Origin of the sequence: Actinomycetospora lutea (assembly GCF_028737205.1) — a bacterium.
Taxonomy (GTDB): domain Bacteria; phylum Actinomycetota; class Actinomycetes; order Mycobacteriales; family Pseudonocardiaceae; genus Actinomycetospora; species Actinomycetospora lutea.
This window is the reverse complement of the sequence record NZ_JAQZAL010000037.1, coordinates 1-54,601: the sequence shown is the minus strand read 5'-3', so window position 1 is coordinate 54,601 and position 54,601 is coordinate 1. Positions and strand designations below refer to the sequence as shown.

At 74.3% G+C, this 54,601-nt stretch carries 59 protein-coding genes (1 of these 59 cut by a window edge); 35 read left to right on the top strand and 24 right to left on the bottom strand.

Translation table 11 applies throughout. The annotated features are described in order from the left end of the window. On the top strand, window positions 1-1,220 hold the 3' portion of the coding sequence (locus tag PHK61_RS28145; RefSeq protein WP_274284344.1) for a nucleoside recognition domain-containing protein. 193 nt of this gene lie to the left of the window's left edge; the window shows 1,220 of its 1,413 coding nt (coding positions 194-1,413); its start codon lies off the left edge, out of view; the stop codon is at window positions 1,218-1,220. 154 nt (window positions 1,221-1,374) lie between these two features. On the opposite strand, the gene PHK61_RS28140 is transcribed toward PHK61_RS28145, so the two are convergent. The 3 genes from PHK61_RS28140 to PHK61_RS28130 form a co-directional block, all read right to left on the bottom strand. After that, window positions 1,375-2,232, bottom strand: a complete 858-nt coding sequence (locus tag PHK61_RS28140) for a CbtA family protein (RefSeq protein ID WP_274284343.1) — start codon at window positions 2,230-2,232, stop codon at window positions 1,375-1,377. After that, window positions 2,232-2,444 carry a CbtB domain-containing protein gene (locus PHK61_RS28135; protein WP_274284342.1) on the bottom strand — a complete coding sequence of 71 codons (213 nt, stop codon included), beginning with the start codon at window positions 2,442-2,444 and terminating at the stop codon, window positions 2,232-2,234. Before PHK61_RS28135 ends, PHK61_RS28140 begins: the two co-directional genes overlap by 1 nt. Before the next feature lie 279 nt (window positions 2,445-2,723). Continuing rightward, window positions 2,724-3,167, bottom strand: coding sequence for a MarR family winged helix-turn-helix transcriptional regulator (locus PHK61_RS28130; protein WP_274284341.1), 444 nt, complete (start codon window positions 3,165-3,167; stop codon window positions 2,724-2,726). Between the two features lie 89 nt (window positions 3,168-3,256). Here PHK61_RS28130 and PHK61_RS28125 point away from each other — a divergent pair, with 89 nt between their 5' ends. From PHK61_RS28125 to PHK61_RS28115, 3 genes are read left to right on the top strand one after another with little or no spacing between them, the layout of a single operon-like run. Then, window positions 3,257-4,660 (top strand): MFS transporter, encoded by a 1,404-nt coding sequence (locus tag PHK61_RS28125; protein ID WP_274284340.1) that lies wholly within the window; start codon window positions 3,257-3,259, stop codon window positions 4,658-4,660. 31 nt (window positions 4,661-4,691) lie between these two features. Continuing rightward, complete coding sequence (locus PHK61_RS28120; protein WP_274284339.1) at window positions 4,692-5,597, top strand: NAD(P)H-binding protein; 906 nt, start codon at window positions 4,692-4,694, stop codon at window positions 5,595-5,597. A 43-nt stretch (window positions 5,598-5,640) separates the two neighbouring features. Continuing rightward, on the top strand, window positions 5,641-6,195 hold the full coding sequence (locus tag PHK61_RS28115) for a histidine phosphatase family protein (protein WP_274284338.1): 555 nt from the start codon (window positions 5,641-5,643) through the stop codon (window positions 6,193-6,195). On the opposite strand, the gene PHK61_RS28110 is transcribed toward PHK61_RS28115, so the two are convergent. From PHK61_RS28110 to PHK61_RS28100, 3 genes are read right to left on the bottom strand one after another with little or no spacing between them, the layout of a single operon-like run. After that, the gene (locus PHK61_RS28110) at window positions 6,192-6,566 is read right to left on the bottom strand and encodes an ester cyclase (RefSeq protein ID WP_274284337.1); all 375 of its coding nucleotides are present in this window, start codon (window positions 6,564-6,566) and stop codon (window positions 6,192-6,194) included. The genes PHK61_RS28115 and PHK61_RS28110 overlap by 4 nt on opposite strands. Beyond that, window positions 6,563-7,318 (bottom strand): precorrin-6A synthase (deacetylating), encoded by a 756-nt coding sequence (gene cobF / locus PHK61_RS28105; protein ID WP_274284336.1) that lies wholly within the window; start codon window positions 7,316-7,318, stop codon window positions 6,563-6,565. The genes PHK61_RS28110 and cobF overlap by 4 nt, the downstream gene beginning before the upstream one ends. Window positions 7,319-7,332: 14 nt before the next feature. Beyond that, window positions 7,333-8,778, bottom strand: a complete 1,446-nt coding sequence (locus tag PHK61_RS28100; RefSeq protein ID WP_274284335.1) for a hypothetical protein — start codon at window positions 8,776-8,778, stop codon at window positions 7,333-7,335. A 195-nt stretch (window positions 8,779-8,973) separates the two neighbouring features. Between PHK61_RS28100 and PHK61_RS28095 the strand changes: the two genes are divergently transcribed. From PHK61_RS28095 to PHK61_RS28075, 5 genes are all read left to right on the top strand, one after another. Then, window positions 8,974-9,546: a hypothetical protein gene (locus PHK61_RS28095; protein WP_274284334.1), complete on the top strand. Its 573-nt coding sequence runs from the start codon at window positions 8,974-8,976 to the stop codon at window positions 9,544-9,546. Further along, the gene (locus PHK61_RS28090; protein ID WP_274284333.1) at window positions 9,543-10,571 is read left to right on the top strand and encodes an HTTM domain-containing protein; all 1,029 of its coding nucleotides are present in this window, start codon (window positions 9,543-9,545) and stop codon (window positions 10,569-10,571) included. Before PHK61_RS28095 ends, PHK61_RS28090 begins: the two co-directional genes overlap by 4 nt. Before the next feature lie 124 nt (window positions 10,572-10,695). Then, on the top strand, window positions 10,696-11,382 hold the full coding sequence (locus PHK61_RS28085) for a hypothetical protein (RefSeq protein ID WP_274284332.1): 687 nt from the start codon (window positions 10,696-10,698) through the stop codon (window positions 11,380-11,382). Between the two features lie 2 nt (window positions 11,383-11,384). Further along, window positions 11,385-11,999, top strand: coding sequence for a class F sortase (locus tag PHK61_RS28080; protein ID WP_274284331.1), 615 nt, complete (start codon window positions 11,385-11,387; stop codon window positions 11,997-11,999). A gap of 64 nt (window positions 12,000-12,063) precedes the next feature. After that, a complete protein-coding gene (locus PHK61_RS28075) occupies window positions 12,064-12,480 on the top strand; it encodes an ACT domain-containing protein (protein ID WP_274284330.1) in 417 nt (138 codons plus the stop codon). A 129-nt stretch (window positions 12,481-12,609) separates the two neighbouring features. On the opposite strand, the gene PHK61_RS28070 is transcribed toward PHK61_RS28075, so the two are convergent. Beyond that, window positions 12,610-13,356 (bottom strand): DUF4118 domain-containing protein, encoded by a 747-nt coding sequence (locus PHK61_RS28070; protein WP_274284329.1) that lies wholly within the window; start codon window positions 13,354-13,356, stop codon window positions 12,610-12,612. Window positions 13,357-13,778: 422 nt separating this feature from the next. On the opposite strand from PHK61_RS28070, the gene kdpF reads away from it, so the two are divergent. The 6 genes from kdpF to PHK61_RS28040 are packed head-to-tail and all read left to right on the top strand — an operon-like array spanning window position 13,779 to window position 21,562. Further along, window positions 13,779-13,877: a K(+)-transporting ATPase subunit F gene (gene kdpF / locus PHK61_RS28065; protein ID WP_274284328.1), complete on the top strand. Its 99-nt coding sequence runs from the start codon at window positions 13,779-13,781 to the stop codon at window positions 13,875-13,877. After that, window positions 13,877-15,514 carry a potassium-transporting ATPase subunit KdpA gene (gene kdpA / locus PHK61_RS28060; RefSeq protein ID WP_274284327.1) on the top strand — a complete coding sequence of 546 codons (1,638 nt, stop codon included), beginning with the start codon at window positions 13,877-13,879 and terminating at the stop codon, window positions 15,512-15,514. Before kdpF ends, kdpA begins: the two co-directional genes overlap by 1 nt. Further along, window positions 15,511-17,586 (top strand): potassium-transporting ATPase subunit KdpB, encoded by a 2,076-nt coding sequence (kdpB, locus tag PHK61_RS28055; RefSeq protein ID WP_274284326.1) that lies wholly within the window; start codon window positions 15,511-15,513, stop codon window positions 17,584-17,586. Before kdpA ends, kdpB begins: the two co-directional genes overlap by 4 nt. Before the next feature lie 5 nt (window positions 17,587-17,591). Then, entirely contained in the window at window positions 17,592-18,281 is a 690-nt protein-coding gene (locus PHK61_RS28050; RefSeq protein ID WP_274284325.1) for a potassium-transporting ATPase subunit C, read from the top strand. 24 nt (window positions 18,282-18,305) lie between these two features. Further along, window positions 18,306-20,882 carry a sensor histidine kinase gene (locus PHK61_RS28045; RefSeq protein ID WP_274284324.1) on the top strand — a complete coding sequence of 859 codons (2,577 nt, stop codon included), beginning with the start codon at window positions 18,306-18,308 and terminating at the stop codon, window positions 20,880-20,882. After that, the gene (locus PHK61_RS28040) at window positions 20,879-21,562 is read left to right on the top strand and encodes a response regulator (RefSeq protein WP_274284323.1); all 684 of its coding nucleotides are present in this window, start codon (window positions 20,879-20,881) and stop codon (window positions 21,560-21,562) included. The genes PHK61_RS28045 and PHK61_RS28040 overlap by 4 nt, the downstream gene beginning before the upstream one ends. Window positions 21,563-21,584: 22 nt before the next feature. Here the strand turns inward: PHK61_RS28040 and PHK61_RS28035 are convergent, their stop codons facing one another. Further along, a complete protein-coding gene (locus PHK61_RS28035; protein WP_274284322.1) occupies window positions 21,585-22,727 on the bottom strand; it encodes an MFS transporter in 1,143 nt (380 codons plus the stop codon). An 85-nt stretch (window positions 22,728-22,812) separates the two neighbouring features. Next, window positions 22,813-23,151, bottom strand: a complete 339-nt coding sequence (locus PHK61_RS28030; protein ID WP_274284321.1) for a universal stress protein — start codon at window positions 23,149-23,151, stop codon at window positions 22,813-22,815. 151 nt (window positions 23,152-23,302) lie between these two features. Here PHK61_RS28030 and PHK61_RS28025 point away from each other — a divergent pair, with 151 nt between their 5' ends. Both PHK61_RS28025 and PHK61_RS28020 read left to right on the top strand, forming a co-directional pair. Then, window positions 23,303-24,619 (top strand): MFS transporter, encoded by a 1,317-nt coding sequence (locus PHK61_RS28025; RefSeq protein ID WP_274284320.1) that lies wholly within the window; start codon window positions 23,303-23,305, stop codon window positions 24,617-24,619. Window positions 24,620-24,751: 132 nt separating this feature from the next. Next, entirely contained in the window at window positions 24,752-25,465 is a 714-nt protein-coding gene (locus PHK61_RS28020) for a Crp/Fnr family transcriptional regulator (protein WP_274284319.1), read from the top strand. 6 nt (window positions 25,466-25,471) lie between these two features. Here PHK61_RS28020 and PHK61_RS28015 read toward each other — a convergent pair whose 3' ends face one another. Together PHK61_RS28015 and PHK61_RS28010 are read right to left on the bottom strand one after the other, a co-directional pair. Beyond that, window positions 25,472-25,834: a DUF3040 domain-containing protein gene (locus PHK61_RS28015; protein WP_274284318.1), complete on the bottom strand. Its 363-nt coding sequence runs from the start codon at window positions 25,832-25,834 to the stop codon at window positions 25,472-25,474. 53 nt (window positions 25,835-25,887) lie between these two features. Continuing rightward, window positions 25,888-26,412, bottom strand: coding sequence for a TetR/AcrR family transcriptional regulator (locus PHK61_RS28010; RefSeq protein ID WP_274284317.1), 525 nt, complete (start codon window positions 26,410-26,412; stop codon window positions 25,888-25,890). Window positions 26,413-26,507: 95 nt separating this feature from the next. On the opposite strand from PHK61_RS28010, the gene PHK61_RS28005 reads away from it, so the two are divergent. Next, window positions 26,508-27,935 carry an MFS transporter gene (locus PHK61_RS28005; RefSeq protein ID WP_274284316.1) on the top strand — a complete coding sequence of 476 codons (1,428 nt, stop codon included), beginning with the start codon at window positions 26,508-26,510 and terminating at the stop codon, window positions 27,933-27,935. Window positions 27,936-27,957: 22 nt separating this feature from the next. Here the strand turns inward: PHK61_RS28005 and PHK61_RS28000 are convergent, their stop codons facing one another. Continuing rightward, the gene (locus PHK61_RS28000; RefSeq protein ID WP_274284315.1) at window positions 27,958-28,281 is read right to left on the bottom strand and encodes a putative quinol monooxygenase; all 324 of its coding nucleotides are present in this window, start codon (window positions 28,279-28,281) and stop codon (window positions 27,958-27,960) included. A gap of 28 nt (window positions 28,282-28,309) precedes the next feature. Here PHK61_RS28000 and PHK61_RS27995 point away from each other — a divergent pair, with 28 nt between their 5' ends. Both PHK61_RS27995 and PHK61_RS27990 read left to right on the top strand, forming a co-directional pair. Further along, entirely contained in the window at window positions 28,310-29,365 is a 1,056-nt protein-coding gene (locus PHK61_RS27995) for a helix-turn-helix domain-containing protein (protein WP_274284314.1), read from the top strand. 5 nt (window positions 29,366-29,370) lie between these two features. Further along, window positions 29,371-29,799 (top strand): VOC family protein, encoded by a 429-nt coding sequence (locus PHK61_RS27990; RefSeq protein WP_274284313.1) that lies wholly within the window; start codon window positions 29,371-29,373, stop codon window positions 29,797-29,799. A gap of 32 nt (window positions 29,800-29,831) precedes the next feature. Here PHK61_RS27990 and PHK61_RS27985 read toward each other — a convergent pair whose 3' ends face one another. From PHK61_RS27985 to PHK61_RS27975, 3 genes are all read right to left on the bottom strand, one after another. Continuing rightward, the gene (locus tag PHK61_RS27985; RefSeq protein ID WP_274284312.1) at window positions 29,832-30,620 is read right to left on the bottom strand and encodes a YybH family protein; all 789 of its coding nucleotides are present in this window, start codon (window positions 30,618-30,620) and stop codon (window positions 29,832-29,834) included. 58 nt (window positions 30,621-30,678) lie between these two features. After that, window positions 30,679-31,278, bottom strand: a complete 600-nt coding sequence (gene idi / locus PHK61_RS27980; RefSeq protein WP_420791451.1) for an isopentenyl-diphosphate Delta-isomerase — start codon at window positions 31,276-31,278, stop codon at window positions 30,679-30,681. Between the two features lie 396 nt (window positions 31,279-31,674). Then, window positions 31,675-32,211 (bottom strand): DUF1707 SHOCT-like domain-containing protein, encoded by a 537-nt coding sequence (locus tag PHK61_RS27975; RefSeq protein WP_274284310.1) that lies wholly within the window; start codon window positions 32,209-32,211, stop codon window positions 31,675-31,677. Between the two features lie 155 nt (window positions 32,212-32,366). On the opposite strand from PHK61_RS27975, the gene PHK61_RS27970 reads away from it, so the two are divergent. After that, window positions 32,367-33,095, top strand: coding sequence for a VIT1/CCC1 transporter family protein (locus tag PHK61_RS27970; protein ID WP_274284309.1), 729 nt, complete (start codon window positions 32,367-32,369; stop codon window positions 33,093-33,095). On the opposite strand, the gene PHK61_RS27965 is transcribed toward PHK61_RS27970, so the two are convergent. From PHK61_RS27965 to PHK61_RS27955, 3 genes are all read right to left on the bottom strand, one after another. Continuing rightward, window positions 33,056-34,090, bottom strand: coding sequence for a helix-turn-helix transcriptional regulator (locus PHK61_RS27965; protein WP_274284308.1), 1,035 nt, complete (start codon window positions 34,088-34,090; stop codon window positions 33,056-33,058). The two genes, PHK61_RS27970 and PHK61_RS27965, sit on opposite strands and share 40 nt — an antisense overlap. A 64-nt stretch (window positions 34,091-34,154) precedes the next feature. Beyond that, window positions 34,155-34,928 (bottom strand): HpcH/HpaI aldolase family protein, encoded by a 774-nt coding sequence (locus PHK61_RS27960; protein WP_274284307.1) that lies wholly within the window; start codon window positions 34,926-34,928, stop codon window positions 34,155-34,157. Continuing rightward, the gene (locus tag PHK61_RS27955; protein WP_274284306.1) at window positions 34,921-35,142 is read right to left on the bottom strand and encodes a hypothetical protein; all 222 of its coding nucleotides are present in this window, start codon (window positions 35,140-35,142) and stop codon (window positions 34,921-34,923) included. Before PHK61_RS27955 ends, PHK61_RS27960 begins: the two co-directional genes overlap by 8 nt. A gap of 150 nt (window positions 35,143-35,292) precedes the next feature. Between PHK61_RS27955 and PHK61_RS27950 the strand changes: the two genes are divergently transcribed. Further along, entirely contained in the window at window positions 35,293-35,520 is a 228-nt protein-coding gene (locus PHK61_RS27950) for a hypothetical protein (protein WP_274284305.1), read from the top strand. 221 nt (window positions 35,521-35,741) lie between these two features. Here PHK61_RS27950 and PHK61_RS27945 read toward each other — a convergent pair whose 3' ends face one another. Continuing rightward, window positions 35,742-36,350, bottom strand: a complete 609-nt coding sequence (locus PHK61_RS27945) for a response regulator transcription factor (protein ID WP_274192680.1) — start codon at window positions 36,348-36,350, stop codon at window positions 35,742-35,744. A 134-nt stretch (window positions 36,351-36,484) separates the two neighbouring features. Between PHK61_RS27945 and aroQ the strand changes: the two genes are divergently transcribed. After that, window positions 36,485-36,934 carry a type II 3-dehydroquinate dehydratase gene (gene aroQ, locus PHK61_RS27940; RefSeq protein ID WP_274284304.1) on the top strand — a complete coding sequence of 150 codons (450 nt, stop codon included), beginning with the start codon at window positions 36,485-36,487 and terminating at the stop codon, window positions 36,932-36,934. Here the strand turns inward: aroQ and PHK61_RS27935 are convergent. Both PHK61_RS27935 and PHK61_RS27930 read right to left on the bottom strand, forming a co-directional pair. Further along, window positions 36,925-37,878 carry an alpha/beta fold hydrolase gene (locus PHK61_RS27935; protein WP_274284303.1) on the bottom strand — a complete coding sequence of 318 codons (954 nt, stop codon included), beginning with the start codon at window positions 37,876-37,878 and terminating at the stop codon, window positions 36,925-36,927. The genes aroQ and PHK61_RS27935 overlap by 10 nt on opposite strands. A gap of 16 nt (window positions 37,879-37,894) precedes the next feature. Further along, a complete protein-coding gene (locus PHK61_RS27930) occupies window positions 37,895-39,262 on the bottom strand; it encodes an NAD(P)/FAD-dependent oxidoreductase (RefSeq protein ID WP_274284302.1) in 1,368 nt (455 codons plus the stop codon). Window positions 39,263-39,457: 195 nt separating this feature from the next. Between PHK61_RS27930 and PHK61_RS27925 the strand changes: the two genes are divergently transcribed. The 3 genes from PHK61_RS27925 (at window position 39,458) to PHK61_RS27915 (ending at window position 41,887) form a co-directional block, all read left to right on the top strand. Beyond that, a complete protein-coding gene (locus PHK61_RS27925) occupies window positions 39,458-40,555 on the top strand; it encodes an SDR family oxidoreductase (protein ID WP_274284301.1) in 1,098 nt (365 codons plus the stop codon). A gap of 28 nt (window positions 40,556-40,583) precedes the next feature. Continuing rightward, window positions 40,584-41,447 (top strand): glutamate racemase, encoded by an 864-nt coding sequence (locus PHK61_RS27920; protein WP_274284300.1) that lies wholly within the window; start codon window positions 40,584-40,586, stop codon window positions 41,445-41,447. 80 nt (window positions 41,448-41,527) lie between these two features. Then, on the top strand, window positions 41,528-41,887 hold the full coding sequence (locus tag PHK61_RS27915) for a PRC-barrel domain-containing protein (protein WP_274284299.1): 360 nt from the start codon (window positions 41,528-41,530) through the stop codon (window positions 41,885-41,887). Window positions 41,888-41,936: 49 nt separating this feature from the next. Here the strand turns inward: PHK61_RS27915 and PHK61_RS27910 are convergent, their stop codons facing one another. Next, window positions 41,937-42,692: a lytic murein transglycosylase gene (locus tag PHK61_RS27910; protein ID WP_274284298.1), complete on the bottom strand. Its 756-nt coding sequence runs from the start codon at window positions 42,690-42,692 to the stop codon at window positions 41,937-41,939. A gap of 251 nt (window positions 42,693-42,943) precedes the next feature. Here PHK61_RS27910 and PHK61_RS27905 point away from each other — a divergent pair, with 251 nt between their 5' ends. Then, on the top strand, window positions 42,944-43,891 hold the full coding sequence (locus PHK61_RS27905) for an alpha/beta hydrolase (RefSeq protein WP_274284297.1): 948 nt from the start codon (window positions 42,944-42,946) through the stop codon (window positions 43,889-43,891). Here the strand turns inward: PHK61_RS27905 and PHK61_RS27900 are convergent, their stop codons facing one another. Further along, window positions 43,892-44,620 carry a beta-ketoacyl-ACP reductase gene (locus tag PHK61_RS27900; RefSeq protein ID WP_274284296.1) on the bottom strand — a complete coding sequence of 243 codons (729 nt, stop codon included), beginning with the start codon at window positions 44,618-44,620 and terminating at the stop codon, window positions 43,892-43,894. 243 nt (window positions 44,621-44,863) lie between these two features. Here PHK61_RS27900 and PHK61_RS27895 point away from each other — a divergent pair, with 243 nt between their 5' ends. The 5 genes from PHK61_RS27895 (at window position 44,864) to PHK61_RS27875 (ending at window position 50,702) form a co-directional block, all read left to right on the top strand. Beyond that, window positions 44,864-46,105, top strand: coding sequence for an alpha/beta fold hydrolase (locus PHK61_RS27895; RefSeq protein ID WP_274284295.1), 1,242 nt, complete (start codon window positions 44,864-44,866; stop codon window positions 46,103-46,105). 192 nt (window positions 46,106-46,297) lie between these two features. After that, on the top strand, window positions 46,298-47,476 hold the full coding sequence (locus tag PHK61_RS27890) for an acetyl-CoA C-acetyltransferase (RefSeq protein WP_274284294.1): 1,179 nt from the start codon (window positions 46,298-46,300) through the stop codon (window positions 47,474-47,476). Window positions 47,477-47,743: 267 nt separating this feature from the next. After that, entirely contained in the window at window positions 47,744-48,832 is a 1,089-nt protein-coding gene (locus tag PHK61_RS27885; RefSeq protein ID WP_274284293.1) for an S-(hydroxymethyl)mycothiol dehydrogenase, read from the top strand. Then, window positions 48,829-49,473, top strand: coding sequence for an MBL fold metallo-hydrolase (locus PHK61_RS27880; RefSeq protein ID WP_420791450.1), 645 nt, complete (start codon window positions 48,829-48,831; stop codon window positions 49,471-49,473). The genes PHK61_RS27885 and PHK61_RS27880 overlap by 4 nt, the downstream gene beginning before the upstream one ends. A 17-nt stretch (window positions 49,474-49,490) precedes the next feature. Further along, the gene (locus tag PHK61_RS27875) at window positions 49,491-50,702 is read left to right on the top strand and encodes a gamma-glutamylcyclotransferase family protein (RefSeq protein WP_274284292.1); all 1,212 of its coding nucleotides are present in this window, start codon (window positions 49,491-49,493) and stop codon (window positions 50,700-50,702) included. Here PHK61_RS27875 and PHK61_RS27870 read toward each other — a convergent pair. Then, on the bottom strand, window positions 50,680-51,006 hold the full coding sequence (locus PHK61_RS27870; protein ID WP_274284291.1) for a hypothetical protein: 327 nt from the start codon (window positions 51,004-51,006) through the stop codon (window positions 50,680-50,682). The two genes, PHK61_RS27875 and PHK61_RS27870, sit on opposite strands and share 23 nt — an antisense overlap. A gap of 172 nt (window positions 51,007-51,178) precedes the next feature. Between PHK61_RS27870 and PHK61_RS27865 the strand changes: the two genes are divergently transcribed. The 3 genes from PHK61_RS27865 to PHK61_RS27855 all read left to right on the top strand — a co-directional run bounded on the left by PHK61_RS27865 (window position 51,179) and on the right by PHK61_RS27855 (window position 54,391). After that, complete coding sequence (locus PHK61_RS27865; protein ID WP_274284290.1) at window positions 51,179-52,093, top strand: ABC transporter ATP-binding protein; 915 nt, start codon at window positions 51,179-51,181, stop codon at window positions 52,091-52,093. After that, window positions 52,090-53,283, top strand: coding sequence for an ABC transporter permease (locus tag PHK61_RS27860; protein ID WP_274284289.1), 1,194 nt, complete (start codon window positions 52,090-52,092; stop codon window positions 53,281-53,283). The genes PHK61_RS27865 and PHK61_RS27860 overlap by 4 nt, the downstream gene beginning before the upstream one ends. Window positions 53,284-53,404: 121 nt before the next feature. Further along, a complete protein-coding gene (locus PHK61_RS27855; RefSeq protein ID WP_274284288.1) occupies window positions 53,405-54,391 on the top strand; it encodes a glycine betaine ABC transporter substrate-binding protein in 987 nt (328 codons plus the stop codon). Window positions 54,392-54,601: the final 210 nt, after the last annotated feature.

The window sequence follows — 54,601 nt, the reverse complement described above, 5'->3', positions numbered from 1 at the left end:
TCGTGGCGATGGGCGTGCTGTTCTTCGGCGTCTTCTGGTTCACCATCGCCGGCGCCGCGGTGCCCTCGGACCTGCTCTACGTGCTGCTCGTCGAGAACGGGCACGCCTGGCTGCGCGGCATCTTCGACGCCGTCGGGTCGCCGTGGTGGCTCACCGGCCTGCTCGTCGACGGTGTCTACCTCGCGACCGCGTGGGTGGTCGCGGTGATGCTGCCGCCGATGGCGATCTTCTTCCCTCTCTTCACCCTGCTCGAGGACTTCGGCTACCTGCCGCGCGTGGCGTTCAACCTCGACCGGCTCTTCGCCCGCTCCGGCGCCCACGGCAAGCAGGCGCTGACGATGATGATGGGCTACGGCTGCAACGCCGCCGGCGTGACCGCCACACGCATCATCGACAGCCGCCGCGAGCGCCTCATCGCGATCATCACCAACAACTTCAGCATCTGCAACGGCCGCTGGCCGACGCTGATCCTCATGGGGACGATCTTCGTCGGTGCCGTGGTGCCGCCGGCGCTCGCGGGGTTCGTCGCCGCGGGCAGCGTGGTCGCCGTCGTGATCGTCGGGATCGGCGTGACCCTGGCGGTGTCGTGGTCGCTCTCGCGCACCGTGCTGCGCGGCGAGAGCTCGGTGTACTCGCTGGAGCTGCCGCCGTACCGCCCGCCCCAGATCTGGCGCACGCTCTACACCAGCATCATCGACCGCACGCTCAAGGTGCTGCGCCGCGCGCTGGTGATGGCCGCGCCCGCCGGCGCGGTGATCTGGCTGATCGGCAACGTGCACCTCGGCGACGCCAGCGTGGCCGCGCACCTGGTCACGGCACTGAGCCCGCTGGGCTGGGTGATCGGCCTCAACGGCGTCATCCTGCTCGCCTACCTCGTGGCGGTCCCGGCCAACGAGATCATCATCCCGACCATCGTCATGCTGACGCTGACCCTCGGCGCGAACACCCTCGGCGCGGCCCCGGGCGTGATGCTCGAGCTCGGCGACGACGCGCAGATCGGGACGGTGCTCGTCACCGCGGGTGGCTGGACGCTGCTCACCGCGGTGAACCTCATGCTGTTCACGCTGCTGCACAATCCGTGCAGCACCACCGTGCTGACCATCTGGCACGAGACCCGCAGCGTGCGCTGGACGACCCTGGCGACGCTGCTCCCGCTCGGGCTCGGGTTCGCGGTCTGCGCGCTCACGGCGGGCGTGGCGCGGCTGCTCGGGTGGGCCTGACCCGGGCGAGCTCGTCGAGCAGAACGCTTCGATCCGCGATCCATCGGGTGGCGGCGCCGCGACCGTCCGCCCGGCCAAGGGTGCCCCTCGTCCGTCTATTCGACCGACGGTGCCTTTCGCTCGGACGCGGGCGCACTCGCCGACCGCAGCAGGGTCAGGCGGAGGTCGCCTGCGCCGTGCGCTCGGTGGTCTCGCCGCGGGCGAGGCGGCGCTCGACGAGCGCCCCGAACACCAGGCCGAGCACGCCCCAGAGCAGCGCCTGGGCCGTGAACGACGCGACCCGGAAGGCGTAGAGCACGTCCGCGTCGAAGCCGGTGTAGATGATCGTCCCGGAGGCGTCGCGCAGCGGCAACGGCGTCTCGGTGACCCGCGGGCCGTTCTCGACGACGTTGATCGTCAGCTCGCCCAGGCCCGGCAGCACCGTCATGAGGATCGCCGACAGCGCGATGTAGACGACGCCGCCGACGAGCACGGCGTTCCAGGTGCCGATCCGCTCGCGGACCAGGCGGGCGACGAACACCGCCGCCGCGAGGAACGCGATCGAGCCGACGACCATCACCAGGTACAGGGCGGTCCGGTCGCCGATCGTCTCGTCGCTGCCGACCGCCGGCGGGCTCGCCGGGTACTTCACGAACGGCGTCGCGTAGATCGTCAGGAACCCGGCGCCGGCGACGAGGAGCGCCAGCACCCGCGGGCGCACCGCCACGCGGCCGTGCAGCAGCGTGTACGCCACCGCGAACAGCAGGCCCAGGGCGATGCCGATCCCGACCATGCCGAGACCGACACCGATCGTGGCCTGGAACCCGCGGCTGACGACCTCCTCCTCGGCGCCGCCGGCGGGGGCGGCCCCGGCCGCGGTGGCCAGGGCCTCCTCGGCCGCGCCGCGGCCCTCCTCGTAACCGATCGCGGCCTCGACCTGCGGCTCGGCGACGACGAGGGCGAACAACCAGGCGACGACCCCGGCGACGGCGCCGGCGAGCGCGCCGCGCAGGACGAAGGAGCGGGCCTCCATCAGTGGCAGGGGAAGCCGAGGAAGTGGCGGGCGTCGTGCACGAGCTCGTGGACGTAGCTCGTGTCACCGAAGACCGAGACCGCGCCCTGGTCGATGCCGATGAAGTAGTAGAGCACCAGCCCCACGAGCAGGGCGCTGGCCAGCCAGGGCAGCGTCTCCGAGGCGGAGACGGTGGTGGCCCGGGCGCGGGCGACGGCACCGGCAGTGGTCACGGGCTTCTCCTGTCCACGAACGCGACGACGTCGCCCTCCCCGTCGGAGGGCGACCGTTTGAGACCGTAGGGGCCCGACGATCACGCCGTCAACGTCTGAGCATGTGATGAGCTATTGGGACTGAGCTGGCGAGATCGCTCCCCGCGAGCGGCTGATCACGGAAGATGTCCGCCGACTCGCCGGAGTGGGGCGCGCTCCGTGGACGATCCTCGCCCCGGCCGTCGGGCTGGCGCTGCTCGCCGTCGTCGTGGCGCTGGTCCGGGAGTCGCGGACCAGCAGCTAACCCGCGACGTTCGCGCGGAGCTGCTCGAGCACCCGCCGGGTCGCGGCCTCGTCGTCCGGGTCGAGCCCGACCCGGAGGCGGCGATCGTGCTCCACCGCGACGTCGCGGAGCCGGCGGAAGGCGGCCCGGCCGGCCTCGGTGAGCTCGACGAGCTGGACCCGCCGGTTGGTCGGCTCTCGGCGCCGGGCGACCAGCCCGGCCTCCTCCATCCCGGCGAGGTGGTGGGTCAGCGTCGCGCCCTGGATGCCGACCGCGGCCGCGAGCTCCCGCTGGCTCGCGGCGCGGCCGGTCGTCAGCGCGAGCAGCACCAGCCAGGTCGACAGGGAACCGCCCGCCGCACCGAGCGCCGCGTCGAAAGCCCGGCCGACCTCGCGGGCCGCGGCGGCGAGCTGCAGTCCCAGCGGCGGCTCGGCGGGAGGACCGGAGGTGCGGTCGGGCATGGGAACAGTCTACCGCAATACTTCGACATCTAACGCATTGACCTCTAACGATTAGACTTCTAACGTTTGCCGGGACCGAGGAGGTCCCGATGAGCACTGCCCTCGCCCCGACCGACGCCCCCGTCGCACGGCGGCCCCGCCGCGGGATCGCGCTGCTGGTGATCGCGCTGGCCCAGCTGACGATCGCCCTCGACGCGACGATCGTGAACGTCGCGCTGCCCTCGGCCCAGGCCGCGCTGGGGTTCCCCGACGCCCAGCGCCACTGGGTGATCACGGCCTACACCGCCGTGTTCGGCGGGACGCTGCTGCTCGGCGGCCGGATCTCCGACCAGGTCGGCCGACGCCGGACCTTCGTGATCGGGCTCGTCGGGTTCGGCGCCGCCTCCGCGCTCGGCGCGCTGGCGCCGGACCTCGCGTGGCTCGCCGTGGCCCGCGGCCTCCAGGGCGCCTTCGCCGCGCTGCTCGCGCCCACCGTGCTCGCCCTGCTGTCGGTGAGCTTCCCCGAGCCCCGCGAGCGGGGCCGGGCGTTCGCGGTCTTCGGCGCCGTCGCCGGCGGGGGCGGCGCCGTCGGGCTCGTCCTCGGCGGGCTTCTCGCCGAGACGGTCGGGTGGCGCGGCTGCCTGGTCGTCGCCGTGCCGATCGTCGCGGTGACCGCCCTCGGGGCGCGCTTCCTGCCCCGCAGCGAGGGCGCCGGCGCCCGGCGTCGCCGGGACGCGACCGGGGCGGTGCTGGTCACGGCCGCGCTCGTCGCGCTCGTCGCCGGCTGCTCGGCCGCGGTGGGCACCGGCGGGACCGTCGGACTGCTCGCCCTGGGCGCGGTGCTGCTCGCGGCCTTCGTGCGCCACGAGGCCCGCACGCCGGAGCCGTTGCTGCCGCTGTCCCTCCTCACCGATCGCGTCCTCGTCGGCGCGTGCCTGACCGTCGGCCTCACCGCGGCCGGCATCCTCGGCGCCTTCCTCGTCCTGACCTACGTCCTGCAGGCCGTGCTCGGGTTCTCCCCACTGGTGACGGGCCTGGCGTTCCTGCCGATGTCCGGGGCGCTCTTCCTCGGCGCGCAGGTCGCCGGCCGGGTGATGGCGCGCGTCGCGACGCGGACCCTGGTCGTCCCCGGCCTGCTCGTCGCCGCCTGCGGCATGCTGCTGCTGGCCCGCCTGACCCCGCACAGCACCTACGTGAGCGGCGTCCTGCCCGCCGAGCTGCTGCTCGGTGTCGGGATCGGCGCGGTGTTCACCCCCGTGATCAGCCTGGCCACGGGGCGGGCGACGCCGGCCGCCGCCGGCGTCACGGCCGCCGTGGTCTCCACCAGCCAGCAGCTCGGCGGCTCGCTCGGCGTGGCCGGGCTCAACGCCCTCGCCGCCGTCGTGGGCGGAGCGGCCGGCGCGCGCACTGTCGAGGCCCTGGTCGCCGGCAGCACCGCCGCCGCCACGGGTGCCGCCGTCGCGATGGTCGTCGCGGCCGCCGTCGCCGTTCTCCTCCTGCGCTCCACCCGCTGACCCGTCGACCCACGAGAGACAGGACCTCGCCATGAACGACACCGACCTCGTGCTCGTGACCGGCGCGAGCGGCCACGTCGGCGCCGAGCTCGTCGACCGGCTCGCCGCGACCGGCTCGCGCGTCCGGGCCATGAGCCGCAAGCCCCAGGATGTCGCCGTTCCCGTCGGGGCCGCGGTGGTCCGCGGGGACGCCGACGAGCCGGCGTCGCTCGACGCCGCGTTCGCCGGCGTCGACCGGGCCTTCCTGATGTCCGCGGAGACCATCGACCCGGACACCGGACCCACCCACGTCCCGGCGCTCGTCGACGCCGCCGTGCGCGCCGGCGTCTCGCACCTCGTGCTGCTCTCCGTGTACAGCGGCGGGGAGGGCGGCGACGTCCTCGCCGCGTGGTGGGCGCAGATCGAGCGGTCCGTCGTCGGCAGCGGCCTGCGGTGGACCCTGCTGCGGCCCGGCCGGTTCATGTCGAACGCGCTGGCCTGGGCCTCCCGGCTCGACGGGAGCGACGAGGTGGCCGTCCCCTTCGCCCACCGCCCGGCCGCGTCGATCGACCCCGCCGACATCGCCGCGGTCGCGGCCGCCGCCCTCACCGACACCGACGGCCGTCACGACGGCGCCACGCACCAGCTCTCCGGACCCGCGGCGATGACCCCGTCCGACGAGCTCGCCGCGATCGGGGCCCTGCTCGGCCGGCCGCTGCGAGCCGTCGAGCCGCCCCTCGATCAGGTGCGCGCGGGGATGATCCGCAGCGGGATGCGCGAGGCGGTCGTCGACGCGGCTCTGGCCAGGACCCTCGAGAGCAGCGACGGCGCCGAGGTGCTGCCCACCGTCGAGCGGGTGCTCGGACGCCCGGCCCGCTCGTTCGGCGACTGGCTCGACGCCCACCGCGACGCGTTCACCGCCGGGCGGTCGCCGGCCTCGCCCTCCTCGGCGGTGTGACCCACGTGGTGGGGGCGGTCACCGCCCGCCGAGAATCCTCGTCGTGCGCCTGCACCTGCTCGCCCACGCCGCGACCGCCGCGACCCGGGCGGCGCGCTTCCCGGACGACGAGTCCCTCGACGCCGGGGGACGCCGCACCGCCTCGGAGCTGGAGGTGACGACGCCGGAGCACCTCTGGTGCGCGCCGCCGGCCCGCTGCCGGGAGACGGCCGCGCTCGTCCTGCCCGAGCAGCCGATCGAGGGCGACGCCCCCGCCGGCCCGGACCCCGGCGCCTGGGCCGGACGCTCCCCCGCCGACCTCGCCGCCGAGGACCCGGCCGCCCTGCAGGCCTGGATGACCGACCCGGCCGCCACCCCGCCGGGCGGGGAGTCGCTCGCGTCGCTCGTCGCGCGCGTCGGGGGCTGGATGGACGGGCTGCCCGGCGAGGACCGGACCGTCGGCCTCGCGGTCGTCGACCCGCCCGTCGTGCGTGCCGCGATCGCCCACGCCCTGAGCGCCGGCCCCGCGGTGGCCTGGCGCGTCGACGTCGCGCCGCTGACCCTCGCCGTGCTCACGGGGCGCGGCGGGCGCTGGAACCTGCGGTCGTTGAGCAGCTAGACGAGCTGCTCCCGCACCGACTCGACGTCGATCAGGGAGCGCACCTCGGCGATCCGGCCGTCGGCGAAGCGGTAGAACACGTGCTCGGCGAACGCGACGCGGCGCCCGTCGGCGGCCAGGCCCCGGAACTCCCCGCGCGGGGTGCAGTCGAACCACAGACGCGCGGCCACCCGGTCGCCCTGCACCACCAGCTGGTCCACGGTGAAGACGAGGTCGGGGATGGTCGTGACGTCGCCGACCAGCAGGTCCCGGTACTCCCCCCGCGTCATCGGCGCGCCGTTGTAGGTGATCGCCTCGTGGACGAACCGGTCGAGGTCGTCGAACCGGCGCTCGTTGAGGCAGGCCAGGTACGCGCGGTAGACCTCGATCACCGTCTCCGCACCAGGTAGGTGTCCATGATCCAGCCCTTCCGCTCCCGCTCCTCGGCGCGTCGCGCGAGGATCTGCTCGCGCACGTCGGCGACCCGCCCGGCGAGCAGCACCTCGTCGGGCGTGCCGACGTAGGCGCCCCAGTAGACGGTGGCGTCGTCGGGCAGGTGGTCGAGCCCGTGGTCCCTGGCGCTGTCGAGCATGACGACGAGGTCGGCCTCGCCGGAGTCGACGCTGTCGTCGAGCACGCGGCGCGCCGGCGTGATCGTCGCGGCGCGGGCGGTGCGGGTGAGCGTCGTGCGGTGGGCCGCGGCCAGCACGGTCGGCGCGCCGAGCCCGGGCACGACCCGCCAGTCGAGCTCGACCCGCCCGCGGGCGTCCAGGCGGTGCAGCATCTCGACGGTGCCGTCGTAGATCGCGGGGTCGCCCCAGACGAGCAGGGCGCACGAGCCGCCGTCGGGCACCTCGTCGAGCAGCGTCTGCTCGTAGAGCGCGGCGCGCTCGTCGCGCCAGCGCTCGGTGGCGCCCTCGTAGTCCGGGGACGCGCGGTCGCGCACGGCGTCGTCGCGTTCGACGACCCGGGCCTGCGGCGCGAAGCGCGCCACGATCCGCGCCCGGATCGCGGTGAGCTCGTCGGCGGGACCGGGCTTGTGCAGCAGCACCACCACATCGACGCCGCCGAGCGCCTCGACCGCGTCGAGCGTCAGCTGCCCCGGGTCGCCCAGTCCGATCCCCACCACCTGCACGGTCCGCACGGGGACGCACGGTCTCACGGAGCGGGCGCCGCTGCGGGTGTGACGTCGACCGTCACCGGCACCGTGACGACCTGCCAGCCCCGCTGGACCTGCACCCACAGCTGGTAGCGACCCGCCCGCGGGAAGGTGTGCTCGAAGGAGACCCGCGGCCCGTGGGTGCCGGCCGGACCGGGCGCGCCCATGTCGTGGACGTGCCCGAACGCCGACGCCGGGTCCACCGGGTCCGGCGTCCCGCCCAGCCCCGGGCCGAGCACCATGAGGTGCCCGGCCATGCCCAGCCAGCCCTGCAGGTCGGTCACCTGCCGGCCGCCCTGCCCGAACGTCGCGACGACCGACGTCGGGCGCCCCGCGACGGCCTCGGGGACGGCGACGTCGACCTGCATCCCGGCGGCCTCGCGCGGGCCCGGCCCGGGCGCCGGGGCCGCCGGGACGCTCGGGCCCGGGACCTCGAACGCCGTGCGCGCCACCTGGTGCCCGCCGTCGCCGGCGCGCTCCATCTCGGCGAACACCCCGTAGCGCCCGGCGGCTCCGGGCGTCAGGCGCACGACGTAGCGCCCGGGGGCGGTGCGCACCGGGTGGACGTGCGCGAGCTGCCGGTCGGGTCCGATCACCGCGAGGTGGACGAGGGCGTCGTCGTGGATCGCGAGATCGTCGACCCTCGCGCCGGTGGAGGAGTCGGTGAGGTCGAGGACGAGGTCGACCGGGGCGCCGGGGCTCGCCGGGGTCGCCGTGCTCGCGGTCGCCACCACGCTGCCGCTGGTCATCGGCATCGGTGTCGGGGCGGTGGGGGCCCCGCCGCCGTGACCGGCGTGGCCTCCGGCGGGTGGAGCGGTGACCGGGGCCGGCGCCGCCGTCGGGGTCGTGGGCGCCGACGACGGCGCCGTCGCCACCGCCGTGCCCGCGACCGTCAGCCCGACGAGCGCGACCGCCCCGAGCCCGATCGCCACCCGCGGCCGCTGCCGCGCGCTCGGCGTGAGGGCGGCGACCAGCGCGACCACACCGAGCAGCGCGCCGACCCGGACCGCCCACACCCAGCCCGGGGTGGACGCCGGCACGGCGACGGTGATCGGGACGCGGGCGACGGTGGTGCCGTCGGCGACGGTGACCTCCCAGGCGCCCGGCGCGTCGGCGCTCAGCGCCACCTCGCGCGGCTGCCCGACCGGCGCGACGGGCACCGCGACGGGGTCGGCCGGGACACCGCCCGGACGCACCGCCGCGAGCTGGACCTCGCCGGGCGGCGCGTCGCCGCGCGGGAGCACGACGACCGGCAGCCGGCCGCCGCCCCCGGGCGGGGCGGTGATCGTCAGCGCCAGCTCGCGCGCGCCGAGGTCGAGCTCGATGCGCTGGACGCCGGTGGGCGTGGCCTCGTGCGCGAGCGCGGCCGGGGCGACGAGCGCCGCGAGCGCGCCGAGCAGCACGAGCACGACGACCGCCCGGCGGGGGGCCTGCTGCGCGATCACGAGGCACATCTCATCAGCCAGTGAGGTGGGGCAGCCATACCCAGCCTGGCCCCGCCCGGTCGACGCCCCGCTCACCGTGGCCCTGCACCCGCTGCTGCGGCGCTGGTCGCGGAGGACGACCACGACGTGGTCCGTAACGCTCTGCGCGTTCCGCCGATCCCCTACCAGGACGGCGCGGCGCGGAGGTCGGGAGACATGAAGACGACGACCCGGGACGCTGGCGACTCGGCTCCGTCATCCGATGACTCGAACGGCCCCGAGTCGATGAGCAGGGGTAAGCGGCTCGGCGTCTCGATGCTGATCGTCCTGATCCTGCTGGGGGTGTTCGCCAGCAGCACTCCGAGCTCGGCCCTCAAGGACGGCCTCCTCGACCTGACGCGGCCCTATCTCCTGCTGACCGGCATCGATCAGTCGTGGGGAGTGTTCGCGCCCAACCCGCCTCGCACGACGAATCACGTCTTCGCGCGCGTCGACCGCGATGACGGGACGGTCGGCGTGTATCCGATGGCGTCCGACGCCGGCCTCCCGGAGTACTGGAACTACCGGTGGCGCAAGTACGCCGAACAGCTGTGGCGCAAGCCGGCGGCCGAGCGGGAACGGGTGGCCTTCGCCCGCTGGACCGCCGAGCAGGACAGAGCGGCGGGGCACTGGCCGGTGACCGTGACGCTGGTGCGCTCCGCCCGCACGAACCCGCCGCCCGCCACCGTGCAGGACGCGAGTCTGTGGCGCGAGGTCCCGTTCTTCACGCTGCCGGTGGGGTCCCCGTGAGGACGCTGTGGGCCCTGATCCGCGACGGCTGGAACCGATTCTGGTTCGCCCCCCAGTCGACAGCTCCGGTCGAACTCCTGCGGATCGTGTTCGGGATGCTCGCGACCGCTTGGATGATCTCGCTGACGCCTGTCCTCGGCCCGTTCTTCGGCGCGGTCGCTGCGGTCCCGAAGCGTGAGCTGCCGACCGGTGGCTGGACGCTCCTCACCCTCGTCCACGGCACGCCCTTGATCTGGGTTCTGTGGCTGTCGGGCCTGCTCGGGGCGCTGTCGCTCATCGTCGGCTTCCGCACAAGACTCGCCGCGTTGCTCGCCTTCGTGACAGTCCTGTCCGTGACCCGCGAGGCGCCACTCGCCTTCAACGCGGGGGACGGGCTGATACGGCTCCTCGCGCTCTACGTACTCCTCATGCCCGCAGGATCGGCCGTGTCGGTGGACAGGTGGCGCGCCGACCGGCACGGATGGTGCTCCTTCCCCCGCCGCGCGCCATGGGCGCTCCGCCTCGCGCAGGTCCAGCTCAGCGTGATCTACCTCGCCACCGTCGGGGAGAAGTCGGGAGGTGTTCTCTGGCAGGACGGTTCGGCGGTGTCCTACGCCTTGCGCATCGGGGAGCTCAACCGAGTCCCGGTGCCACCGTTCCTCACCGAGTCCCTCCTTCTCAGTCAGCTCGCCACCTACGGCACGGTCGCGACCGAGCTGGCCATCGCGGTCCTGGTCTGGAACCGCGTCGCCCGGCCGTGGGTGCTTGCCCTCGGTGTCCTCCTCCACGTCTCGATAGAGATCACCCTGGCGGTCGGTTTCTTCGGCGTCGCCGTGATCACCCTGTACCTCGCCTTCGTCCCACCCGACCGCGCGGAGCGGGTGCTGCTGTGGGGCCGTGGACGGCTCCGTCGCCACCGCTCGGTGCTCGCGACCGGGCCCGCGGCTCCGTCAGTGCCCGAGGTCCGGAAACCCAGGCACGTGCCCTCGAGAGAGCCCGTGCCGAAGGGCCCGGATGGCAGCGGCGCATTCAAGCACCTGAGCTAACACTTTGGTCACGACGCCTCTCCTCGGTAACGCTGAACGGGTGACAGTCGACACGTCAGCGTCGACGGGGCGACGCAACGTGCACCGGAGCGGGCCGGCAAGGGCCGGGGACGGAGAGAAAGGCATGACGAGTCAAGCAATGGGCCAGCGGGTCCTGGTGCTCGGGGCGGGGGTGCTGCTCATCAGCGCGCTCGGCGTCGGGTCGGCGTCCGCGACCTCGTCCACGGACAACACCTGCGTCGAGGTCACGACCTACGACCACCCGCGCTATGAGCACCCGACCAGCAGCCCCACGAGCCCGACGAGCTCGTCCAGCCCAACCAGCCCGTCGCTCCCGACGCTCCCGACGCTCCCGACGCTCCCGACGCTCCCGACGCTCCCATCGTTGCCCACCTCTCTCCCGTCGGTGTCGGTCCCGTCGAACACGCTGCAGGACGGCGGTGGGGAAACCTCAGCTCCGAGCCTCGAATCCCCCTCGGTGATCTCCGGTGACACCTCCTCGGCGACATCGTCCGGCGCCTCCGGGCGCCAGGGGCTGCGAGCCGACTCCCCCGGGACCGCGACTCCCACGCCCGAGGATCCGGACCTGGGTAACGGCCCGGACGGCTACACGAGCACCGACCAGGGCGAGGACTACGACTCGGGCTACGACTACGACCGCTACCGCGGTCACCACGGCAACAACAGCAGCGTGAGCTGCTACTACAACTACTCGGTCGGCCACTACTGGTACGACTACCGCCCGGTCGGCGAGGTGTACGCGACGCAGGTCAAGCGCGTCCCGTCCGGCGGCGTGGACACGGGCAACTGACGATGCCCGCGACCGACAAGGACACGGAGAAGAAGTCCGGGCTCTCGACGACCAACATCTCGATCGGCCTGATCGTGATCCTGGTCCTGCTCGCCCTGGTCGTCGGGGCGAACTCGAACGGGCCGGCGGGGTTCGGCGCGCCCACGCCGTTGGCCTCGTCGGCCCCGACGCGGGTGATCGTCCCGTCGATCTCGGCGGAGTCGACGCTCGTCCCGACCGGGCTCCAGGAGAACGGCAGCCTCGAGGTCCCGCCGGTGTCCCAGCCCATGCAGGCGTCGTGGTTCGACCAGAGCCCCACGCCGGGTGAGGTCGGGCCGAGCATCGTGCTCGGGCACGTCAACGGCGGCGGCCAGCCGGGGATCTTCGCGAACCTGGAGGACATCGTCTCCGGCGCGCAGGTGTTCGTCGACCGGGCCGACGGGCAGCGCGCCGTGTTCGAGGTCTCGCGGGTCGAGACGATCCCGAAGGACTCCTTCCCCACCGACGCGGTCTACAACGACACGGCCAACCCGCAGCTCCGGCTCATCACCTGCGGCGGGGACTACGACCGGGGCGCCCGGTCGTACCTCTCCAACGTGATCGTCTACGCCGACTTCGTCGAGGTGCAGAAGGTCTGACCGGCGCCGAGGGACCCGGGTGACCGGGTCCCGCGGCTCCCGTCATCGCGGGACGATCACCCGCATGCCCGGCGACACCGACCTCGACCGCCTGCTGACGGGCATGGAGCCGCTCCTGCACCCGCGGCGGTACGTCTGGGTCGGCGATCTCCCCGACGGGGTGGAAGCGCTCGCGACGATCCGCGAGGACGAGGGACTGTCCGCGATCGTGACGGCCGACGACGCCGACGCCCACGGGCTGGCCGGCGCCTTCCCGTGCGCCGGGATCACGCTGCGCGTGCACTCTGCGCTCGAGGCCGTCGGGTTCCTCGCCGCGATCGCCCGCGCGCTCACCGACGCCGGCATCAGCACCAACGCCGTCGCGGGCTTCCACCACGACCACCTGTTCGTGCCGTGGGAGCGCCGCCACGACGCGATGGCGGCGCTCCAGCGCGTCTCCGGTGCCGTGAAGACTCGTCGCCCCGACGTGGACGACGCGTAGCGGTCGGGCTCCGACGTTCGGTTGACACCGGCGCCGTGGCGGTCGTCCGTCGCGGCCGCCCGGTGTGGTCAGGCCGACACGGTCGCGTCCTGACGAGGACCGAGTCGGGCGGGGCGGGACGGGGCGATGTCAACCCTGCGTCGTCGTCCGCGGAGTCGTGAGCTGCTCGGCGAGGGTCACGGCGACCAGGAGATCCTCCGGGTTGGGCCGCCGGACCTCGGAGCTCGCGGTCAGCAGGAACACGCCGTCCCGGCCCTCCCGACCGGCCGGGAGCTCGATCACGTCCATGACGGGCAGGCCCTCGCGACGGACATCGACCCTACGGCCCGCCCAGACGATCGAACCGTCTCGGCGGAGCACGGGCCGGCCCTCGGCGCCTCCGACACGCGTGCCCGGAGGCTCGTAGCGGGAGTCGTCGAGCTCGAGAACCTCGCCGATCATGCCGGCGATCGTGTCCGCGACCTCCTGCCGCGGTGATCCCTCGGAGACGAGCCGCGCGGCACGGGCAACGCCGGACAGATGGCCCGCCCGTCGGCTGGACCGGGCGGCCTGGTGCCGCCCCCACCACGCGAGCTCGCTGACCGCGATCCCGATCACCAGCAGCAGCACGGCGGTCTCGATGTCGTCGCGGTCGACGATCACGAACCGCAGGTAGGGCGCGGTGAGGAAGAAGTCGAACGCCGCCGCCGACGACAGTGCCGCGAGCACGCCCGCGATCCGGTCGCCGACAGCCCCGACCCCCACGACCACCAGCACGAGCACCAGCGCCGCGCTGGTGTTCGCCAACCACTCCCGGGCGAGACCCGCCGGCGCGGCGACGAGGACGGGGACCACCACGGCGGCGACACGAACGCCGACGCGCCATCGCTCGGACATGCTCCCAGGAGACTGCGCGGAACGCGGCGTGAGCCCGACGTCAACGAAACTTTCACGGCGTGGGCGCTGATTGCTGCGGCTCAGCAGATGCCAGCCGCGCGAGGTCTCGCCTCGATGAGCGTCCCCTCTCCGGGAGCCCTCCGTCGACGCTTCCTCCACGGCTTCACCCGTGATCGTGACGCGCTGCCGGTCGCCTGTCTCACAGCTGGATGCGAACCCGTGAAAACGGGCGAGGCGGGCCGTCAACGACGCGTCAACACGGTCCCCGGACCCCTTCGGCGAGCGCAGTGTCGGTGATCGGCGCGCCGCCGGCGAGGCGGCACCTCGACCGAAGGGAACCCGGTGCTCGACCTCCTCTTCGCGGGCGTGGTGATCGCGGTCTTCGCGGTCCTGCTGCTCGCCGTCCGCGGGCTGGACCGGCTGTGAGCGGGGCCGTGATCGCGAACCTGATCGGCGGTCTGGTCGCGCTGGGACTGCTGATCTACCTCGTGATCGCCCTCGTGCGTCCGGAGAAGTTCTGATGGCCGGCCTCCTGCAGGTCCTGGTCCTGCTCGTCCTGCTCGCGGCCGCGTGGCGCCCGCTCGGGGACTGGATGGCGCGCGTCTACACCGACGAGCAGGACTGGGCCGTCGAGCGTGTCCTCTACCGGCTGGTACGCGTCGACCCGCGCTCCGAGCAGCGGGCGAGCACCTACGCCGTCGCGATTCTCGCGTTCTCCTTCGCCGGGATCGTCCTGCTCTACCTGATGCAGCGGCTGCAGTCGCTGCTGCCGTGGTCGTTCGACCGTGGGCCGGTGGAGGCGGGGATCGCCTTCAACACCGCGATCTCGTTCGTCACCAACACGAACTGGCAGTCCTACGTCCCCGAGACGACCCTGGGCCACGCCGTCCAGATGGCCGGTCTGACCGTGCAGAACTTCGTGTCGGCCGCGGTCGGGATGGCCGTCGCCGTGGCGCTGGTCCGCGGCTTCGTCCGCAGCCGGACCGACCGCCTCGGCAACGCCTGGGTCGACATCGTCCGGGGGTGCACCCGGATCCTCCTGCCGATCGCGGCCGTCGCCGCCGTCGCGCTGATCGCGACGGGCGTGATCATGAGCCTGCGGGCGGGGGTCGATGTCATTGGCGTCGACGGGCGCCCGTCGACGATCGCCCTCGCACCGACCGCCTCCCAGGAGTCGATCAAGGAGCTAGGCACCAACGGTGGCGGCATTCTCAACGCGAACTCCGCCCACCCGTTCGAGAACCCGAACCCGGTCTCGAACCTGCTCGAGATCTTCCTGCTCCTCGTGATCCCGGTCTCGCTCACGCGGACGTTCGGCCGCATGGTCGGCTCGATGCGCCAGGGCGTCTCGCTGCTGGCGGTCATGGCCGGGCTGTGGACGGCCATGCTCGCGGTGATCTGGACCGCGGAGGCGCGCAGCGCGTCCTTCGCCGGGGCCAACCTCGAGGGCAAGGAGGTCCGGTTCGGGATCCCGGCCTCAGCGCTGTGGGCCAACTCGACCACCGGGACCTCGACCGGCGCGGTGAACTCGATGCACGACAGCTTCTCCGCGTTCGGTGGCGGCGGCGCGCTGCTGAACATGCTGTTCTCGGAGATGACGCCCGGCGGCGTGGGCACGGGGCTCTACTCGATCCTCGTCGTCGCGATCGTCGCGGTGTTCCTGGCCGGGCTGATGGTCGGGCGGACCCCCGAGTACCTCGGCAAGCGCCTCGGCCGCCGCGAGGTGACGTGCGCGGTGGTCGTGGTGCTGACGATGCCAGCGCTCGTGCTCCTCGGCACCGGCCTCGCGATCGCCCTGCCGGCCACCGCCGAGGCGATGACCAACTCCGGGCCCCACGGTCTCTCGGAGGTCATGTACGCCTACGCGTCGGCGTCGAACAACAACGGCTCGGCCTTCGGCGGGCTCACGGTCACGAGCGGGTTCTTCCAGACCACGCTCGGGATCGCGATGCTGCTCGGCCGCTTCCTGCCGATCGTCGCCGTGCTCGCCCTGGCCGGGCTGCTCGCCCGCCAACCGCGGGTCGCGCCGTCGTCCGGCACGCTCTCGACCGGCACGCCCCTGTTCTCGGTGCTCGTCGCCGGCACGATCGTGCTGGTCGCGGCGATCACGTTCCTCCCGGCACTCGCCCTGAGCCCCCTCGCGGAGGGACTGGCATGACCGCCCCCACCGTCCACACTCCGCGCCCGCCGGCCGAGGCCGAGGAACTCCACGCCTCCCGCACCGGTCGCGCCGTCGGCGCCGGGGCCTTCCGCCCCGCGCAGTTGCTGGAGTCGCTGCCCACCTCGCTGCGCAAGCTCAACCCGCGCCACCAGGTGCGCAACCCCGTCATGTTCGTGGTGTGGATCGGGTCGATCGTCGTCACCGTGGCGGCGATCATCGACCCCAGCGTGTTCGCCTGGTCGATCGCGATCTGGCTGTGGTTCACCATGGTCTTCGCGAACCTGGCCGAGGCCGTCGCCGAGGGCCGCGGGCGCGCCCAGGCCGACGCGCTGCGCGCCACGCGCACCGACACCGTCGCGTACCGGGAGGACGGCTCGACGCTGCCGGCCGCGGACCTGCAGGTCGGGGACCGCGTCGTCGTCGAGGCCGGGCAGGTCATCCCCGGCGACGGCGAGATCGTGGAGGGCATCGCGACGGTCGACGAGTCCGCGATCACCGGCGAGTCCGCCCCCGTCGTCCGGGAGTCCGGCGGGGACTTCTCCTCCGTCACCGGCGGCACGACGGTGCTGTCGGACAGCATCGTCGTGCGGATCACCGCGAAGCCGGGCGAGTCGTTCGTGGACCGGATGATCGCGCTGGTCGAGGGCGCGCAGCGGCAGAAGACGCCGAACGAGATCGCGCTGACGATCCTGCTCTCGGCGCTGACGATCGTGTTCCTGCTGGCCGTGGTCACGCTGCAGCCGATGGCGGTGTACTCGGGCGGTCAGCAGTCGCTCGTGGTGCTCGTCGCCCTGCTCGTGTGCCTGATCCCGACGACGATCGGCGCGCTGCTCTCCGCGATCGGCATCGCGGGCATGGACCGGATGGTGCAGCGCAACGTCCTCGCCACCTCGGGCCGCGCGGTCGAGGCCGCCGGTGACGTGTCGACACTGCTGCTCGACAAGACCGGCACGATCACCTACGGCAACCGTCGTGCGACAGCTCTCCACCCCCTCGACGGGGTCGACGCCCTCGAGCTGGCGCAGGCCGCCCGGCTCGCGAGCCTGGCGGACACCACGCCCGAGGGACGCTCGATCGTCGCGCTGTGCGCCGAGCAGCACGACCTGCCCGCCGAGGCGGACGCCCGCGAGGCCGCCGCCGAATTCATCCCCTTCAGCGCCACCACCCGCATGTCAGGGGTGAGCATCGAGGGGCGCGAGGTGCGCAAGGGCGCGACCTCGGCGGTCATCGCCTGGCTCGGGGACGACACCGACCGCGCCCGCCTCGAGGCGATCTCGACCGGTATCGCCGAGCGCGGCGGCACACCGCTGGTGGTCGCCGACGGTTCCCGGGCGCTCGGGGTCGTCGAGCTCTCGGACGTCGTCAAGCCCGGGATCGCGGACCGGTTCGCCGAGCTGCGCACGATGGGCATCAAGACCGTCATGATCACGGGCGACAACCCGGTGACGGCGCGGGCCATCGCCGTCGAGTCGGGCGTCGACGACTTCCTGGCCGAGGCCACCCCGGAGGACAAGCTCGCGCTCATCCGCCACGAGCAGGCCGGTGGGCGCATGGTCGCCATGACCGGCGACGGCACCAACGACGCGCCCGCGCTGGCGCAGGCCGACGTGGGCGTCGTCATGAACTCGGGGACGACCGCGGCCAAGGAGGCCGGGAACATGGTCGACCTCGACTCCGACCCCACCAAGCTGATCGGGGTCGTCGAGGTGGGCAAGCAGATGCTCATCACCCGGGGCGCGCTGACCACGTTCTCGCTGGCCAACGACCTCGCGAAGTACTTCGCGATCCTGCCCGCGATGTTCCTGGCGATCTTCCCGCAGCTCGCCGCGCTCAACGTCATGCACCTGGCCACGCCGCGGTCGGCGATCCTCTCGGCGGTCATCTTCAACGCGTTGATCATCGTCGCGCTGATCCCGCTCGCCCTGCGCGGCGTGCGCTTCCGACCCTCCACGTCCGACCGCCTGTTGCGCCGCAACCTGCTCGTGTACGGGCTCAGCGGCATCGTCGTCCCGTTCGCCGGCATCTTCCTCATCGACCTCGTCGTCCGGCTCGTGCCGGGGATCGGGTGACCGCCATGACCAGCACCACCACCTCCCACGGCGAGCCCGGGATCGAGGAGGTCTCCCACGAGTCCGCCGTCACCGGGCGGCAGCTGCGGCGCCAGGCCGGCGCCGCGGTGCGGGTCCTGCTCGTGCTCACCGTGCTCTGCGGCGTCCTCTACCCGGCGGCGATCTGGGGCGTGAGCCGCCTGCCGGGGCTGTACGCGAACGCCGAGGGCTCTGTCCTGCCGAGCGGCGGCTCGTCGCTCATCGGGATCGACCCGGTGGCGGCCGACCCGGCCGCCGATCCCTGGTTCCACACCCGCCCGTCGGCCTCGGCGCCCGACGACGCGGTCGCCGGACTCGGCCCCGCGGACGCCACGACGTCCGGGGGCTCGAACCTCGGTGCCGCCGCCGAGGACCTGGGCACGGCCGTCGAGGAGCGTCGCGCGGCGATCGCTGCCCGCGACGGCGTCGACCCGGCGACGATCCCGCCGGACGCGCTCACCGCGTCGGGCTCCGGGCTCGACCCGCAGATCAGCCCCGCGTACGCCGCGCAGCAGGTGCCGCGCGTCGTCCGGGTCACCGGCCTGCCCGAGGACCGGGTGCGCGCGCTGGTCGCCGACGCCACCGACGGGCGCACGCTCGGGGTGCTGGGCGAGCCGCGGGTGGACGTGCCGGAGCTCAACGCTTCGCTCGTCACGGCCGCGATCGGGATCCGATGAGGCCCACCGGTGCAGGATGAGGACGTGTCCGCATCGCCCGTCGCGCCACGCCGAGGAGAGCTCCGCATCCTCCTCGGCGCGGCGCCGGGCGTCGGCAAGACCTACGCCGCCCTGAACGAGGCCCGCCGCCGCCTCGACCGGGGCACCGACGTCGTCGTCGGGCTGGTCGAGACGCACGGCCGCGCACGGACCGCCGCGCTGCTCGAGGGCCTCGAGGTCCTGCCCCGCAAGGTCGTCGTCCACCGCGGCGCCGCGCTCAGCGAGCTCGACGTCGACGCCATGCTCGCCCGCGCCCCCGAGGTGTGCGTCGTCGACGAGCTCGCGCACTCGTGCGCGCCGGGCTCGCGGCACGCCAAGCGCTGGGAGGACGTCGAGGAACTCCTGGCCGCTGGCATCGACGTGATCTCGACGGTCAACATTCAGCACCTCGAGTCGCTCGGCGACGTCGTCGAACGCATCACCGGCGTCCGGCAGCGCGAGACGATCCCCGACGCGGTGGTCCGCGCGGCCGACCAGATCGAGCTGGTCGACATCACGCCCGAGGCCCTGCGCCGGCGCATGGCCCACGGCAACATCTACCGCCCCGAGAAGATCGACGCCTCGCTCGCGAACTACTTCCGCACCGGCAACCTCATCGCGCTGCGCGAGCTCGCGCTGCTCTGGGTCGCCGACCAGGTCGACGTCGCCCTGCAGCGCTACCGCAGCCAGGAGGCCATCTCCGAGGTGTGGGAGGCCCGCGAGCGGGTGGTCGTCGCGGTCACCGGCGGGCCGGAGAGCGCGACCGTGATGCGCCGCGCGGCGCGCATCGCCCGTCGCGCCGGGTCGGCGGACCTGCTGTGCGTGCACGTGCTGCGCAGCGACGGCCTCGCCGGCACCGGGCAGCGCGCGGACGGTCCGGCGCTGCGCCGGCTCGCCGAGGACGTCGGTGCCTCGTTCCACACCGTCGTCGGCGACGACGTCCCCGCCGCCCTGCTGGAGTTCGCGCGCACCGCCAACGCCACCCAGCTGGTGCTGGGCACCTCGCGGCGCTCGCGCTGGGCGCGGGCGGTCGACCCCGGGATCGGCGCCCGGACGATCGCCGCGTCGGGCAGCATCGACGTCCACCTCGTCACCCACGCCGAGGCCGGGGCCCCGCCGCGGCGGCGGCTGTCGCTGCCCGCGCGGCGCCACGCGTTCGGCTGGCCGGCGGCGGTCCTGCTCCCCGTGCTCGCGACAGTGATCGGTGTGGTGCTGCGCGATTCGGTCGCCCTGTCCACCGACGTGGTGCTGTTCTTCCTCGCCACCGTGGTGACGGCGATGATCGGCGGGCTGGCGCCGGCGCTGGTCGCCGCGGTCGGCGGCGGGCTCCTGCTCAACGTCTTCCTCACCCCGCCGCTCTACACGTTCACCGTCGCCGAGCCGGAGAACGCCTTCGCGATCGTCGCGATGGTCGTGGTCGCCCTGCTCGTCGCGGCCGTGGTGGACCGGGCCGATCGGCGCGCCGTCCAGGCCGCCCAGGCCCGCACCGAGGCGACCCTGCTCGCCTCGTTCGCCCGTGTCGTGCTCTCGCGCTCCGACCCGTTGCCCAAGCTGCTCGAACGTGTCCGCGAGGCCTTCGGGCTCGAGGCGGTGGCGCTGCTCGAGCGGACACCGGGCGCCGGGTGGGAGGTCACGGCGTGCACCGGCGCCAACCCGTGCACCACGCCACGGGACGCCGACGCCGACGTGGAGATCGACGAGGGCGTCCACCTCGTCGGCACCGGCCGCAGCCTGACCGCCGGCGAACGGGCGACGTTCTCCGCCGTCAGCGGGCAGGCGCTGCTCGCCCTGCGCAACCGGCGCATGGCGGCCCAGGCCATCGACGCCCAGCGCCGCGCCGATTCCGCCGACTTGCGCACCGCGCTGCTCTCGGCGGTCGGACACGACCTCCGCACGCCGCTGACCGCGATCAAGGCGGCCGCCGGCAGCCTGCGCGACCCCACCCTGCGCATGTCCACCACCGACCGCGCCGAGCTGCTCGCGACCGTCGAGGAGTCCGCCGACCGCCTGACCGGGCTCGTCGACAACCTGCTCGACTCCTCACGTCTGGCGGCCGGCGGCGTCTCCCCGGTCATCGCGCCGGTCGGTCTCGACGAGGTGGTCGCCGCGGCCCTGGCGAGCGGGTACGTCGATGCCGGCCGCGTCGTCGTCCAGGTCGCCGAGGACCTGCCCGACGTGCTCGCGGACGCCGGGCTCGCCGAGCGGGTGGTCGCGAACATCGTCGACAACGCGCTGCGCCACGGCGGCGAGGGCACGGTCGCGGTGCGCGCCAGCGCCTACGCCGACCGGGTCGAGCTGCGCGTCGTGGACGCCGGCCCGGGGGTGCCCCCCAAGCAGCGCGACCGCCTGTTCGCGCCGTTCCAGCGCCTCGGCGACCGCCGTGCCGCGACCGGTGTCGGGCTCGGTCTGCACGTGGCGCGGGGGTTCACCGAGGCCATGGGCGGGACGCTCGACGCCGAGGACACCCCGGGCGGCGGGCTGACGATGGTGCTCTCGCTGCCGGCGGCGCCCCGGCCCGGGGAGACGGGGCGGTCCGCGGAGCACGCCGACGGGGGAGCTCGACCCGGAGCGGTGCTGACGTGAGCCGCGTCCTCGTCGTCGACGACGACCCCCACCTGCGGCGCACACTGCGGATCAACCTGTCCGCGCACGGCCACCACGTCGTGCTCGCCGCCGACGGCGCCGCGGCCCTGCGCGCGGCGGCCGAGCACCCGCCGCCCGACGTGGTGATCCTCGACCTCGGGCTGCCCGACATGCCCGGGATCGAGGTCCTGGAGGGCTTGCGCGGCTGGACCGCGGTGCCGGTGATCGTGCTGTCGGCGCGCACCGACTCCGCCGACAAGATCGCCGCCCTCGACGCCGGCGCCGACGACTACGTCACCAAGCCGTTCGGGGTCCCCGAGCTGCTCGCCCGGCTCCGCGCGGCGGTGCGCCGGGCGGCGGTCGTGACGCCGGACGGCGCGCCGGTGGTGGAGACCGCGAGCTTCATCGTCGACCTCGTCGCGAAGAAGGTGGTGCGCGACGGCGCCGAGGTGCACCTGTCCCCCACCGAGTGGGGCGTGCTCGAGCACCTCGCGCGCCACCCCGGGATGCTCGTCACCCAGCAGCAGATCCTGCGCGAGGTGTGGGGCCCGGCCTACGGCACCGAGGGGCACTACCTGCGCGTCTACCTCGCCCACCTGCGCCGCAAGCTGGAGCCCGACCCCTCACGGCCGCGCCACCTCGTCACGGAGGCGGGGCGGGGGTACCGGTTCGAGACGTGAGACGAAGCGAAGCGGAGCTCGATCATCGAGATCTGACGATCAGGAACGCCGCGGTCAGCACCAGCAGCACGGCGAGCCCGACCAGGACCGCGGTGAGGCTCAGGACGCCGAGCAGCAGGCCGACGACGGCCGGGGCCACGATGGCGGTCGTCGCCCCGACCGCGACGACGACCGTCAGGGCCTCCCCGGCGCGCTCCGGGGCGATCTCGGCGGTCCACACCGCGAGGACGGCGGCCCCGCCCATGATCCCGGGCGCGTAGATCGCCGCGGCCACGAGCGCCACGAGCCCCGAGCCCGCCCCGGTGCCGAGCACGATCAGCGAGGCGCCGAGGAAGAGCAGGCAGGCGGCCGCGACGCGGACCGTGCCGAACCGCGCGCACCAGCCGCCGATCCCCAGCCCGACGAGGCCGACGACGCCGACCAGGCCGTAGAGCGCCGGCGCCCAGCCCGGGGCGAGGGCGGCCCGGCGCAGCATGTCGGCCGCCCAGGTGAAGAACGTGGTGACGCCGACGTGGAAGGCCACGGAGTAGGCGACCGGCACCGCGAGCCCGCGCAGGGGGATCCGTCCGGTCCGGCCGGCCCCGGCCGGCGGCACCCGCGGCGTCCAGCGCAGGTTGAGCAGGCCCGTCGCGGCCGACGCCAGCCCGATCGCCACCCACACCAGCCGCCACGCGGGCACCCCGAGCGCCGCGAGCCCGACGACCCCGGAGACCACGAGACCCGCGCTGGTCCCGGTGCTGATGATCGCCAGCGTCCGCGCGCGGGCCGGCCGGTCGACGACGACGGCCGCGAGGTCCGAGTACGCCGCCCACACCCAGCCCGCGGCGCTGCCGGCGAGGATCACGCCCACGGCCAGCACCAGCGGCGACGTCGACGCGGCCGCCAGAGCTCCGCCGACGAGCCCGCACACGCTGCCGACCGTCGTCGGTGCGCGCGGGCCGGCGCGCCGACCGACGACGGGCGCGAGGAGCAGGCCGGCCAGGTAGCCCGCGAAGGACCCGGACGCGATGAGGCCCAGGACGGCGTCGTCGAGCCCGTCGGCGGACAGCGCCGGGTCGGTGCGCAGCGACGGGAGCGTCAGCCCGAACGCGTACCGGCCCATGCCATAGGCCACACCCACCACGGCCGCGCCGGCGACGGTGAGGCGGAGGGCCGGGGAGCGCACAGGGGTGATCGTGCGGCACGGGATGGCCACAGGTCGACCACACGGGTCGGACGGCACGCGCCGTCCACCACGCGGGGGTCCGGACCTAAGCGGGCGCCTTCACGGCGAGCACGGGCACGTCGGCCTCGAGCAGCAGGCGCTGGGCGAGGTCGCCGAGCAGCGCCTTGCCGACCGGCGTGCGCCGGCGGACGCCGACGACGAGCAGGTCGACGCCGGCGTCGGACGCCAGGCGTTCGAGCACCGCGTCGCCGTCCTCCACGCCGAGCAGGCGGTCGATGACGGTCGCGCCGTCGGGCACCTCCAGGGGACGGGGGCGCAGGTTGAGGGCCACGACGTCGTCACGCCGGCGCTCCCCCTCCGCCAGCGCGACGTCGAGGGCGGCGCTGCCCTGGGGGTCGTCGGTGACCGCCACCAGGATCGTCATCGTCCTGTCCTACCCCCTGACCTCGTCGGTCACCCAGTGGAACATCGGTGACCAGCACACTGCCGAACGAGTGTCTGTAGTGTGTGATACAGACCGCAAGCTGTCCTGAACCGGACACTCCGTGTGCCCGTACGAATGTTCAGGAGGTTCTGTGAGTAGCGACGCGTCGACGACGAGCTCGCCACCGCCCATGCGCCGCATCGCGATCGCGAGCATGACCGGCACGGTCATCGAGTTCTACGACTTCTTCATCTACGGCACCGCCGCCGCGCTCGTCTTCAACAAGGTCTTCTTCCCCACCCTGGGGGCCGCGGCCGGCACGGCTCTCGCGCTCGCGACCTTCGGTGTCGCGTTCGTCGCGCGCCCCTTCGGCTCGGTGCTCTTCGGACACTTCGGCGACAAGCTCGGCCGCAAGCGGACGCTGGTGACGACGCTGCTGCTGATGGGCCTCTCCACGCTGGCCATCGGCCTGCTGCCCACCACCGGCGCCATCGGCGTCCTCGCACCGATCCTGCTGGTGCTGCTGCGGATCCTGCAGGGCCTGGCGGTCGGCGGCGAATGGGCCGGCGCCACGCTGCTCACCGCCGAGAACTCGCCGGCGAAGGCCCGCGGCAAGTACGCGCTGTTCCCGCAGCTCGGGCCGTCCCTCGCGTTCGCCCTGGCCAGCGCCACCTTCCTCACCACGGCGCTGACCATGAGCAACGAGGCCTTCCTCGCCTGGGGCTGGCGGGTGCCGTTCATCGCGTCCGTCCTGCTCGTCGCGGTCGGGCTCTACGTGCGCCTCGCGATCACGGAGACCGCGGCCTTCAAGGCCCGCGACAAAAAGGCGAGCATGCGCATGCCCGTGGCCGAGGTGCTCACGACCCACCCGCGCCGGGTGCTGCTCGCCGCCGGCTCGACGACGACCGTGTTCGCGTTCTTCTACATCGGCGTCACCTACCTGACGAGCTACGGCACCCAGCAGCTCGAACTGCCCCGCACGACCGTGCTCGCGATGGGCATCATCGGCGGGCTCGTGTTCGCAGCGACGACCATCCTCGGCGCGATCCTCTCCGACCGGGTCGGGCGCCGGAAGATGATCATCATCGGCAACAGCCTGTCCGTGGTCGGCGGCCTCATCGCCTTCCCGATCCTCGACATCGGCACGGGGTGGGCGTTCGGCCTCGGGCTGGCCGTCGTGCTCGGTGTCGTGGGCCTCGCCTACGGCCCGCAGGGTGCGCAGCTGCCGGAGCTCTTCCCGACCCACTACCGCTACACCGGCGCGGGCATCTCCTACAACCTCGCCGGTGTGATCGGCGGCGGGATCGTGCCGCTCATCGCCACCGCGCTCGTGGCGTGGTTCGGGTCGGCCATCGCGATCGGTGCGCTGCTCGCCGGACTGTCCGTGCTGAGTCTGCTGTGCACCATCGCCCTGCCCGACACCGACGCGGCCTCCATCAGCCTGACGAGCGAGCCCGCGACGGCCTGAGGACACCGACCGGACCACTCCGCCGGGCCGGCGCCTGCTTCGTCCCTTTCGACAGGCGCCGGTCCGGCTCTACCCTGCCCGGACCGCCCAGACCCTCCGGGCGGCCAGTGACGTCTCAGCGAGGGGGCGCACGTGGCCCGGCGCAGCATCGTTCCCGCCGTCGTCCCGACCCCGACGGTCTCGCCCTTCCTGCTGGCCGAGACCGGGGCGGTCAGCCGGCGCATCGAGGCCCTGGGCGTCCCCCGCACACTGCCCGCCGGCGGGCACCTCTACCGCCAGGGCGACACGGCGTCGGTGTTCCACGTCATCGTCCGCGGCCGCGTCCGCGTCCACATGCTGCGACCCGACGGCACGGAGCGGGTGATCTCGTGGGCCGAGCCGGGCGCGGGCCTGGGCGAGGGCCCCTGCTTCGACGGCGCCCCGCACCCCGTCACGGCCACCGCCGTCGTGCCGTGCGAGGTCCTCTCGATCGCGCGGGACACCCTGGTGGAGGCGGCGCGGGACGACCCGGAGCTGCTCGTCGAGGTCGTGCGCCGCGTCGCCCACAAGCAGCGGGTGCTGCACCTGCACGTCTGCCTCGACGGCCTGCCCGCCCGCGAGCGCGTCGCGCTGCTGCTCGGGCACCTCGTCGAGACCTACGGCGGGGGCGCGCTCGGTGCCCCGACGCGGCTGAGCGTGCGCCCGCCGGTCGACGAGCTCGCGCTGATGGTGGGGCTGACGCGGGTGACGACGAGCCGCGAGCTGTCCCGCCTCGTCGCCGAGGGCGTGCTGCAGAAGGACGGGCGCGACATCGTCGTCCGCGACCTGCCGAGCCTGCGGCGGCGGGTCGACGCGGTGGCGGTGTAGGCCGGCTCAGGGCATCAACGGGCGCGTACGGCGCAGCACCGTACGCACCACCAACGGTGCGCCCGCGGGCAGGACCAGGCACCCGATCACCCCCACGACCACGAGCGGCACCGCGCCCGCGTGCACACCGATGGCGAGCGGGACGACGCCGAACATCACCGTGGCCACGAGCGCGACGACGATCATGAGGTCGCCGACGCCGAGCCCCACCGTCAGGGGGGCGCTGACCCGGCGCACGAAGCGGGGGTCCTGCGCCGCGAGGTGCGCGACGATGCCGGCGAAGCGCTCGTCGTACGGGTCGGGCGAACGGTCGGCGGGGTTCCCGGAGGTCTCCTCGAGCGGGCGACCGGGCTCCTCGTGCGGCTCCACGCCCACAGAGTGGGCACGAAACGCGTTTCCGACACCGTGTCGTCGGCCACCGCTCAGGCTCCGGCCCGCCGGATGACCTCCTCGAGGGCGGCGGCGATGCCCTCGCTCGTGTCCCCGACGATGGCGCGCAGGTAGATGCCGTCGCCGACCGTCGCGAGGATGTCGGCGGCCAGCGGGTCGCCGAGCTCCTCGGTGAGCGCCGCCCGCCACCCCGCCAGGCACCGGCGGGTCGCCTCCGCCGCCCGCGGCTCGGTGGTCGCGAGCTTGATGAGCGCGACCGTGGCCCGGTACACGGGGCTCGCGATGGCGGGCTGGTCGAACGAGGTGCGCAGGTAGTAGCGGACGACGCCCTCCGGCGCGGCGCGGGCGGTCGCGAGGTCGCTGTCGTTGAGCTCGCGGGCCCGCTCGAGCAGCCCCTCGAGCAGGGCCTCCCGCGAGCCGAAGTGGTAGAGCAGCCCGCCCTTGGACACGCCGGCCGCCGCCGCCACGGCGTCGAGGGTGACCGTCTCCGGGCCGGAGGTCACCACGAGGTCGGTGTAGGCGTCGAGGATGCGGTCGCGCTGTGACGGGCGAGGCACGGCCTTGACGCTATACCGTCCAGCCGGTGTAGTTTCGGCGTCGTCCGAAACTGCACCGTCCGGACGGTGCAGTCACCTGGGTCGTGGAGGCGACGATGTCCCGACGGTCTCCGGCGCTGGCCGTCCTCACGCTGCCGGTGCTGCTGATCAGCATCGACATGACGGTGCTGGGGGCGGCGCTGCCCGCCCTCACCGAGGACCTCGACCCCGGCGCGGCCGAGCAGCTCTGGATCGTCGACGCCTACTCGTTCGTGCTGGCCGGCCTGCTGGTCACGATGGGCACGCTCGGCGACCGGATCGGGCGGCGGCGCCTGCTGATGTGGGGCGCCGCGGCGTTCGGCGTGGCCTCGGTCGCCGCGGCGTTCGCGCCGACCGCGGGCACGCTCGTCGTCGCCCGCGCGCTGCTCGGGCTCGGGGGCGCGACGCTCATGCCCTCGACGTTCTCGCTGATCAAGACCGCGTTCCCCGAGCCGGCGCGCCGGGCCACGGCGGTGGCCGTGTGGTCGGCGGCGTTCTCCGGCGGCGCGGCCGCGGGCCCGGTGGTCGGCGGCGTCCTGCTCGAGCACTTCTGGTGGGGCTCGGTCTTCCTGGTCAACGTCCCGGTGATCGCGCTGCTGCTCGCGCTCGGGCCGCGCGTGCTGCCCGGGAGCCGCGACCCGCACCCCGGCCCGTTCGACCTCCCGTCGGCGGCGCTCTCGCTCGCCGCGATGCTGCCGCTGGTCGCCGCGGTGAAGACGCTGGCCACCGAGGGCGCGACGGTGGGCGCCGGCGTCGCCGCGGTCGCGGGACTCGCGGCGGGCGTGGTGTTCATCCGGCGCCAGCGCCGCCTGACCCACCCGCTGATCGACCTGGAGCTGTTCGCGCGCCGGCCGTTCTCGGTGTCGGTGGTGACCAACCTGCTCGGCGTGTTCGCGCTGGTCGGGCTGCTGGTGCTGCTGCCCCAGTACCTGCAGCTCGTGCTGGGCCTGAGCCCGCTCACCGCTGCGCTGTGGATGCTGCCGGGCTCGGTGGCCGGGGTGACGGGCGCGCTCGTCGCCACCCGCCTCGCGCGCCGGTTCGCGGCCCCGGGGCTGGTCGGCGCCGGGCTCGGGCTCGCCGGTGTGGGCCTGGCCCTCGTCGGCGTCCTGGGCGGGCTGGGCGCGGTGGTCGCGGGCTTCGTGCTGCTCGGCGGCGGGGTGGCGCTCGCCGAGGCGCTGACCAACGACCTCATCCTCGGCGCCGCGCCCGCCGACCGCGCCGGCGCCGCCTCGGCGATCTCGGAGACCGGTTACGAGCTCGGCGGCGCGCTGGGCACCGCGGTGCTCGGCAGCATCGCCGCGGCCGTGTTCACCGCGCGGACCGGGCAGGAGACGCTCGGCGGGGCGCTCACACACCCCGGCGTGGACGTCACCGCCGCCCGCGAGGCGTTCACCGCCGGCGTGCAGATCGCGTCCGTGCTCGGCGCGGTCGTCCTCGCGGTGACCGCGGTCGGCGCCCGGCGGATGCTGGGCTCCGCCGTCGAGCGGGAGCCGGCCGGCGTGTAGCGCCGGCCGGTCCGCGCGTCGCCTAGCGGGGCTGGATCTCGCCCATCTCGCCCCAGCCGTCCTGCGGGACGTCCTGGACGTTGATGATCTTCGGCGCCTCCGCCACCCACTCGGGCGCGTCCGCCACGATCTTCTTGAAGTGGTCGGAGTTGACGTGTGCCTCGGCCGCGTCGTCCTGGAACGCCTCGACGAGGACGTAGGTGTTCGCCTCGTCGAGGTGCCGGGACCACTCGAAGAAGATGTTGCCGGGCTCGCGGCGCGTCGCCTCGGTGAACTCCTGCACGAGCGACGGGAACTGCTCGGCGTACTCCGGCTTCACCGTCCACTTGACGTTGATGAGGATCACGGCAGGTCTCTCTCCATCCGCTGCGCTGGTGCTCGAGCTGGTGCTCGGACCGTCGCGCGGGATTCTCTCGCGCGCCGGAGGGCGCCGCCACGAGACCGGGTCCGGGACACCTGTCCGCGCCGAGGTCGCCGCGGGCCGCGTCCCGACCTGCCGGGCCCGACCCGCCGGCACGACCGGCGCGGTCGACGCCGACGGCCGCCGGCGCCAGACTGGCTCGATGGCCGGAGGGGCGGACGGGTCGGCGGACGGGCGCGCGGGGCGCCCCGCCGGCGCGCTCGGCGGCCACGTCGCCTACCACGGGTACGACCTGCGTGGCGGCACCCCGGGCGTGCACCGCGGGCTGCCGTCGCCGTACCTGACGTTCATCGTCACCTTCGGCGAGCCGCTGACGATGCGGGCGCCCGACGGCACGCTCGTGCGCCGCGACGTCGCGATCGGCGGGCTGCACACCACGCCCGAGTCGATCGTCCACGACGGCCGGCAGTCGGGGCTGCACGTCGTGCTCGACCCGCTGGCCGCCCGGGCCCTGCTCGGCAGGCCGGCCGCGGAGCTCGCCGGCGTCACCGTCGACGGTGACGCCGTGCTCGGCGCCCTCGCGCGCGAGCTGCACGAGCGGGTCGAGGAGGCCGACGGCTGGGCCGGGCGGTTCGCCGCGATCGACGACGTCCTGCACCGGGCGCTCGACGGCGCGCGCGGGACCGCCGCGCGTCCCGTCGCGCCGGAGGTGCGGGAGGCGTGGCGCCGGGTCGTGCGCTCGGGCGGGACGGTGCCGGTCCGCGCCCTGGCCGACGAGGTCGGGTGGAGCGAGCGGCACCTCGGGCAGCGGTTCCGCGCCGAGGTCGGCGTGGCGCCCAAGGTCGCGGGGCGCATGGCGCGGTTCGACCGGGCCCGCCGCCGGCTGGCGGCGCGCGCGGCCGCCGGCGCGCCGCTCGGGCTCGCCGACATCGCGGCCGACGGCGGCTACGCCGACCAGGCCCACCTCACCCGCGAGTTCGGGGCGCTCGCCGGGTGCTCGCCGACCCGCTGGATCGCCGAGGAGATCGGGAACATCCAAGACCCGGTGATGCCCGGGGAGACATCCTGAGCGCCATGGACACCACCGACGGCAAGACCCCGCCGCCCACCGTCTGGCCCACCCTCGCCGCCGCCGACGCCCGCGGGCTCATGAGCTACCTGACCGGCGTGCTCGGCTTCGTCGAGGTCGTCGCCTACACCGACGACGACGGCGTCGTGCAGCACGCCGAGCTGGCGTGGCCCACCGGCGGCGGACTGATGATGGGGCAGAAGCGGCCCGGGACCGACGAGCGCGCCACCTCGAGCGGCTCGTTCGCGGCCTACGTGGTCGTGCCCGATCCCGCGGAGATCGACGCCATCGCCGCCCGGATCCGCGAGGCGGGCGCCGGCGAGATCGTCCGCGAGCCCTACGACACCGACTACGGCTCCCACGACGTCGCCGTGCGCGACCCGGAGGGCAACTACTGGCAGTTCGGGACCTACCCGGGCGCGCCACGCCCCTGACCGCCCTTCGGTCGGAACTCCGGGGCGCGCGCTCAGGCCTCCGCGGGGACCGAGAGGTGCTGGTGCACCATGCGCCAGCCGTCGGGGGTGCGGCGGAAGACGCGGGTGCCGCGGGAGCGCATCGTCTCCCCGCCGGCCGGGGTGAGGTGGTCGATGCCCCAGGAGACGGCGAGGTCGCCGCCGACGGCGACGCGCAGGTCGGGGATCTCCCAGGCGACCGGTCCGGGCGAGGCCTCCAGGCCCTCGCGGCACACCTCGCGCACCTCGTCGATGCCGTCGTGGGACAGCCTGCCGGCCATCTCGTAGGAGACGACGTCGTCGGCGATCGTGGCGACGAGCGCGTCGAGGTCGCCGGCCGCGGTGTCGGCGACCCACCCGCGGTGCACCGCGCGCACCGCCTGCTCGTCCTCCTCGGCGATCGGGGTCTCGTCGGCGAACGAGTGGTGCTCGTGCGCGACGACCCAGCGCCCGTCCTCCTTGCGCAGCCCCAGGCTCAGGCGCAGGCGGCGCTCGGGGTGCGCGGCGCGCTCGGCGGGCGTGTCGCAGAGCATCAGCGCGTGGGCGAAGGCGACGTCGGTGCCCGCGGTGACGTCGAGCTCGACGATGTCGAAGCAGGCGCCGGAGGCCTGGAACCCGAAGAACGGGGGCCACGTCCGCGCGTACTCCTCGAGGCCGCGCACGCCGTCGTGCGGCGGCGGCACGTCGTACATGACGATGTCGCGGGAGTGGTCGGCGAGCACCGCGTCGAGGTCGCCGGCGTGCACCGCGTGCGCCCAGCGCTCGATCAGCGCACGGATCTCCTGCTCGTCCTTCGATGCCACGGTGTCCTCCTCGGGTGGTCCGGCACTCACCAGGAGGAACCGCCCCGCGGCCGGCGAATCATCGGTGCGGCGCGGACGATTCCAGGAACGCGGCCGGCGGGAGGGCGGCGTGGTCGCCCGGCGCCCAGCGGACGGGGTCGGGCCCGAGCGGGGCGAGGGCGCGGACCTGGTCGGCGCACCACGGCGAGATGCCCGGCCACGTGCCGGCGAGGACGTCGTCGCGGAACAGCGCCCACGCGACGGTGCGGACCTCGTCGACCTCGCCCGGGTCGGGCTCGCGGGGCTCGTCGGCGGTGTGCGCGACGAACACCGGGCACATCTCGTTCTCCATGACCCCGCCCTGCTCGGCGCGGTAGCGGAACCCGGGGAGCACGAGGCGCAGCCCGTCGAGCTCGATCCCGAGCTCCTGGCGGGCGCGGCGGCGCAGCGCGACGTCCATCGGCTCGCCGGGGCCCGGGTGGCCGCAGAAGCTGTTGGTCCACACGCCCGGGAACGTGGCCTTGCTCCGGGCGCGGCGGGTCACCACCAGCTCGCCGCGGCCGTCGAACACGTAGCAGGAGAAGGCGAGGTGCAGCGGCGTGGCGCCGTGGTGCACGTCGGCCTTCGGCGCGGTGCCCGCGACCGCCCCGGCCTCGTCGAGCAGCACGACCCGTTCGATGGTCCCCATCGAGGCTCCAGCTTTCCGTCGGTCCGGCGGGGCGGCACGTCGGGGTCCCGACCGGAGGTCTGCGTCACGCCGGCAGGGACGCAGCGAGCAAGGGTCACCTCACCCCGCCGGCACCACACCCGGCCCGGCGGCCACGGCGCCGGGTCGGTCGCCGCGCTCGCCCGGAGGTCCGGAGATCGAGCGCATCACCGCAGGTCGGCGACGGTCGCGCAGCACGGGCGAGGGAAAGGTGGTATGCAGGGAAGATCGGCGGGCCCGGGCTCATCCCTCGAGCCCGGGCCCGCCTCTCGCCGCTGCCGCTGGGCGCCACCACAACACCCGCGCAGCGATGAGGCAAGCCTAACCTCATGCTGCGCGATCGCGCCAGCCCCCCTCCTCGACGGATCGTCACCAGCGCCCGCGCCGCGCGCGCCCGGCGTGGCCGAGGACGACGAACAGCAGCGGCAGGATGAGCAGACCGCCGGCCGAGCCGGTGGTCGCGGCCCCCACCACCACGACGGGCAGCATCATCAGCAGCAGGACCGCGAGCCCCAGACCGGCGACCGGGGCGGGTACCGGGCGGTGGTGGTGGTAGTGGGGCGGGACGGGCGCCGCGCGGGCCTCGCGACGCTGAGCCGGCGGAGCCGACGGGGCCGGCGGCGCCGGCAGGTCGGGCAGCGGCGGGTGCGGCGCCGGCAGGTCGGTGAAGAGCGCCTCGAGGTCCGCGCGGTGCACCGCGACGGCGGCGAGGGCCGAGCGGTCGCCGAACTCGTCGATGTCGAGGCGGCCGGCGGCGAGGTGGTCCCCCAGGGCGTCCAGGGCGGCGCCGCGGTCGGCGTCCCCGACACGCAGCCCGGCGCGACCGGTCGGACGCGGCGGCCTCGCGGGCAGGTCCCGGCCGTCCCCGGCGTCCGGGCCAGCGGTGTGCGGATCGTCGGTGTCCACGGCGCCTCCTCGCGCCGGTCGGACGACCCCGATGCGCCCGGCCCGGCCCCTCCATCGTGCGCCTCCCGGCGAGGGAGTGGTGTGAATCGCCGACACGAACCAAGGACAGCCTCAGTTTTCTGGAACCGTTCCAGTCTTCGTGGGACGCTGGAAGCATGTCCGACGCAGTGAACACCGACGGCGGCGTCCACGCGGAGCCGCACGGTGGCGAGCTCTCCCAGCGACTGAACTGGCTGCGCGCCGGGGTGCTCGGCGCCAACGACGGCATCGTCTCGACGGCCGGCATCGTCGTGGGCGTGGCCGGCGCGACGGCGGAGCGAGGCCCGATCGCGACCGCCGGCGTCGCCGGGCTCGTCGCCGGCGCGGTGTCGATGGCCCTCGGCGAGTACGTGTCGGTGTCGAGCCAGCGCGACTCGGAGCGGGCCCAGCTCGCCAAGGAGCGCCGCGAGCTGCGCGAGGCGCCCCGCGAGGAGCTCGAGGAGCTGACCGAGCTCTACGAGGAGAAGGGTCTCTCGCGGGAGACCGCGCGCCAGGTGGCGGTCGAGCTCACCGAGCACGACGCGCTCGCCGCCCACGTCGACGCCGAGCTGCACCTCGACCCCGAGGAGCTCACGAGCCCCTGGCGGGCGGCGGGGGCGTCGGCCGTCTCGTTCGTGTCCGGTGCGCTGCTCCCCCTCGTCGCGATCCTCGTGACCCCGACGTCCTGGCGGGTCCCCGTCACCGTCGCGGTCGTGCTGCTGGCCCTCGGGCTCGCCGGGTGGGTCAGCGCCCGCCTCGGCGGCGCCACCCCGCGCCGGGCCGTGCTGCGCGTCGTGATCGGCGGCGCGCTCGGGCTCGCCGTGACCTACGGGATCGGCTGGCTGGTCGGCGGCGCGGTCGGCTGAGCCGTCGCCCGCGTGAAGCGGGCCGCGACACGACGGAACTCCTCGATCAGCGCGCGCTGATCCGACGGTCGAGCTCCGCTGCGCTCGGTCTCCGGGGACTCCACCACGAAGTCCGCGTCGAGCCCGGTGAGGATCAGCGCCGCCGACCGGGCGTCGTCGGCCGAGAGCGTCACCCGGCACTCCTGCGTCCCGAGCGCCTCGACGCGGACCTGGTCGGTCCAGATCGTCGCGCGGACCTGCTCGGCGGGAGCCGCCACGCGCACGACGCAGCGGAACGGGCGGACGTCGGCGACGCGGCCCGCCACGAACGCCGCCGGGTCGCCACCGGGGATCTCCCGCGGGGTGAAGCGGGGCCCGGTGGGCAGGCCGTCGGGCGCGAGCCGCGGGGTCATCCGGTCGACGCGCAGGGTGCGCCAGTCCTCGCGGTCGCGGTCCCACGCCACGAGGTACCAGCGCCGCCCCCACGCCACGAGGTGGATCGGCTCGAGGCGCCGGCGGGTCGGCGTGCCGTCGCGGTCGGTGTAGTCGATCTCGAGGACCCGCCGGTCGCGGCAGGCCCCGCCCACGGCGGCGAGCACCGCGGGGTCGACCGACGCCGCGACGCGGGGGGCCACGATCGCCACCGGCATCGCCGCGATCCGGTGCCGCAGCCGGGCGGGCAGGATGCGCTCGAGCTTGACCAGCGCGGCCAGCGCGGTCTCGCCGGTGCCCGCCACCCCGGTCCCCGCGGCCGTCCGCAGGGTCACCGCGACCGCCACCGCCTCGTCGTCGTCGAGCAGCAGCGGCGGCAGCGCGGCCCCGGCGCCGAGGCGGTAGCCGCCGCCCGGGCCGAAGTCGACCTCGACCGGGTAGTCGAGGCCGCGCAGCTTGTCGACGTCGCGGCGCACGGTGCGGGTGGTGACGCCCATCCGCTCGGCGAGCTCCGGGCCGGTCCACTCCGGACGGGCCTGCAGGAGCGACAGCAGCCGCAGGAGGCGGGCGGAGGTCTCGAGCACGAGCCCAGTGTGGCGGGGGTGGCGGACAGCAGCGGTCCGCCACCCGGGCACGTCAGCGGCGACGTCAGCCGAACGCCGCCCGCACCCCGTCCATGCTCCCGAGCAGCGCGGGCACGTCGGACCACACCGTGACCAGCGCGAACCCGTCGGCCGCGCGGGCCGCCGCGTACGCGGGGTCGGTGGCGTGCACCGCCGCCCGTGTCCCCGACGCCGCGCAGGCCGCGAGGACGCGCGCGAACGCCTCGTGGATCTCCGGCTCCTCCCGGTCCTGCGCCGGCCCGATCCCGAGCGCGACGCCCAGGTCCCCCGGGCCCACGAACAGCCCGTCCAGGCCGGCGACCGCGGCGATCTCGGGCGCGCGCTCCAGGGCGTCCGCCGTCTCGATCATCGCGAAGGCGAGCACGCTGCCGGCGGCCGCGATCGGGTCGTCGCCGGGACGCAGCGCCGTGCGCACCGGGCCGAACGAGCGCCGCCCGTCCGGCGGGTAGCGGCAGGCGGCGACGAGCTCGCCCGCCGTCGCCGCGTCGGACACCATCGGCGCGATCACGCCGCGCACGCCGAGGTCGAGCACGAAGCCGATGATCGCCTCGTCCACCGCGGGCAGTCGCACGAGCGGGGCGATCCCGTGGGCGGCGATCGCGCGGACGGCGTCGGCGCTGCGGGCGCGGTCGAACAGGCCGTGCTGCAGGTCGAGCGTGAGCGCGTCCAGCAGCCCCTGCCCGGCGGCGTGGGCGGCGACGACCTCGACGAGGTGCGGGTCGGGCACCGTCAGCCAGCCGTTGCGCGCGGCACGACCGGCCGCCCAGGCGGCGCGGACGGGGTCGAGGGGCTCAGTCACAGGTCGACACCGCCTGCCGGCCGGCGAATCGGCTCTCGTTGAAGGGGACCGCGGCGGCGAAGCCGGGGGCGACCCCGCCGACGTGGGTGGGCACGGGAGTGGGCACGACCTGCACCGTGGCACCGCGCGCGCACCACCGCTCGGCGAGCTCGCGGTCCTGATCACCGCTGACGGTGTTCGGACGACCCGCGGTGTCGGTGCTGCGGTAGAGCACCCGGGTCGCACGCCGACCAGGAGCACCAGCACCGACCGCACCCGCGACCTCCCGAGGCCCGGGCACCCGCCGAGACCTCGGTCACCTTCCCAGGGACTGCTCCGTTCGAGGGAACCGGGTCGGTGTTCCGCGGCCGTACGATCGGCGGTGATGGCCGCCCCGACCCGCACTCCTGCGCCCCGCTTCACCTTCGTGCGCGACACCGCGTACCGGATCACCGTGCGCGACGACGACTCCGGCGAGCGCCTCGAATACGCGCTCGACGCCTACCAGGGCTGGCTGTCCGCCCCCGACGGCATCCGGCACCGCTTCGGCGCCCACCGGCGCACCCGCACCGAACTGCGCGACGACGCGATCAGGACCGTCGTCGGCCCCTGACCGCGCGCCGGCCGGGCCCGGTGGGCGGACGAATGCGGGGTACGCCCGCCCACCGGGTCCGGCCGACTGCTCTGTGATCCGACGTGCTGTGATCCGACGTGCTGTGATCCGACGTGCTGCGATCCGACATGCTGGGGTCCGACGTGTTGCGGTCCGACATCCTGCCGCCTCCGACCCGGCGGGACGTCGACCGTGACCGCTGCTCCTCGGGCGCCCGGCGCTCAGGAGACGAGACCGCAGCGGAAGCCCTGCGCCACCGCCTGGGCGCGGTCGGCCGCCGAGAGCTTGCGGAACAGCCGGCGGGCGTGGGTCTTCACGGTGTCCTCGGACAGGTAGAGCTCGCGGCCGATCTGGCCGTTGCTCTTGCCCTGGCTCATCCCGCGCAGGACCTGCATCTCGCGCTCGGTGAGGTTGACGCCCGCGCCCGGCTGCGCGCCGCGCTGCATCGGCATCGCGCCGACCTCGGCACCCGCGGCGGAGTGCGCGAGCGCGGCGACCAGCTCGGGGCGCGAGGCGTCCCAGCGCAGGTAGCCGCGCGCGCCGCCGGCGATCGCGGCGGCGATGCTGCCGCCGTCGTCGGGGGCGCCGAAGACCATGACGTTGGCCTGCGGGTGCGCGGCCATGAGACGCCGCGTGGCCTCGGCGCCGGACGCGACCGCGCGCTGGGTGCCGACGAACACGACGTCCGCGCTCTGGCGGGCGTAGCGGGTGAGCAGCTCGTCGGCGGTCGACACGCAGTCGATGCGCTGGACGCCGGGCACCGCGGACATGACACGCGTCAGTCCCTCGCGGACACTGCGCCGGTCGTCGCAGATCAGAACCGTCCTCATACAGACTCCGTCCGGGTGGGGAGACCGCCCAGGCGAAGTGTCCGTGGGCGCTGTCCTCCTCATCGGTCGCCCCACCCGTCCGCTTGACCCCCGAATGACAAGAGCGTGGTTATGAACCCCCGATGGAGTGGCGCGTGAACCCTCGCCCCGTCCTGCTCGTCAACGGCCCCAACCTGGATCTCCTCGGCCGGCGCGAGCCCGAGATCTACGGCCGCGACACCCTCGCCGACCTGGAGGAACGCGCCCGCCGCACCGCCGCCGACCTCGGGCTGGAGGTCGACGCGCGCCAGAGCAACCACGAGGGCGTGCTCATCGACGCGGTCCACGAGGCGATGACCGACCACGCCGGAGTGATCATCAATCCGGGCGGCTACACGCACACGTCCGTGGCCCTGCGCGACGCGCTGGCGGCGCTGCCCGTGCCCGTGGTCGAGGTGCACCTGTCGAACGTGCACGCACGGGAGGCGTTCCGGTCGCACTCGTACGTGTCGCCGGTGGCCACGGTCGTGATCGCCGGGGCCGGTCCGACGGGCTACGACCTCGCGCTGCGCTTCCTCGCCGAGCGGATCGTGCGTCAGGCCTGACCCAGGCCCGCGCGCTGCGCGAGCGCGGCGAGCTCGCCGGCGAGGGCGTCCGGGAACTGCAGGGGCAGGAAGTGCGAGCCGGGCAGGCGCACCAGCCGGACGTCGGGCAGCGCGGCCGCCAGCGCCGCCATGTCCGCGGGCGGGGCGAGGGTGTCGTAGTCACCGGCCACGACGGTCGCGGGCATCCGCAGCGCGGCCAGGGCGTCGTCGTCCGGGGCGTCGTGCTCGGCGGCGGCCAGGACCATCCGCGAGAACCAGGTCCAGTCGTGGCGGGCGAACTGCCGGGCCACCTCGGCGAGCGTGACCATGGGCGCGGTGGCGCCGGTCGGGTCGAGGGCCGCGGCGTCCATGCCGGCGCGCTCGAGGGCGTCGCGGCTGGCGTCCATGCTGCGCGGCAGCATGTGGATCACTCCGGCGACGGGCGGCCCGACCACCCGCAGCAACCAGCCGCCGATCCGCGCGGCCCGCCGGTGCACGCCCTCGGGCACCTGGTCGGCCAGCGGCGGGAACGCGGGCAGCACGCGGAACACGCCGGTGGCCACCCCGCCCAGGGCGAGCAGGCCCGCGACGCGCTCGGGGGCGCGCCGGGCCGCCTCGATCGCGACCGCGACGCCCACCGACCAGCCGACGACCACCGCGCGTTCCATGCTGGCGGCGTCCATGGTGGCGATGAGGTCGTCGGCGTGGGCGCCGACGCCGATGCGCGACTCGTCGTCCGGGCGCGCGGACCCGCCCAGACCGCGGTGGTACCAGGTCGTGGCGTGGTAGCCGCAGTGCTCGCCGTGCAGGAACGGCCAGGCCGCGGCGCTGGCCCCCAGGCCGTTGGACAGCACGACCGGCACGCCCGCGGCGCCGTTGTCCCACCGCCGCAGGCGCGTGCCGTCGGCGGCGGGCATGTCCTCGACGAACCCGCCGTCCCCCTCGTCTCCCTCGGCGGCGCTCACGTGCCCAGGATGCCCGTCACCCGGCGGCGGTGGCCCGCTTCTCCATGTCCTCCTCGGACAGGTAGTCGCGCGTCTCCTCGAACGACGAGGTCTCGCTCTTGCGCCCCTGCAGGAAGCCGATGCGGACGAAGTCGTCGCCGCCGAACAGGTGCAGGATCCAGTTGAAGACGACGCGCATCCGCGTGCGCATGAGCGGCAGCGCGTAGAGGTGGTACCCGCGGGTCACGGCCTGGGCGACGACGCCGGTGAGCCGCAGCTTCAGCGGGTGTGCCACCGCCTGGGTGCCGCCGAGGTCGACGACGAGCCCGAGGTCGTGGTGCTTGTACTCGCGCAGCGGCTCGCCGCGCAGCGAGGCGACGACGTTGTCGGCCGCGATCACCGCCTGCCGCGTCGCGTGCTGGGCGGTCGGCGGGCACAGCGCCGATCCGGGCGGGCTCGCGGTCAGGTCGGGGACGGCCGCGGCGTCACCGAGCACGAACACGTCGTCGTACCCGTCGAGACGCAGGTCGGTGCCGCACTTGACGCGCCCGCGGATGAGCTCGACCCCGAGCATCTTGACCAGCGGGCTCGCGGTGACGCCCGCGGTCCAGACCAGGGTCTTGGTCGGGATCGTGCTGCCGTCGGTGAGGGTGACGCTGGAGTCGGTGACCTCCTCGACGCCGGTCTCGAGCCGGATGCCGATCCCGCGGCGGCGCAGCAGGTCGAGCGCCTCCTCGCCGAGGCGCTGCCCGAGCTCGGGCATGAGGCGCGGGGCGATGTCGACCAGCGTCCACTTCACCAGCGTCGGGTCGAGGCGCGGGAAGCGCTTCAGCGCGGCGTCGGTGAGCAGCTCGAGGCACGCCGCGGTCTCGGTGCCGGCGTAGCCGCCGCCGACCACGACGAAGCTGCAGCGGGCCGCGCGCTCGTCGGGGTCGGTGGAGGCGTTGGCCAGCTCGAGCTGGGAGAGGACGTGGTCGCGCAGGTACGCGGCCTCGCCCAGGTTCTTCATGCCCAGGCCGTGCTCCTCGAGCCCGGGGATGTCGAACTGCCGGGTGACGCTGCCCGCCGCGATGACCAGACGGTCGTAGGGCAGGTCGACGACGTCCTCGCTGATCTTGCGGACGACGGCGACCTTGCGCTCCAGGTCGAGCCCCACCACCTGGCCGGGCAGGCGCTGGGCCCGCTTGATGGCCCGCGGCAGCGGCACGGTCACCGACTGGGCGGTGATGACCCCGGCCGCGACCTGGGGCAGCAGGGGGAGGTAGAGCATGTAGTCGTGGGGGTTGACCACCACGATCTCCACCTCGCCCCGCGCCAGCTCGCCCTTGAGCTCGCTCTCGAGGCGCTGGACGGCCTTCAGGCCGGCGAACCCGGCGCCGACCACCACGATGCGCTGCGCGCTCATCTGAGCATGTCCTCCTAGCCGCGAACCTTCGTCCAGTTCTGCCCTGGTCCGGCGTCCGGCACACCTTTCCGCGCCGACACGACCGGACCCATGACGGCTCTCACAGACACGTGCGGTCCACGTCGTCCGGCGGACCGCAGGGGTTCATGGTCTCCTCCCCGGACCCCGACGGGCACCCCTGACCGAGGAGACCGCATGCCGACGACCGTGCTGTTCACCGGCTTCCCCGGCTTCCTCGGCACCGCGCTGCTGCCGCGCACGTTGCGCCGCTCCTCCGACGCCGCCGCCGTGGCGCTGGTGCAGGAGCGCTGGCTGGACCGGGCGCGCGCCACGCTGGACCGTCTCGAGGCCGCCGAGCCGGCGATCGCGGGACGCACCCGCCTCGTCGTCGGCGACATCACCCGCCCGGGTCTCGGCCTCGACGACGAGGAGGCCGCGACGCTGCGGTCGGGCCCGCTGGAGATCTTCCACCTCGCCGCCGTCTACGACCTGTCGGTGCCCGCGGAGCTCGCATGGTCGGTCAACGTCGACGGCACGCGCCACGTCGTCGACCTCGCCCGCAGCGCGGGCGAGCTCGTCCGGCTGCAGTACGTCAGCACCTGCTACGTCTCCGGGCGCTACGACGGGATCTTCGCCGAGGACGACCTCGAGCTCGGGCAGGCGTTCTCCAACCACTACGAGCACACCAAGCACGAGGCCGAGCGCATCGTCGCCAAGGCGCGGGACGCCGGCCTGCCGGTGACGATCTACCGGCCCTCGGTCGTGGTCGGCGACAGCCGCACCGGGGAGACCCAGAAGTACGACGGGCCGTACTACGCCCTGCAGCTCATCGCCCGCCAGGGCCGCGTCGCGGTGATGCCCCTGCCCGCCGACCCGGCGCGGGTGCAGTTCAACCTCGTGCCGAGCGACTTCGTCGTCGACGCCATCGCCGCGCTCGCGCCGCACCCCGGGGCGCTGAACCGCACGGTCGCGCTCGCCGCCCCGCGGCCCCCGTCGGTGCTGGAGATGTGCGAGGCGTTCGCGGTCCACACCGGCAAGAAGCTGCGCGTCGTGCCGGTGCCCTCGGCGCTGTCGAAGTTCTCGATCGACCACGTCCCCGGCGTCGGGCGGCTCTTCGCGCTGCCCTCGTCGACGCTGGACTACCTCACCCACCCGACCGTCTACGACGTCACGGCGACCACCGCCCTGCTCGACGAGGTCGGCGTGCGCTGCCCGCCGTTCAGTGAGCACGTCGGCGCGATGGTGGCCTTCCACCGCGAGCACCCGGACGTCGGGAGCGCGGCGATGGTCTGAGATCGGGCGGGTCCTAGACTCGCAGGTGATGGTCGGGCACCGGCGCGTGGCGCTCATCGACTCGGGGTGTGGGCTGCTCGCGACGGCCGGCTGGCTGCGCCACCTGCGCCCTGATCTCGCGCTCGACCTCTACCTCGACCCCGAGGGCATGCCGTGGGGGTCGAAGCCCTCGGACTGGATCGTCGACCGCGTGGTCGGCACCGGCCGGCTGGCGGTCGCCCGCGGCGCCGACGCGATCGTGGTGCCGTGCAACACCGCCTCGGTGACCGCGGTGGTGCCGCTGCGCGCGGCCGTCGAGCCCGAGCGGCCCGTGGTGGTGACCGTCCCCGCGGTCAAGCCCGCCGGGGCGACCGGGCTGCCGTTCGCGGTCTGGGCCACCGAGCGCACCACCGCCAGCGGGTACCAGGCCGACCTCCTCGAGCAGTTCGCGGCGCCCGGCCAGGCCGCGTCGGTCGCCTGCCCCGGGCTGGCGACGGCCGTCGAGCACGCCGACGCCGCGGGGGTGCGGGACGCGATCGCCCTCGCCGCGGCGCGCACCCCGGAGCACTGCCGGTCGGTGGTGCTCGGCTGCACGCACTACCCGCTGGTCGTCGACGACATCCTGGCCGCGCTCCCGCCGGGCACCGGCCTGCACGACAGCTCGCGGGCCGTGGCCGGGCAGGCCCTGCGCCGCCTGGGCCTCCCCGAGGACCCCGCGGCCGGGGCCGCCGAGGTCCGCGTGCACCTCGGCGGCGAGGAGGGCCCGCTGCCGGCGGCCGCGCTCGCCTACCCCATCGGGCGGGCGCTGGCCCGCGGCGGGCGGATCGCCCGGGCCGAGCTCCCGGCCACCGACGAGTCCGGGCGCGGCACGGATCCGGACACCGCGGAGCAGCCGGCGCTGCGCGGGGTGTGAGCGTCCGGCCGAGGACGTGCGCCTCCTCGCCGCCCACCGTGCGCCACGCCCTCGCGGCCGCAGGCCCTAGGCTCGGCCGCGTGATCCCCGCCGAGAACATCCGCGACTGGCGCGGCCGCCCCGTCGTCGACGTCGAGGACGCGAAGATCGGCACGCTGGAGGCCGTCTACGTCGACACCCTCGGCGACGAGGCCGTGTTCGTGACGGTGAAGCTCTCCTCGCTGTTCGGGAAGGCGCGGCTGGTGTTCGCGCCGCTCAAGGGCGCCGTCGTCACCCCCGAGCACCTCAAGGTCGCCTTCGCCCGCGAGCTGGTCCGCGAGGCGCCGGGGATCGACCCCGACGGCGAGCTGCACGCCTCCGACGAGCCCGGCGTGTTCGCGCACTACGGGCTGGCGTACCAGACGGGCTCGCTCGGCGAGCGGCGTCTCGCGCGGCGCTGAGTCACCTCCGTCAGCCACCTCCGTCAGCCATCTCCGTCAGCCACCTCCGTCAGCCCACCGCCGTCGCCGCGCCCACGGCCTCCCGGCGCACGCGGTCGACGTAGGCCTGCGAGCGGTTGTAGGCGAGCACCGCGGCGCGCCAGTCGTCGCCGCGGCGCAGGTCGCGGTCGTCGGCGCACAGGTAGCGCGCGGCGGCCAGGGCGGCGTCGTCGAGGTCGTCGGGGTCGCCGACGCCGTCGCCGTCCCCGTCGGCGCCGTAGAGCGCCCAGGTGGACGGGATGAACTGCAGCGGGCCGACGGCGCGGTCGTAGGTGGTGTCGCCGTCGAGGCGCCCGCCGTCGGAGTCGCGGATCTCCCGGTTGCCGTTCGTGCCGTCCAGCTCGGGGCCCCGGACCGGATCGGCGGGGCGCCCGGCCTCGTTGAGGGCGGTGTTCCCGAAGCGGCCGTGGTTCGACTCGACCCGGCCGAGCCCGGCGAGCGTCACCCACGACAGGCCGCAGTCGGCGAGCTCGTCCCGGGCCGCGGCCTCGGCGCCGGCGTAGGCTACGAGCGCCCGTTCCGGGACGCCGGTCGGGCCCGCGGCGCCACGCGCCCAGCTCGCGCGGGCCGCGGCGTCCGCGGGCACCGGGGCGGCGGCCGGCTGGGCGTAGGCGGGCACGGCGTCGGGGCCGCGCCGCGTGACGGCCACGACGCCCGCGATGCCGGCCCCGACGACGAGGACGAGCACCACGGCCGCCACGAGCAGGTTCTCGAGCCGCCGGCCGTCGACGGTGTCCGTGCGCGGGTCGCTCGGCGGCGTGCTCACCGCCGCGACGCTACGGAAGCCGCCGTCGGCATCCCGTGACGACGTCCGGAGCAACCGCCCGGCGGAGCGACGCGACGTGTCGTCGACACGACACGCGCGTCACCCGCTCGTCCCCGTGCGGCGCGCGCCGGTCACCGACTGGCCCCGATCGGTGCTCCGTCCGGGGCGCCTCGGGCCGGGTTGATCGTGCAGGCTGTCGCCCTCCGTCGGTCGGCGTGGACGGCGGGGCACGGCTCGCGCGAGGGGGTGCCATGGACATTGACGTCCGGCTCCGCATGTTCACGTGGTTCGCCGACGTCTCGGGGGCCGTGGCGGTCAGCCGCATGGGCCCCGAGGAGATCACCCGCGCGCGGGCGCGGCGCCTGAGCCACAACGTGGTCACGTCGCGGGTGTTCGGGCCGATGCCGCGCGGTGTGTTCGTCACCGACCGGGTCGCCCACACCGACGTCGGCCCGCGCCCGGTGCGCCTCTACCGCCCGCCCACGGCGCGCGCGCTGCCGATCGTCGTCAACTTCCACGGCGGCGGGGGCACGCTCGGCAACCTCGACCAGTCCGACTGGCTGTGCGCGCACGTCGCGTCGCGGGTCGGGGCGCTCGTGGTGTCGGTCGACTACCGCCTCGCCCCCGAGCACCCCTACCCCGCCGGGCGCGAGGACGGCTACGCCGCGGTGAGCTGGGCGGCGCGCGAGGCCGCGACCCTCGGCGCGCGGCCCGACCGCCTCGCGGTGATGGGCGACAGCGCCGGCGGCAACCTCGCGGCGGTGGTCTGCCTGCTCGCGCGCGAGTCCGGGCCGGTGATCGACGCGCAGGTCCTGCTCTACCCCGTGCTCGACCTGACCTTCGAGCGCGCCTCGGTCGAGCGCTTCGCGTCCGGGCCGGTGCTCACGCGCGCCGACATGGACGTGTTCCGGGCGCACTACCTCGGCGACGACGGCGACCCGACCGACCCGCTCTGCTCGCCGCTGCTCGCGCCGGACGTGCACGGTCTCCCGCCGGCGCTGGTGGTCACCGCGGGCGTCGACCCGCTGCACGACGACGGCGTCGACTACGCGCACCGCCTCGAGGGGGCCGGTGTGCCGGTGCGGCACACCGACCACCCCCGGGCGGTGCACGGTTTCCTCACCTTCCCCGGCGTGTGCCGGGCGTCGGCGACCGCGCTCGACGACGTGTGCGCCGAGCTCACGGCCCGCCTGCACTGATCACATGTGCAGGCCGCCGTTGACGGAGTAGACCTGCCCGGTGATGTACTCCGACTCGGGGTCGGCGAGGAACTCCACCACGCGCGCGACCTCGTCGGGCTGGCCGAGGCGCTTCATCGGGATGCCCGAGACGATCTTCTCGATCGCCTTCTCTGGCACCGCGGCCACCATGTCGGTCTCGATGTAGCCGGGGGCCACGCAGTTGACGGTGACGCCCTTGCGGGCGCCCTCCTGCGCCATCGACATCGTCATGCCGAACAGCCCCGACTTCGTCGCGGCGTAGTTCACCTGTCCGGCGTTGCCCTGCTCGCCGATCACCGAGCTGATGTTGATGATGCGCCCGCTGCCGCGCTCGGCCATCTGCAGGTAGGCCAGCTGGGCCATGTAGAAGGTCCCCGACAGGTTGACCTGCACCACGCGGTCCCAGTCGTCGACCTCCATCTTGGCCACCATCTTGTCCGCGGTGATGCCGGCGTTGTTCACCAGGACGTCCACCCGCCCGTGGGCCTTGACGACCTCGTCGAACACGCGCTCGCAGTCGCCGCGGTCGCCGATGTTGCCCTGGTGGATGGTGATCTGGTCGGGGAACTCGGCCTTGAGGTTCTCCGCCGAGGTCGGGTCCGACGAGTAGCCGACGCCGACCTTCATCCCGCGGTTGGCGAGCCGCACGCTGATCGCCCGTCCGATACCGCGGGCGCCGCCCGTCACCAGGGCCACCTGTCCGGTCATGTCTCCCATGCGTGCTCCCTACGCTCGATGGTCCGCGTCGCGATGCCCTGTACCCGAACGGTGGCCGGGGCCACACGGTCCGCGGGCCCATCGAAGTCGGGTTCCCCCGCGACCGGAAGTCCGAGCCCTCCCCTACCCGTGGGTAGCCGCCGTTGCGAAACATCCCAAGCGGCCCGTACGGTCCATGCAGCACCCAACGCCGGGTGCGATCGAGCGCCCGGACCGGGCGCGAGGAGGTGTGCCATGACGGCCCCCGCCGACGAGCACGTCGAGACCGACCAGCCCCTGGACCGCGACCCCACCGCTGTCCAGACCGAGGCCCCCTCACCCGATCCGGCCGCGTACCTGCGCGGCTACCACGCCACCGCCGCCGTCCGCGGCGCCGCCGAGATGACCAAGGGTGCGGGCTACGTGCTGCGCCGGGCCCTGGAGCAGTCGGTGACGCCCGGCCGCAACACTCGCGACGCCCAGCGCTGGTGGCGGCACGTGTTCACCCGCCGCCGCCCGCAGTGGCACAACGAGCACGAGATCGTCTTCGAGACCCCGATCGCGCGCCTGCGGGACTTCTCCCAGGGCTCGACGGACGACGTGGTCCCGACGCTCGTGCTCCCGCCGCAGGCCGGGCACGACTCGTGCATCGTCGACTTCCAGCCGCGCCAGTCGCAGATGATGGTGATCCGCGAGGCCGGTCTGACGCGGGCGTTCACGCTCGACTGGGTCGGCGCCACCAAGGCGACCTCGGGCACGACGATCTCCGACTACATCGCCGTCGTCGACCGTGCCGTCGAGCACTGCGGCGGGGAGGTCAACCTGGTGGGCGACTGCCAGGGGGGATGGCTCGCGACGATCTACGCGGCGATCCACCCGGAGAAGGTCAACACGCTGACCCTGGCCGGCGCGCCGATCGACTTCCACGCCGGCGAGACGCCGATCGGCGCCTCCTCGCGGGTGATGACCCAGCGCTTCGGGCAGCTGCCCTACCGCGCCATGGTCGCCGCGGGCGGCGGGAACATGCCGGGCTCCTTCGTCCTCGGCGGCTTCATCGCGATCCGCCCCGAGGCCGAGATCGCCAAGCACGTCGACCTGCTGCGCAACCTCGACGACCCCGAGGCCATCGCGCGCTACGAGGCGTTCGAGGACTGGTTCAAGCACACGCAGGACGTGCCCGGCACGTTCTACCTCTGGCTGGTCGAGCACCTCTTCGCCGGCAACGAGCTGATCAACGGCGAGCTCGAGGTCGACGGGCGGCGCGTGGACATGCGCGCCATCCGGTGCCCGCTGTTCCTGCTGGGCGGGGCCACCGACCACATCACCCCGCCCGTGCAGGTGTTCGCCGCCGCCGACCACGTGTCGACCCCGGCGGACCAGGTCACGCGGCGCACCGCGCCCGGCGGGCACCTGGGGCTGTTCATGGGCAACCAGGCCCTGCGCCACGAGTGGCCGCCGCTCATGACCGCGGTCGCGGAGCACTCGCGTCGCGGGTGAGCGATCGACCTGGACCGATCCCGCTCTCCGTGGGTGATCGTCCGCCCGCGGGCCTGGGTATCGACCCCGGCCCGCGGGTACGTTCAGATGTCCGGCCCTCCGTGAGGAGGGCAACACGCCCCGTCACCACCGCGGTGACCGGCCGTCCCGGCTGACCGTCGCGCCACCCCTCGACCCGAGAGGACCCATCGCATGCCCGGCTCCGTCATCGTCTCCGGCAAGCGCACCCCCATCGGCAAGCTCTCCGGCGCGTTCGCCGGCATGACGGCCGGCGACCTGGGCACCGCGGCGATCAAGGCGGCGCTCGAGGCCGCCGGGATCAGCGGGGAGCAGGTCGAGTACGTGGTCATGGGCCAGGTGGTCCAGGCCGGCAACGGCCAGAACCCGGCCCGCAAGGCGTCGACCGACGCCGGCATCCCGATGTCGACGCCGTCGTTCACCCTCAACAAGGTCTGCCTGTCGGGGCTCGACGCCGTCGCGCTCGCCGACCAGATGATCCAGGCCGGCGAGTACGACATCGTCGTCGCCGGCGGCATGGAGTCGATGACCGGCGGGCCGCACATGCTCCCGAAGGCCCGTTCGGGCTACAAGTACGGCGCCGGCTCGCTGATCGACGCCACCGAGCACGACGGCCTCACCGACGTCTACGACCACGAGTCGATGGGCGCCTCCACCGAGCGCTTCGCCTCGTCGATCGGCCTGTCGCGCGAGGAGATGGACGAGGTCGCGGCCGCGTCCCACCAGCGCGCCGCCGACGCCGCGAAGAACGGCCGCTTCGAGGCCGAGATCGCCCCGGTGCAGGTCCCGCAGCGCAAGGGCGACCCGATCTCGGTCACCGAGGACGAGGGCGTCCGCGGCGACACCACCGCGGAGGGCCTGGGGAAGCTGCGCCCGGCGTTCGCCAAGGAGGGCGCGATCACGGCGGGCAGCTCGTCGCAGGTCTCCGACGGCGCCTCGGCCACCGTCGTCATGTCGGCGAAGAAGGCCCAGGAGCTGGGCCTCACGCCGCTGTGCGAGATCCGCAACCACGGCTGGGTCGCCGGCCCGGACAACTCGCTGCTCTCGCAGCCGTCCAACGCCGCCTTCAAGGCCCTGCGCCGTGAGGGCATCGACCCCTCGGACGTCTCGCTGTGGGAGATCAACGAGGCGTTCGCGGCCGTCGCGATCCAGTCGGCCCGCGAGCTCGGCCTGAGCTCCGACCAGGTCAACACCGACGGCGGCGCCATCGCGCTCGGCCACCCCATCGGGGCCACCGGCAACCGCCTCGCGGTCCACTGCGCCCACGAGCTCCGGCGCCGCGGCGGCGGCTACGCGGTCGCCAGCCTCTGCGGCGGCGGCGGTCAGGGCTCGGCCCTGATCTTCCACGCCTGAGTCCACGCACCAGCGCGACGCGGCGGTCACCCCCGGCGGGGTGGCCGCCGCGTCGTCGTGCCACGGGACGGAACCGCCGCGGACGCGCGTGCGTCGAACACGGGGACGGGGCCGCGTCCGGTGGGAGGACCCGGGCGCGGTCCCGTCCGACCGCGATCACATGAATGATCATGCCGGCGGCGGTGACCATGCTCGGGTGTGCATGCCAAGGTGGTCGTCCGGGCACAGGTGACCGGGAGCACACCCTCAAGACACGGAGGCCAGCACATGCCGCAGGAGGTCCGGGGCGTCGTGTCCCGGGAGAAGGGCAAGCCGGTGACGGTCGAGACGATCGTCATCCCCGATCCGGGTCCGGGTGAGGCCGTGGTGAAGGTCCAGGCCTGCGGGGTCTGCCACACCGACCTGCACTACCGCGAGGGCAACATCGAGGACGCCTACCCGTTCCTGCTCGGCCACGAGGCCGCGGGCGTGGTGGAGTCGCTCGGTGAGGGCGTCACGGGTCTCGAGGTCGGCGACTACGTCATCCTCAACTGGCGCGCCGTCTGCGGGGTCTGTCGCGCGTGCCGCAAGGGCAAGCACCACCTGTGCTTCGACACCCACAACGCCGCCCAGGCGATGACGCTCAAGGACACCGGCGAGGAGCTCAAGCCGGCGCTGGGCATCGGGGCGTTCGCGGAGAAGACGCTGGTGCACTCGGGTCAGTGCACGAAGGTCAACCCCGACATCGATCCGGCGCAGGCCGGGCTCATCGGCTGCGGGATCATGGCCGGCGCGGGGGCCGCGATCAACACCGGCGAGGTGAAGCGCGGCGAGACCGTGGCCGTCATCGGCTGCGGCGGCGTGGGTGACGCGGCGATCGCGGGGGCGGCGCTGGCCGGCGCCACGACGATCATCGCGGTCGACACCGAGGACCGGAAGCTCGAGTGGGCCAAGGGCTTCGGCGCGACCCACACGATCAACGCGAAGAACTCCGACCCGGTGCAGGGCATCCGCGACCTCACCGGCGGCTTCGGCGCCGACGTGGTCGTCGACGCGGTCGGCATCCCCGCCACCTGGAAGCAGGCCTTCGAGGCCCGCGACCTCGCGGGCCGGCTCGTCCTGGTCGGCGTACCGTCGCCGGACATGACGCTCGAGGCCGACTTCCAGCCGTTCTTCTCCCACGGCGGGTCGCTGCGGGCGTCCTGGTACGGCGACTGCCTGCCCAGCCGCGACTTCCCGATGCTCGTCGACCTCGCGCTGCAGGGCCGGTTCCCGCTCGACAAGTTCGTCACCGAGCGGATCTCGCTCGACGACGTCGAGCAGTCCTTCGAGAAGATGCATCACGGCGACGTGCTGCGTTCGGTGGTGATCCTGTGACGGCCGAGAAGATCGGCAACGGCGTCGAGCACCTCACGACGTCGGGCAAGTTCGAGATCGACGGCAACTCCTTCGACGTCGACAACAACGTCTGGATCATCGGCGACTCGTCCGAGGTCGTCCTGCTGGACGCCCCGCACGACGCCGAGGCGATCAAGTCCGCGGTCGGCGACCGCAACGTGGTGGCCATCCTGTGCACCCACTCGCACAACGACCACGTCAACGCCGCCCCGGCGATCGCGGCCGCCTTCGACGCGCCGATCCTGCTCAACCCGGACGACCGGGTGATCTGGAACATGACCTACCCGGACCGCGAGCCGGACGGCGAGATCCTGGACGGCGAGACGTTCACGATCGCCGGGATCGACCTGCGGGCGATCCACACGCCGGGCCACTCCCCCGGGTCGACCGTGTTCTACGCGCCGGACATCCAGACGCTGTTCTCCGGCGACACCCTGTTCAACGGAGGACCGGGCGCCACGGGGCCGTCGTACTCCGACTTCAACGTGATCATCGAGCAGCTGGCCCAGAAGGTCTTCACGCTGCCCGGCGACACCATCGTGCGCACCGGCCACGGTGACACGACGAAGGTCGGCGACGAGGCCGCGCGTCTCGAGGAGTACCGCGAGCGGGGCTACTGAGCCCGGACGACGCAGCGTTGGAGCGAGCACGCCGACGGGGGAGCTCGACCATCGGCTCCGGCACGTACGCCGACGACGAGTACCCGGCCGACCCCTACCCCGGGGTCGCGCCGGGTTTCTCGTTCGTGCACCTGGACGCGGCGAGCCGTCGGCTCGAGCCGTCCGACCACGCCGCCGCCGGCTGGACGGTCGACGGCGATGGTCTCTCCGGGCGCGACCTCGACCGCTGGCTCGCCGACCGCGGGGCCGCGCCGATGACCGCCCGGGTGCCGGTGCTCGCGTTCGGGTCCAACCGCTGCCCGGGCAAGCTCACGTGGCTGCGCGAGCACCTCGGGCTAGGCGGGCCGGTCGTGGTGCTGCGGGCGCGGGTCGAGGGGCTCGCGGCCGTGTGGGCGGCCGGGCTGCGCGCGCGGGACGGGGCCCGGCCGGCGACGCTGGCGGTGGCGCCGGGCGCGGTCGAGACCCACGCGGTGTGGATGGCGACCCCCGACCAGGTCGCCGTCCTCGACCGGTGCGAGGGACGCGGCGAGCGCTACGACCTGGTGCGGCTGCGCACCGCGGGAGACGCAGCGGAGCGGAGCTCGACCACGGATGTCCGCGTGGTCACCGAGGACGGGGCGCGCCTCGACGGCGTCTGGACCTACTGGGCGGGCGACCTGGGGACACGCAGCAGACAGGGGAGCACGCCGATAGGGGAGCTGGACCCGTCGGAGTCGCGCGCGCCGCTGCTCGTCGACGGCGCGCCGGTGCCCGTCGCCGCGCTCGACCAGGCCGCCGCGCGGGACCTCTCCGGCGCGCCGGCGCCCCCGACCCCGGACGTCGTGCGCGTCGAGCACGGCGCCCCCGACCCGGCGTCGTGGCCGGACCGCGTGTTCGTCTACGGCACCCTGCTCCCCGGCCGGAGCGCGTGGTCGCTGATGGCCCCGCACGTCACCGGGGAGCCCCGCGAGGCGTGGCTGCCGGGGCGGGTGCACGACACGGGCCGCGGCTACCCCGCCCTGGTCCGCGGCGGGCCGGGGCGGGCCCGCGGCGCGGTGCTGACGCTCGCCGACCCGCCCGGGGCGCTGCCGCGCCTCGACGCGTACGAGGGGCCCGACTACCGCCGCCAGCGCGCCGTCGCGCACACGGCCGACGGCCCGGTGCCGACCTGGGTGTGGACCTGGCGCGGACCGGTGCACGGCGCGCCGCTGACGGCCCCCTGGCCGCCTACGAGCGGCTCCGGACGCTGACGTAGACCGGGGTCGGCGTCACGGGCGTCACGGGCGTCACGGGGCCCACCGGTGCGGCGGGCACTGGGGCGGCGGGCACCGGGGCGGCCGGGGTGGCCTGCGCCGGCTCCTCGGCGCGCCGCCGGGCCGAGCGCCCGAGCGCGAGCAGCGCCAGGCCCACGAGGAACGCCACCCCCGCCAGCACGAGCACGCCCAGGGCCACGAGCTGCGGCACGCCGTGCAGCCGCGGGACGCCGGGCACGGCGAGCGGCACGGCGCCCATCAGGAGGATCACCGTCACCGCCGACACCACGAGCACCCGCACGTCACGACCCCCCACTCCGTGGATCACCACTGTCCACCGGATCTCGCGTCCGCCGCCAGGCCCCGTTACGACCATCGAGGTCACGATGCGGTCCCGGTCCCCCGACCGGGCTGCGTTGGACGGCTGCTGGTGGCTCCGACATCCTGATCACCGTCTCGCGGACGGGAGAGCGATGCTCGAGATCGACGGGATCTCCAAACGATTCGGGTCCACGGTCGCCCTGGACGGCATGACCTTCACCGTGCGCCCCGGCGAGCTCTACGGGTTCGTCGGCGCCAACGGTGCCGGCAAGACGACGACGATGCGGATCGCGCTCGGCGTGCTCGCCGCCGACGCGGGCGAGGTCCGGCTGGAGGGACGGGCGCTCGACGCGGCGTCGCGGCGGCGGATCGGCTACATGCCCGAGGAGCGCGGGCTCTACCCGCGCATGGCCGTCGGCACCCAGCTGCGCTACCTCGCCGAGCTGCGCGGGCGGTCGGCCGCGCAGGCCCGCGAGGCCGCCGACCGCTGGACCGAGCGGCTCGGGCTGGCCGAGCGCCGGGCCGACGAGGTCCAGCGCCTGAGCCTGGGCAACCAGCAGCGCGTCCAGCTCGCCGCCGCGCTCGTCGCCGAGCCGGACGTCCTGGTGCTCGACGAGCCGTTCTCCGGCCTCGACCCGGTGGCGGTCGACGTCATGAGCGAGGTCCTGCGCGAGCGCCGCGACGCGGGCGCGCCGGTGGTCTTCTCCTCGCACCAGCTCGAGCTCGTCGAGCGGCTCTGCGACCGGGTCGGGATCGTGCGCGCGGGCCGCCTCGTCGCCGAGGGCGCGGTGGCGCAGCTGCGCGACGCGTCGGCGGTCGAGGTCGTCGTCGACGCCCCGCACGCGCCGCCGGGGTGGGCCGACGGCGTGCCCGGCGTCGCGCGCACCCGCGACGCGGACGGCGGGACGGTGCTGACCCTCGCCGACGCCTCCGAGGCCACGCTCGGCGGCGTGCTCGACGCCGCCCGCGCCACCGGCCCGGTCCACGAGTTCCGGCGCCGCCGCCCGACGCTCGCCGAGATCTACCGTGACGCCGTGGCCGACCACGGCTCCGAGGTCGCGGCGTGACCGGGGCCCTGCGCCCGGTCCTGCTCATCGCCCGGCGGGAGTTCGCCTCCCGGGTGCGGGGGCGGGCGTTCGTCGTCGGCACCCTCGTCGTGCTGGTGCTGCTCGGGGTCTACGCGGCGGTCATCGCCACGATCGCGTCCGGCGACGACACCGCCCGCGTCGGCGTGACCGGTCCCGCCGTCGCCCTCGCCGGTCCCCTGGAGCGCGCCGCGCCCACCGAGGGCCTCACGCTCACCGTCGTGCCCCAGCCCGACGTCGCCACCGGCGAGGCGGCGGTCCGGGCCGGCGACCTCGACGCGCTGGTGGGCGGGGAGCCGGCGCGGCCCCGGGTCGTCGTCGCCTCGGAGCCCGACGCCGATCTGGAGCGGGTGATCGTCGATGCGACGACCACCGTGGCCCGCGACGGCTTCCTCGTCGCGCGCGGGGTCGACCCGGCGGCGCTGGACGCGGCGCTCGCCGAGTCGGGCCCGGTCGTGGTGTCGCTCGAGCCCCCGGACCCGCAGGCGGGCCGGCGGCTGGGCCTCGGGCTCGCCGGGGCGTTCCTGCTGTTCTTCTCCATCCAGACCTACGGCGCGATGGTCGCCCAGGGCGTCGTCGAGGAGAAGGCGAGCCGGGTGGTCGAGATCGTGCTGTCGTCGGTGCGGCCGTGGCAGCTGCTGCTCGGCAAGGTGCTCGGCCTCGGGGCGGTGGGGCTGCTGCAGTTGGTCGTGCTCGGCGGGGCCGGTCTCGCCGTGGCGGGCGCGGCGGGGGTGCTGGCCCCGGGCCCCGGGCTCGTGTCGACGCTGGTGTCGGTGGTGGTCTGGTACCTGCTGGGGTTCGCGCTGTACGCGACGGTGTTCGCCGCCGCCGGGTCGCTGGTGTCCCGGCAGGAGGACACGCAGAGCGTCCTGTCGCCGATCACGATCACCGTGCTGCTCGGCTTCGTCGTCGGCTTCAACCTGCTGACCTCCGACCCGCGTGGCACCGCGATCACCGTGATCTCGCTGCTGCCGCCGTTCAGCCCGCTGTTCATGCCCGCCCGGATCGCGCTGGGCGTCGCGCCGGTCGGCCAGGTCGTGCTCGCGTTCGTGCTGACGATCGCGTTCACAGCCGTCGTGCTCGCCCTCGGCGGGCGCATCTACGCGAACTCGGTGCTGCGCACCGGCGCCCGCGTCTCCCTGCGCGAGGCCCTGGGGCGCGGGCGGGGCTGACGGTCCGGGGACCGGGACGGGCGGTCGCCACGCGCTGCGCGACCCGGCGCCCCCCGGTCCGCATGGTGGCCGAGATCGTTTCCCCCTCGCCTTTACCTCCCGGTGGTGCAACGATCCCGCGATGCTCCCACGTTCAGGGCGGGTGGTCGGCGCGACCATCGCCGTGCTCGCGTTCGTCCTCGCCGGCTGCGGTGGCCTCTCCGGCTCCGGTCAGCCCCAGGCCCAGGGCGGCAGCCTCGCCGCCAGCGGAATCAACCTCGCCGGCCAGACCTACACGGTCGGCGGCCAGGAGTTCGACGAGCAGCTGCTGCTCTGCAAGATGAGCGTGGCCGCCCTGCAGTCCGTCGGTGCGGCCGTCAACGACCGGTGCAACATCACCGGCTCCGCCGCCGCCCGCCAGGCCCTGCTGTCCGGCGAGATCGACATGGGCTGGTCGTACACCGGCACCGGGTGGATCACGAACCTCGGCAACACCACGCCGATCCCCGACTCCCAGCAGCAGTACGTCGCCGTGCGCGACCAGGATCTGCAGCGCAACCAGATCGTCTGGACCAACCCGACGCCGTTCAACAACACCTACGCGATCGCGACGACGCGGGCGTTCGCCGACGCGAACAACCTGCGCACCACCACCGACTGGGCGAACTTCATCAACAGCGGCAACCCGCAGGCCACCACCTGCGTCGAGGCCGAGTTCGCCAGCCGCAACGACGGCCTGCCGAACCTGCTCAAGACCTACGGCGTGACCGTCCCCTACGACGCCCCGCCGGCGCTGACCGTGCTGGACACCGGCGCCATCTACCAGGCCACGGCCAACGGCAACCCCTGCAAGTTCGGCGAGGTGTTCACCACCGACGGCCGCATCCCGGCGCTGAATCTGGTGTCGCTGGCCGACGACAAGAACTTCTTCCCGAAGTACAACGCGTCGAACACGATCCGCAAGCAGGTCGTCGACCGGAACCCGGCCGTCGTCCAGGTCTTCGACCAGATCTCGCCGCGCCTGACCGACGACGTCATGCTCCAGCTCAACGGGCAGATCTCGTCGCAGGGCCGCGACGCCGGACAGGTCGCCAACGAGTTCCTCCAGCAGCAGGGCTTCATCGGCTGATCAGCCACCGCCTTTGAGGAGACCGAAGGGCCCCGTCGTTCGATCGAGTCGAGCGACGGGGCCCTTCGGTCGTTCACGGGAAGCCGCCGGGGTTCCGGCGAAGGGCGCCCCTCGCTCATCGATGCGATCGGAGGTGCCCTTCGCTCCGGCCGGGCGCTGTGAAGAGAATTGACCGCAGCTGACCTATGCGACCTTGTCGAGGGTGACTCG

What these genes read in the sequence shown, in the direction of transcription:
- PHK61_RS28120 (WP_274284339.1), top strand. Translation starts at nt 4,692, where the DNA reads ATGAACGACACCGACCTCGTGCTCGTGACCGGCGCGAGCGGCCACGTC.
- PHK61_RS28095 (WP_274284334.1), top strand. Translation starts at nt 8,974, where the DNA reads ATGAAGACGACGACCCGGGACGCTGGCGACTCGGCTCCGTCATCCGAT.
- PHK61_RS27900 (WP_274284296.1), bottom strand. Translation starts at nt 44,620, where the DNA reads ATGACCGGACAGGTGGCCCTGGTGACGGGCGGCGCCCGCGGTATCGGA.
- PHK61_RS27885 (WP_274284293.1), top strand. Translation starts at nt 47,744, where the DNA reads ATGCCGCAGGAGGTCCGGGGCGTCGTGTCCCGGGAGAAGGGCAAGCCG.
- PHK61_RS27945 (WP_274192680.1), bottom strand. Translation starts at nt 36,350, where the DNA reads ATGAGGACGGTTCTGATCTGCGACGACCGGCGCAGTGTCCGCGAGGGA.
- PHK61_RS28085 (WP_274284332.1), top strand. Translation starts at nt 10,696, where the DNA reads ATGACGAGTCAAGCAATGGGCCAGCGGGTCCTGGTGCTCGGGGCGGGG.
- kdpA (WP_274284327.1), top strand. Translation starts at nt 13,877, where the DNA reads ATGGCCGGCCTCCTGCAGGTCCTGGTCCTGCTCGTCCTGCTCGCGGCC.
- PHK61_RS28125 (WP_274284340.1), top strand. Translation starts at nt 3,257, where the DNA reads ATGAGCACTGCCCTCGCCCCGACCGACGCCCCCGTCGCACGGCGGCCC.
- PHK61_RS28050 (WP_274284325.1), top strand. Translation starts at nt 17,592, where the DNA reads ATGACCAGCACCACCACCTCCCACGGCGAGCCCGGGATCGAGGAGGTC.
- PHK61_RS27895 (WP_274284295.1), top strand. Translation starts at nt 44,864, where the DNA reads ATGACGGCCCCCGCCGACGAGCACGTCGAGACCGACCAGCCCCTGGAC.
- PHK61_RS27865 (WP_274284290.1), top strand. Translation starts at nt 51,179, where the DNA reads ATGCTCGAGATCGACGGGATCTCCAAACGATTCGGGTCCACGGTCGCC.
- PHK61_RS27890 (WP_274284294.1), top strand. Translation starts at nt 46,298, where the DNA reads ATGCCCGGCTCCGTCATCGTCTCCGGCAAGCGCACCCCCATCGGCAAG.
- PHK61_RS27930 (WP_274284302.1), bottom strand. Translation starts at nt 39,262, where the DNA reads ATGAGCGCGCAGCGCATCGTGGTGGTCGGCGCCGGGTTCGCCGGCCTG.
- PHK61_RS27990 (WP_274284313.1), top strand. Translation starts at nt 29,371, where the DNA reads ATGGACACCACCGACGGCAAGACCCCGCCGCCCACCGTCTGGCCCACC.
- PHK61_RS28080 (WP_274284331.1), top strand. Translation starts at nt 11,385, where the DNA reads ATGCCCGCGACCGACAAGGACACGGAGAAGAAGTCCGGGCTCTCGACG.
- PHK61_RS27905 (WP_274284297.1), top strand. Translation starts at nt 42,944, where the DNA reads ATGGACATTGACGTCCGGCTCCGCATGTTCACGTGGTTCGCCGACGTC.
- kdpB (WP_274284326.1), top strand. Translation starts at nt 15,511, where the DNA reads ATGACCGCCCCCACCGTCCACACTCCGCGCCCGCCGGCCGAGGCCGAG.
- PHK61_RS28005 (WP_274284316.1), top strand. Translation starts at nt 26,508, where the DNA reads ATGTCCCGACGGTCTCCGGCGCTGGCCGTCCTCACGCTGCCGGTGCTG.
- PHK61_RS27925 (WP_274284301.1), top strand. Translation starts at nt 39,458, where the DNA reads ATGCCGACGACCGTGCTGTTCACCGGCTTCCCCGGCTTCCTCGGCACC.
- PHK61_RS28070 (WP_274284329.1), bottom strand. Translation starts at nt 13,356, where the DNA reads ATGTCCGAGCGATGGCGCGTCGGCGTTCGTGTCGCCGCCGTGGTGGTC.
- PHK61_RS27855 (WP_274284288.1), top strand. Translation starts at nt 53,405, where the DNA reads ATGCTCCCACGTTCAGGGCGGGTGGTCGGCGCGACCATCGCCGTGCTC.
- PHK61_RS28140 (WP_274284343.1), bottom strand. Translation starts at nt 2,232, where the DNA reads ATGGAGGCCCGCTCCTTCGTCCTGCGCGGCGCGCTCGCCGGCGCCGTC.
- PHK61_RS28030 (WP_274284321.1), bottom strand. Translation starts at nt 23,151, where the DNA reads ATGACGATCCTGGTGGCGGTCACCGACGACCCCCAGGGCAGCGCCGCC.
- PHK61_RS28130 (WP_274284341.1), bottom strand. Translation starts at nt 3,167, where the DNA reads ATGCCCGACCGCACCTCCGGTCCTCCCGCCGAGCCGCCGCTGGGACTG.
- PHK61_RS27920 (WP_274284300.1), top strand. Translation starts at nt 40,584, where the DNA reads ATGGTCGGGCACCGGCGCGTGGCGCTCATCGACTCGGGGTGTGGGCTG.
- PHK61_RS28075 (WP_274284330.1), top strand. Translation starts at nt 12,064, where the DNA reads ATGCCCGGCGACACCGACCTCGACCGCCTGCTGACGGGCATGGAGCCG.
- PHK61_RS27950 (WP_274284305.1), top strand. Translation starts at nt 35,293, where the DNA reads ATGGCCGCCCCGACCCGCACTCCTGCGCCCCGCTTCACCTTCGTGCGC.
- PHK61_RS27970 (WP_274284309.1), top strand. Translation starts at nt 32,367, where the DNA reads ATGTCCGACGCAGTGAACACCGACGGCGGCGTCCACGCGGAGCCGCAC.